Source organism: Rhodoblastus sp. (assembly GCF_019449565.1).
Classification (GTDB): domain Bacteria; phylum Pseudomonadota; class Alphaproteobacteria; order Rhizobiales; family Beijerinckiaceae; genus Rhodoblastus.
Window position 1 is genome coordinate 1 of sequence record NZ_JAGRPM010000074.1, and the last position, 49,002, is coordinate 49,002.

The following is a 49,002-nucleotide window of genomic DNA, read 5'->3' on the forward strand; positions in this document are numbered from 1 at the left end:
GACAATGGCGCCCTTGAGCGATGATCCGCTCGTCAGCCTGCCCGTCCCGGCCGCCTGACCCATCCCGGCTCAGCCAGGAAAACGACGGCGCCCACCGTCAGCTACACCACCATTTGGGACACGATCCCCATCAAAGTTCGAGTTGGCTCAAAAGCCACGCTTGGAGGCAGGCTCAGGCGACTGCGCTGACGCTCGTGGTTCCTCGCCTTCATCCTTGGGACTCGGAGATGCTGAGCCAATGAGTCGAAGGTCCGGTTGGGGAAGCGCTAAATCGGGCCCTCGACCTACCTCCGGACTCCGCCATTCTGAGTCCTTCGTTGACGGGATCGAACTGGCAGTCCTCGACCCGCGAGCGGGCCCTCAAGAAAAAAGCGGGCCTTTCGGCCCGCTTGCGTTTCGAAAACCAGCGCCGATCAGGCCGCCATCGCCTTCTTGAGGTTCTCGTCGATCTTGTCCAGGAAGCCGACGGTGGTCAGCCATTTCTGGTCCGGGCCGACCAGCAGGGCCAGATCCTTGGTCATGAAGCCGGATTCGACGGTGTCGACGCAGACCTTTTCCAGCGCGAGCGAGAACTTCAGCAACTCGGCGTTGTCGTCGAGCTTGGCGCGATGGGCGAGGCCGCGGGTCCAGGCGAAAATCGACGCGATGGAATTGGTCGAGGTTTCCTTGCCCTTCTGATGCTCGCGATAATGGCGGGTGACGGTGCCATGCGCCGCTTCCGCTTCCACCGTCTGGCCGTCGGGGGTCATCAGCACCGAGGTCATCAGGCCGAGCGAGCCAAAGCCCTGCGCCACCGTGTCGGACTGCACGTCGCCGTCATAGTTCTTGCAGGCCCAGACATAGCCGCCCGACCATTTCAGCGCAGACGCGACCATGTCGTCGATCAGGCGATGCTCGTAGGTGATCCTGGCCTCGACGAACTTGTCATGGAACTCGGCGTCGTACACTTCCTGGAACAGATCCTTGAAGCGGCCGTCATAGGCCTTGAGGATGGTGTTCTTGGTCGAGAGATAAACCGGCCACTTGCGCAGCAGGCCGTAGTTCAGCGAGGCGCGGGCGAAATCGCGGATCGAATCGTCGAGGTTGTACATGGCCTGGGCCACGCCGGGGCTCGGGAACTTGAAGACTTCCTTCTCGATGACCGTGCCGTCCTCGCCCTCGAACTTGATCGTCAGGCGGCCCTTGCCGGGAACCTTGAAGTCGGTCGCGCGATACTGGTCGCCATAAGCGTGACGACCGACGACGATCGGCTGGGTCCAGCCGGGCACCAGGCGCGGCACGTTCTTGCAGATAATCGGCTCGCGGAAGATGGTGCCGCCGAGGATATTGCGGATGGTGCCGTTCGGCGACTTCCACATTTCCTTGAGGTTGAATTCCTTCACGCGGGCTTCGTCGGGTGTGATGGTCGCACACTTCACCGCAACGCCGTATTTCTTGGTCGCCTCGGCGGAATCGATCGTCACCTGGTCATTGGTGGCGTCGCGGTTCTCGACCGACAGATCGTAATATTTCAGATCGATGTCGAGATAGGGATGGATCAGCTTGTCCTTGATGAAATGCCAGATGATGCGGGTCATTTCGTCGCCGTCCATTTCGACGACCGGATTGGCGACCTTGATCTTGCTCATGCGCAGAACCCTTCCCTAGGCGATAACGACCTTGGCGAGCGAGCCGCCGCCAATTCCGCCGCCCTATAGCATCGGCCTGCCCGCGCGCCTAGTGCGGCTTTTGGCGAGTTTTTCGGCGAGGCGCCTTTAAAAAGCGCTATGCGCCCTTGCACGGAAAGACGACCTCGAAGGTCGAACCTACCGTCGGGGTCGAGGCGGCGGAAATGCGCCAGCCGTGGCGCGCCGCCGTGGTCTTGCAAATGGCGAGGCCTATGCCGCTGCCCGGAATATCGGCGCTTCTGTGAAGGCGGCGGAAGGGTTCGAAGATTTCGCCGCTCTGCGCGGCCGCAAAGCCGATGCCGTCGTCCTCGACGCTAAGGCGATGCTCCGCTTCGCCGGGCGCGAGCTTGATTCGGATGCGGGGAGGCTCGCCCGGCTTGTGATATTTGAGCGCGTTGGAGACAAGGTTCTGCACCATCTGGGCGGTCTGGGAGCGGTCGCCGTCCACGCGGAAATCTTCGCCCGAACATTCGACCTGCGCGCCGTGCTCGTGAATAACGTGCGAGAACGTCTCGAGCACGAAGGCGATTGTCTCGCGCAGGGAAAAGGTCTCCAGCCGATAGGCGTTGTTGAGAGAGCGCGCCAGCGAGAGCAGGTCGGCGACGAGATTTCGCGCGCGCTGGGCCGAGGCGGTCATCACTTCGGCGGCATAGCGCATTTCATCTGCATCTCCGTGCGCCGCGGCGGCGCGAAGAATGTCGCCAAAGGCCGCGATCTTGCGCAGGGGCTCCTGAATATCGTGCGACGCGACATAAGCGAAGCGCGACAGGCTTTCATTGGCGCGTTCCAGCTCGGCCAGCGAGTGTTTCAGGCGCGCCTCGCTCTCCAGCCGCGCGGAAATGTCGATGGCGAAGCCGACGACGCGCATCCCTTCCGGCGTTTCGACCGGCGTGAGGCCGATCTCGACGGGGAATTCGCTTCCGTTCCTTCGGATCGCCCGCAGGTCGCGGCCGGCGCCCATCTGCCTTTTGCTGGGGGCCTGGCCATATTCTTCGCGCAGGTGGCGATGCTTGCCGCGAATACCGGCAGGAACGAGTCGTTCGACGCGCAAGCCGTTCATCTCGCCCGGCGCGTAGCCGAAGATTTGCTCGCATTGTTCATTGGCCAGTTCGATCACGCCTTCGGGATCGACCATAAACATGGCCGCCGGACTCGCCTCGAAAGCAAGGCGCAAAAGCTCGCTGTTCATCCGACTTGTTTCGCTCATGTCAGACTCGACGCTTTTTGCCATTGATGAAAAAGTTGTGTTACAGTTTACGTGGATTGATAGTCTTGAAAAGAGAGTAATTGTGTTGCGTCGCAACAAAATACAGCGGCGCAATATGCTGAAATTTCAGGCATTCGATTTTATACTCCCGCGCCGTAGGAGGTTGTTGTAATGTCCGAGCAGGCGGATGGCGACGAAAAATTCTGTCACGTCCTGATTATCGAGGACGATCAGGACGACGCTTTTCTGATCAAGCGCGCGTTGAACGCCGCCGCGGCGGAGCGCAAGATCACACTCGGCGTGACCCACGCGGTCAACGGCCTCGACGGCCTCGGCAGCGTGGCGCGCAGCGACATTCTGAACCGGCTGCCCCATGTCATCGTCGTCGATCTCAACATGCCTTTGGTCGACGGGGACCGTTTCCTCAGCGCCTTGCGCGAGGACCTGCAACTGGGCGGGACGCCCGCCGCGGTGCTCACCACCTCGACCGAGACGCCGGTCCACGCCAAGGCGCTCGCCTCGGGCGCCAATGTCGTGTTCTGCAAGCCGAACACGCAGGACGAACTGGTCGAGATCGCCCGCCGGATCCTCGATATGGGCGTTCCTTTCAGGGTATGACCGGGACGACAAATTCGCTTGCCCCAAATCCCTTGCCTTTTTGCTTATAATCACGCGAAAAGGGCGCCTTGCGGGGCGAGAGGGAAGGCGACGTGGTCGGGGCCGGGACTGACAGAACGAAGGTGCTGTTCGAGGGCGGCCCCGCAATCATTCTGGTGCGACCGCAACTGGCGGTGAACATTGGCATGTGCGCGCGCGCAATGGCCAATTTCGGCCTGTCGGACCTTCGACTGGTCAACCCGCGCGAGGGTTGGCCGCGCACTGGCGAACATCGCGAGACCGCCTATGCCGCCGCCGCCGGCGCCGCGCATCTGCTGGAAAGCGCGCGGGTTTTCGATAGCGTCGCCGAGGCCGTGGCCGATCTCCATTTCGTCTGGGCGACTACGGCCCGCGAGCGCGGCCAGTTCAAGCGGGTCGAGGTCCCGGCGATCGCCATGGCCGAGACGGCGGCCGCGATCGCGGCGGGCGAGCGGCGCGGCATTTTATTCGGCCCCGAGCGCACCGGAATGGACAATGACGATATCGCGCTCGCCAATGCGATCCTGACCTTTCCGGTCAATCCCGCCTATGGCTCGCTCAATCTTGCGCAGGCTGTGCTGCTGTGCGGCTATGAATTTTTCAAGGCGCGCGAAGGCGGCGCCATGCCCTATGAGCGCGAGGAGCGCTCGCCGCCGGCACAGCGCGAGATGATCCTGTCCTTTTTCGAATTTGTCGAAGGCAAGCTCGAAGAGGCCGGCTTCTTCCGTCCCGTCTCGAAGCGTCCGGTCATGCAGCGCAACATGCGTAATATGTTCCACCGGATGGAGCTGACACAGCAAGACGTCCGCACGCTTTGGGGCGCGATTGTGCGTCTGGTGGAAGGACCGCGCGAGACGCCGCAGACGCGCAAGCGGATCAAGCAGCCCAAGGCGAAAGCGCCTGAATAGGCCGGAGCGTCAGCCCACGCGATTCCAGCCGTCCATGCCGAGGCGCTGCTGCGGCATGTATTGCGCCTTGTAGTCCATCTTCTTCGATCCCTGGACCCAATAGCCGAGATAGAGATGCGGGAGGCCCAGAGAGCGGGCGCGGAAGATATGGTCCAGTATCATATAGGCGCCGAGCGAGCGCTGCGGTTCCGACGGATCATAAAAGGAATAGACCATCGACAGGCCGTCATCGAGCACATCGGTGAGACAGGCGCCAACGAGCCGGCCACGGCCATCTTCCGAGCGCAGGCGATAGGTCGCCAGCCGGCTTTCTACATGGCTGTCCTCGACCATCATGGCGTAATCCAGCATGGCCATGTCCGCCATGCCGCCGTCGCTGTGGCGCGAGTCGAGATAGGTCCGAAACAGGGAGAATTGCTCGGAATCGGCGCGGGCGGGGCAGATCGCGGAGACGATATCGCTATTGCGCGCGATGATGCGCTTTTGTGTGCGGCCGGGCTCGAATTCCTCGCAGAGGATGCGCACCGAGACGCAGGCCTTGCAGTTTTCGCAGGCGGGCCGATAGGCGATGGTCTGGGAGCGGCGGAAGCCGGAATGGGTCAGGGCGTCGTTGAGATGCGAGGCGCGACGCCCGACCAGATGCGTGAAGACCTTGCGCTCCTCCTTGCCGGGAAGGTAAGGGCATGGCGCGGGCGAGGTCAGGTAAAATTGCGGCGGGTCGCGCGGCTCGCTGGTCAAGTCCTTCCCCTATCAGGCGCGGCGCAGCACGATGATTCCGGCGAGAACGTCGTGCAGGCATCTCTTGTCGCTGGCGAGCAGCGAGAACAGGAAAATCGGCGGAAACATCCAGCTGATGTAAAACAATACAGCATGGACGGCGGCGTAAAGGAAGGGCACGGGCGAACCGTCCACAAGACGCATCTCCAGATCCATGACCATCATGCCGGGGGTGGCGCGGCGCCAGCCCGAGACGGTCAGGCCATTGTAGAAAAAGGCCACGAATGGAAATAACGAGGGCAGGAACAGCCAGGCGATCCCAAAGGTCAGCAGGCCGAGCACGATGAAGAGGACGCCGGACAGAATCGTCACCAGAATGAGATCGAGCATTACGGCGACGATGCGGCGGCGGCGCACGCCAGCCAAGGCGCTCGCAGGCAGCGGGGCGAGAGGATAAACGGCGGGCCTCGCGGCGCCGCTCCAGCTGTTGGCGTTGCTCATATGCTCCTGCTCCGATATCGGACTCGCGTTGCGAACTTACCGCGAAAGACTAATTTGGCGGCTCCGATGGCCCCGCGCAAGGGGCGCCTAATCGACCGTCGCCGGAGCGTCGAAAAACAGAAGCTGCGCGCCCCGGCGCGCTCCAGCCGATCCGCTTGGGCAGAAGCCGAGCCTGTGCAACAGGCGCCAGGTGGCGGAATTCTCGCGCGGGCATTCCGCCACGATCCGCCGGTCGGGAAAGGCTTCGCGCATCAGGCTGAGCATGGCCCGCGCCGCCTCCGCACCGTAATGTTTGCCATGATAGGGAACGCCGATCCAGAAGCCGAGCTCGATGTCCGACGGGCCATGCGCGAGCGCCCCGACGCAGCCGACGACGGGGCCGTCGGCGCCGACGCGGACCGCCGCGAAACACCCCTTTTTGGCGCGGGGCAGGTCGATCAGATCCTGGGCGTCGGCGAGCGTGAAGGGCTGCGGCAGACGCGACAGGCCGGCCGCGCCAAGGGGATCGTTGGTCAGGACGACAAGCTGGAAGGCGTCGGCGGGCTGGAGCGGCTTGATGATCAGGCGCTCGGTCGCGAACTGCCCCTCCGGGAAGAGTCTCTCGCGGAAATTTTCTATTTTGGGCGCGCCCATGACCATCCCCTCCACGAACAGGCGGAAATGTCTGCACGCGACCAGCTGCGCGGGACCGGGCCCCGTCGCGGCGATCGTCACATGGCTTATTCGCCCTTTTTCAGCATTTCCGCCGCCTTGGGCGCGAAATACGTAAGTATGCCGTCGGCTCCCGCCCTTTTGAATGCGAGAAGGCTTTCCAACATCGCCTTTTCGCCGTCCAGCCACCCGTTCCGCGCCGCAGCCATGATCATCGCATATTCTCCGGAAACTTGGTAGGCGAAGGTGGGCGCGGCGAAGCGGTCTTTTACGCGATAGATAATGTCGAGATAGGGCAGGCCGGGCTTCACCATGATCATGTCCGCGCCCTGGTCGAGATCGTCGGCGACTTCGCGCAGCGCCTCGTCGGAATTGGCCGGGTCCATCTGATAGGTGCGCTTGTCGCCGACCAGAACCGCCTTGGTGCCGATGGCGTCGCGGAAGGGTCCATAGAAGGCCGAGGCGTATTTGGCCGCATAAGCCATGATCTGGACGTCCAGGAAGCCCTCGCCGTCGAGCGCGGCGCGGATCGCCGCCACGCGGCCGTCCATCATGTCGGAGGGCGCGATGACGTCGGCGCCGGCGCGGGCCTGATTAAGCGATTGCTCGACCAATATGGCGACGCTCTCATCGTTGAGGATGGTCTCGCCCTCCATCACCCCGTCATGGCCGTGGCTGGTGTAGGGATCGAGCGCGACATCGGTGATGACGCCGATCTGGGGAAAGGTTTGCTTGATCGCGCGGGTGGCGCGGCAGACCAGATTTTCCGGATTGAGCGCCTCGGAGCCATTGGCGTCGCGCAGCGACGGGTCCGTGAAGGGAAACAGCGCGAGAGCGGGAATCGACAGTTCGACCGCCCGCTGAGCGGCGACGACCGCCTGATCGACGGACAGGCGCTCGACGTCGGGCATGGAGGCGACGGGCGTGCGGACGTTCTCTCCATCGACCACGAAGATCGGCCAGATCAGGTCATTGGTCGTCAGCACGTTTTCGCGCACCAGCCGCCGGGCCCAATCCGCCTTGCGGTTGCGGCGGGGGCGATGGGTGAGGTTCAGGGAGAGGTCGAGCGGGTGGCGGGGCGAGTCGGTCATTGTCAGGATCCGGAGGTTTCGCCTCCCATATCATATCGCGCGGGGCGGACGAAAAATTTTGCCGGGAAAGGTGAAATGGACTATCGCTGCCGGGGCAAAAAGTTGGAGCGAAACGGGTTGGAAAAGGATTTGTCCGGAATCATCAGGGTCGGCGCAAAACGCGGCCTGGACGCCGCCGAGGCGCGCTGGGCGCTGGCGCTGACCCTTTTCTTCCGCCTCGTCTCGCTGCTTTGGATCATCGAAGGGCTGGAGCAATGGCGGCGCATCGTCGCGCCCGCGACCGGCTCCTTTCTCGATCTCTCACCCGCGGCCATGTGCGCGACGATCTTCTTCGCCGTGCTGAATCCGATCGCGGCGGTGGGGCTGTGGCTGGTGGCGCCCTGGGGCGGCGTCGTCTGGCTGCTGACGCTGTTTGCGCAGGTTTTCGTGATCGTCGCCAAGCCGTCCTTTTTTCCCTTCGGCGGAATGCTGAAAATTGCCGATGGCGTGCTGCTGGCGCTTTACCTTTTCCTGTCCTGGCGCGCGAATTCCGCCTCCGAAGGAGGCTCGACAGTCGACCGGACCATCGCCCGGATGCGCGAGATGGCGCTCGGATTTCTGCGCCGGGGCTGACGCTGTTTCCGCGCCGCCGCTCTTTGTGGCGCGTCGCTGCGTCACATGGGGCGGCTGCGCGAGAGCCTTAACAAACGTCAACGTAAATACTTGATTTAATTCACGCAAGATTCACTTCAATTGCCGCAAACGGCGGTAACCCGGGATTCAGCTTCTTATTTAAACCGGTTTTCATTCGCATTGTTTAGATTGCGATACATCGAGGCCGCCGGGCAATAATTGGCGGGCAATCAGATCGCAGGGAAAACGAAAATGTCCAAAGTCATGAAGACCGAAATGTCCGCGCCGAGGGCCGAGCGTTGCGCCGAAGTCCGCCCGGTCTATCTTGAGGCCCTGACCCTGGTCGAGCGGCTTCATCGCCGCCTGCTGGACGTGATCAAGGACGAATTCGACCGCCGCGGCCGTTCCGATATCAACGCCGTCCAGGCCCTGCTGCTCTATAACATTGGCGACTCCGAGCTGACCGCCGGCGAGCTGCGCACCCGTGGCTATTATCTCGGCTCGAACGTGTCCTATAACGTCAAGAAGCTGGTCGAAATGGAATATCTCCATCACGCCCGCTCCCGGATCGACCGCCGCTCGGTGCGCATCAGCCTGACCCCCCAGGGCAAGGAAGTTCGCGACATCATCGCCAATCTCTATGAAAAGCATGTCGTGACGGTCGAACAGATCGGCGGCGTCTCGGCGGATGAGTTCAAGGTTATCAACAACGCTCTCGGCCGGCTGGAGCGCTTCTGGACCGACCAGATCAAATATCGCCTCTGAAATCGCGGCGCATCGTTGCGACCGACGCGCCTTCCTCGATTTTTCTGAGATTCAGCCGGGCCGAAAGGCTCGGCTTTTTTGCAATCCCGTCTTGCGCGCCTTAAAATCCCTGCGCGCCTTAAAATCGCCGCGCTATTCGGGCCTTGTTAACCCTCGTGATTGATGCTCCGGTTCGAATTGCTCCTGTCACGCGCCCGCGCGCGGCGTCGGCGCAGGAACGATCCGGAGTTTTCCCATTGGGAGTTTTGCCGTTGATTACTTTGACGCGAAGCCGCCTGTCGTTGCAGCGCGGCGGTTTTTGGCTGCGCCATTTGTTGCCGCGCCGCAAGAATGCGGCCGCCTATTTGGCCCTGGGCGCCCTGGTTTGCGCCGCTCCCGCCCTCGCGGCCGAAGGCTGGGGCCAGGCGGAATGGGCGCAGCGCTATGATTCCGACACGCGCCTGACCGTTTCCCGCAGCACCACGCCGCTGCTGTCGCCGCGCACGCTCGCCGCGACCGAGCAGGCGATCGAGAAATATCGCGCCATCGTCGCCAATGGCGGCTGGAGCAAGGTTCCGACCGGGGCGACGCTCAAGATCGGCTCCTCCGGCCCGGCGGTGCTCGCGCTGCGCAAGCGGCTGATCGTCACCGGCGACCTCGATTCGGCGGCCTCCAGCTCCGGCGTTTACGATTCCTACGTCGAAGCGGGCGTCAAGCGCTTCCAGGCCCGCCACGGCCTGATCGAAACCGGCGTCGCCTCGCCGCAGACCATCGATGCGATGAACGTCCCGGCGGACTATCGCCTGCGCCAGCTCGAAACCAATATCGTGCGGCTGCGCTCGTTCTCGAACAATCTCGGCGACCGCTTCGTCGAGGCCAATATTCCGGCGGCCATGGTCGACACTGTGGAGAACGACACCGTCGCGACCCGCCATGCGGCGGGCGTCGGCAAGATCGACCGCCAGTCGCCGGTCATGCAGACCCGCGCGCTCGATATCGATTTCAATCCTTACTGGACCGTGCCGGCCTCGATTATCCGCAAGGATCTGATCCCGAAGATGCAGGCCGATCCGAACTATCTTAAAGACAATCACATCCGCATCTTCGACAAGAACAACAACGAAGTTCCGTCGAGCTCGATCAACTGGAATTCGCTGGAGGCGACCAATTACCGCTTCCGCGAAGATCCCAGCACCGAGAACTCCCTCGGCGTCGTGCGCATCAACATCAACAATCCTTACGGCGTCTATATGCATGACACGCCGGCCAAGGGCGTGTTCGGCGACGATTTCCGCTTCGTCTCCTCGGGCTGCATGCGCATGCAGAATGTGCGCGACTATGTCGCCTGGCTGCTCAAGAACAATCCCGGCTGGGACCGCGACCGGATCGACCAGGCCATCGCCTCGGGCGAGCGTCTGGACGTGAAGATCGAGCCGCCGGTCAATGTTTACTGGGTCTATATCACGGCCTGGGGCACGCCCGAGGGCGTGGTGCAGTTCCGCGAGGATATCTATAAACGCGACGGCTTCTCGACCGCCGCTGGCGGCGCGCCGACGGTCCAGCCGGTGGCCCAGCAGGCCGGCCGGGGCATCCCCGCCGACGCGGCGCCCGACGAGCAATAAGGCGGGAATTTGACGCTTTTTGCGCCCCGGCGGACCCTCCGCCGGGGCCTTGCTTTTTTCAGGGCCTGCTTTTCCGGCCTTTCTTCGGAGGCTCGCGCGTGATAAGCCGCCCGAAATTTCCTGTTTTTCGCGGAAATAGTCTGTTTTTCGAAGGAGCCCGAAATGAGCCAGTCCACCGCCGCCGTGGCGAAAAACCTTTCGAACAGCTTTTTCGGCGCATCGCTGGCCGAATCCGATCCCGAAATCGCCCGCGCCGTCGAGCTTGAGCTTGGCCGCCAGCGCAAGGAAATCGAGCTGATCGCCTCCGAAAACATCGTTTCGCGCGCCGTGCTGGAGGCTCAGGGCTCGGTTCTCACCAATAAATATGCCGAGGGCTACCCGGGAAAACGCTATTACGGCGGCTGCCAGTTCGTGGACATCGCCGAAAATCTCGCGATCGAACGCGTCACCCGGCTGTTTGGCTGCCGCTTCGCCAATGTGCAGCCCAATTCCGGCAGCCAGGCCAATCAGGCGGTGTTCCTTGCGCTGCTCCAGCCGGGCGACGTCTTCATGGGCCTCGATCTGGCCGCCGGCGGCCATTTGACCCACGGCTCGCCGGTCAATATGTCCGGCCGCTGGTTCAAGCCGGTCTCCTATGGCGTCAGCCCCGACACCGGCCGCATCGATCTGGACGAAGTCGAGGCGCTGGCGAAGGAGCACAAGCCGAAGCTGATCATCGCCGGCGGCTCGGCCTATGCCCGCCACTGGGATTTCGCTCGCTTCCGCGCCATCGCCGATTCCGTCGGCGCCTATCTCTTCGTCGACATGGCCCATTTCGCCGGGCTGGTGGCGGGCGGCGCACATCCCTCGCCGTTCCCGCACGCCCATGTCGTCACTTCCACCACCCACAAAACCCTGCGCGGCCCGCGCGGCGGCCTCGTGCTGTCGGATGATGAAGAGATCGCCAAGAAGATCAATTCGGCCATCTTCCCCGGCCTGCAGGGCGGCCCGCTGATGCATGTCATCGCCGGCAAGGCTGTTGCTTTCGGCGAGGCCCTGCGCCCCGAGTTCAAGACCTACGCCCATCAGGTGGTCGCCAACGCCAAGGCTCTGGCCGACACCCTGCTCGCGGGTGGACTCGACCTCGTCACCGGCGGAACCGACAACCATCTGATGCTGGTCGATTTGCGCCCCAAGAAGCTGACCGGCAAGGCCGCGGAAATCGCACTCGGTCGCGCGGAAATCACCTGCAACAAGAATGGCGTCCCGTTCGACCCGGAAAAGCCGTGGATCACCTCGGGCATCCGTCTCGGCGCCCCCGCCGCCACCTCGCGCGGCTTCGGAATCGTCGAATTCAAGCAGGTCGGCGAATTGATTGTCGAGACGCTTGACGGCGTCGCCAAGAATGGCGATGCGGGCAATGCGGAAGTCGAGGCTTCGGTGCGCGCGCGCGTCGAGGCGCTGACCAATCGTTTCCCGATCTACTGACGCCTTCGACCCCGTTCAAAAAAACGTCGCGATCCCTCATCGCGGCGTTTTTTTCTGGCGGTTCCGTCGGCCTCATTCGGCCGCCAGATGGCGCGCCGCCGCCTCGGGCTCGATCGCCTCGAGCACGGCCTGCCGCCATTCCCGCTTGACCGGCAGAATTGGCGGATTCGGAGCAAGATCGGGCTCCGGCGTCGCGGGCGCGATGGCCCGGATGTTTTCGGTCCGCGCCGCTTTGCGCATGAAGAGATTATAGATCATCCATTGCGCTCGGTTGCGCTTGCCTGACAAGGGGAAGCGGCTGGCGATGGACATGGCGGAATAAAAGCCTTTGTAGGCCCCGTCGAGGCCGAGGCGCAATTCGTCCGGCTCCATGCGTGCGGGCCGGTAGACGACGTGGCCCTGGTCATACATCGTCCAGTCGTAGGAAACGATGCGCCCGGCCTTCTTCATCTCATACCAGGTCAGCGTGCCGGGATAGGGCGTCAAAGCCGAAAAAGCGCAGGCGTCATAGCCGGTCTCGATGTTGAACTGGACTGTTTCGTCGAAAACGCTCGCGTCGTCGCCGTCGAAGCCGAACATGAACAGGCCGAACACCGAAATCCCGTAGGATTGGATCTTCCGCACCAGCGCGGCGAAATGATCGGGCCGGTTGACCATTTTATGCACGCTCTTCAGCGTTTCGCGATTGATCGACTCGAAGCCGATGCTGAGCATCGTGCAGCCGCTTTCCGCCGCGAGTTCCAGCATGCGGTCGTCCTCCGCCAGCTTCGACGTGACGCCGGCTTGCCAGTGAAGGCCGCGCCCTTTCATGGCGCGCATCATTTCCTTCGGCCGCTCCGGCGTGCCGAAAAAATCCGCGTCATTGATGGAGATCGTGCGCGATCCGCAATTTTCGATTTCCGCGATCACCTCGTCGACGGGCCGGTAGCGGAATTTCAACCCGTTCATCAGCGGTTCCGCGCAAAAGGTGCAGCCCGTATGGCAACCGCGCGACGTCTGCACGAAGGTCTTGTTCACATAGCGGTTCTTTTTCAGCAGATCGTATCGGGGCAGGGCCATGCCGACCATGGGATGCAGCGTCGCGGATTTATAGAGTCCTCGCATGGCGCCGCGCCCGAGATCGTCCAGCAGCTTGTCCATGACGAGCTCAGCCTCGCCGACGACCACGGCGTCGCAATGGGTGAGAGCCTCGCGGGCCATGAAACTGGGATGCACGCCCCCCATAACCACGGGAACGCATTTGGCGCGAAAGGAATCGGCGATTTCATAACCGCGATTGACATAGCTCGTCATCGCGGAAATCCCGACAAGGTCCGCCTTCAGGTCGAAGTCGATGGTCTCAATATTTTCGTCCGTCAGCACGACCTCATATTGATCGCGCGGAATGCAGGCGGCGACCGCGAGCAATCCCGCGAGCGGCGAATAAAGCGCCCGGTTCAAATAGATCGGGCGTGTCGTCAGGGAATCGGTTTTGGGATTGATGAGGTGAATAACGCGCGTGCGCATGGTTTTTCCCTCCGGCCAAACCGCCATTTCGATCAACCACGCGGCGGCGGCAGGGTTCCAGCGGCGAGCGCGCAGATCATCGTGATCGCCCTCCGCCGGGCGCACCCAGGCTTAAACGCGGCGGGACGATCATTCTTTTTCTGGCAATTTTGCTTTGCAGGCGCGAACATGGCGCACTCCCCATTGAGTCGCCCCATGAACGCCATGCCTCCCTCGTCCGGGCGGAAGATAGTCGCAGCCGAATCTTTCGCGGATCTTTTCACGCCGAAACTGGTCACGGTTTTTCGCGAGGGCTATGGCGCCAGGGACTTTCGCGCCGACGTCATCGCCGGACTGACCGTCGCCATCGTCGCTTTGCCGCTGTCAATGGCCATCGCCATCGCCTCCGGCGCGCCGCCGCAGGCTGGCCTTTTCGCCGCCGCCGTCGGCGGCATCGTCGTCTCTGTATTGGGCGGCAGCCGCTTCCAGATCGGCGGCCCGGCGGGCGCCTTCATCGTTCTCGTTGCGAGCACGATCGAGAAATTCGGCTATTCCGGCTTTCTCGCCGCCACCATTCTGGCCGGCGCCTTCCTGTTGCTGATCGGCTATCTACGGCTGGGGACCTATATCAAATATATCCCGCATTCGGTCGCGGTCGGCTTCACCGCCAGCATCGCGTTGATCATTTTCGCGAGCCAGCTGCATGAATTGTTCGGCCTGAAACTCGCGCACGAGCCGGCGGAATTCATTCCGAAGGTCCAGGCCTTATGGGCGGCGCGGGACAGCGCCAATATACAGGCCGTGGGCGTCGCCGGGACTTGCCTGGCGCTCATCATCGGGCTGCACATAATCGCGCCGCGCCTGCCGGGCTTTCTGATCGCGGTGACGCTCGCCGCGGCCGCGACTTATTTCTTCAGCCTGCCTGTCGAGACCGTCGGCACGCGCTTCGGGGGCGTGCCGCGCATGTTGCCCGCGCCCAGCCTGCCAAATGTCAGCGTGAGCGACTGGCTGGGCCTCATTCCCGCCGCCATGGCCATCGCCGTCCTCGGCGGCATCGAGTCGCTGCTCTCCGCGGTGGTGGCTGACGGCATGACCGGACGGCGCCATCGCTCCAATTGCGAGCTGACCGCGCAAGGCTGGGCCAATATCGCCTCGGCCCTGTTCGGCGGGCTCTGCGTCACCGGAGCCATCGCCCGTACCGCGACCAATATTCGCGCCGGGGCGCGGAGTCCGATCGCGGGCGTTCTGCACTCGGTCTTCTTGCTGGGCTTCATGCTGCTGGCGGCGCCGCTGGCTGGCTATATTCCGCTTGCCGCGCTGGCGGCGGTGCTGGTGATCGTGTCGTGGAACATGATCGAGCGCGACCAGATCGCGACCATCATCAAATATGATTCCGGCGAGACGGTCGTGCTTTTCACCACCGCCATCCTGACCGTGGCCCATGACATCACGCTCGGCATCGCGGCGGGCGTGACGCTCGGCTCACTGATCTTCATGCATCGCATGGCGCGCATCGTGGCGGTCGAGAAGCAGGAGGCGATCCTCGACGACGACATGGTCGACGAGGTCGAAACCGAGCAGCGGGAGCGCATCCGCGACCCGGATTTTGTGGTCTATCGCATTTCCGGGCCGTTTTTCTTCGGCGCTGTCAGCATGGTCGCCGCCGCGCTCGATCAGATCGGGCGGCGTCCCAAGGCCTTTGTGCTCGATCTCACCCGCGTGCCGCTTGCCGATGGCGCGGCGGCGCATGCCCTGCATGGATTCGTCGAACGCGAGCGCCGGCGCGGCGTCAGGCTCTATGTCAGCGGGGCGTCTCGCGAGGTGCGCCGCGTCCTCGTGGCCCATGGCGTCAATAGCCGCCTGGTCCATTTCAGTCTGGACGAGGACGAAGCCCGCGATCATTTCCGCGCCCATCCCATCGAGGCGGAGGGGGCGGAAGCGAGCTGAAAAGGCGGCGAGGGCTAAGCGCGGCGAGCTATTTCTTCGCCGCCGCCTTTTTCGTCGCGGGTTTTTTCGCCGGGCCGTCCGCCTCAAAGGGCGTTTCGTCGGAATCGATAATGTCCGGCTTGGCTTTGGCGCCTTTCGCGGCGGGCTTCTTCGCCGCTGGCTTTTTAGCCGTCGCCGTCTTGGCGGACGTTTTTTTCGCCGGCTTCTTGGGGGCCTTGCCGCCGCCCTGCGCGATCCTGTCCTCGATGAAGCGGATCGCTTGCTCGAGCGTGACGTCTTCCAGGGTCACGGATTTCGGCAGGGTCGCATTGACCTTTTCCCACGAGACGTAAGGTCCGAACCGGCCGGCGCGCGCGGCGATCTTGCCGCCGTCCGGATGCTCGCCGAGAAGCCGCCCGTCTGAGGGCGCGCCCGCAGCCTTGGCCTTGAGGATCTCGACCGCCGCGTCGAGCGTCAGGCCGGTCATGTCGGTGCCGCGCGGCAGCGTGGCGTTGACCTTGCCCCAGGCGAGATAGGGCCCGAACCGCCCCGCCTTCAGGGAAATCGCGCCGCCCTCGGGATGGTCGCCGAGGGTGCGGATATCGCCGCCGCCCCCGCCGCGCAGGCCGCCGCCGGCTTCCTTGGTCACAATGAGGTCGATGGCGCGATTGCCGCCGATCTCGAGCACGTCGTCGTCCTTGCCCAGATTGGCGTAGGTTTTCTTGTGCTGGACATAGGCGCCGTAACGGCCGATGCCGGCCAGAATCGGCTCGCCGCTCTCGGGATGTTTCGCTACTTCGCGCGGCAGCGAGAGCATGGCGATCGCCTTTTCAAGCGTCACATCCTCGGGCTTGAGGCCCTTCGGAAGGGAGGAGCGCTTCGGCTTTTCTCCTTCGCCCTCCTGGACATAGGTCCCGAAGCGGCCATCGCGCAGCGAGATTTCCTGCCCCGTCGCGGGGTCCTCGCCCAGAACCTTTACGCCCGGCCGGTCGCCTTCCGCGCCTTTGGCGGCTTCGCCGCGATCCGACAGTGTGCGCGTGAATTTGCATTCGGGATAGTTCGAGCAGCCGATGAAGGCGCCGAACTTGCCGAGCTTCAGCGACAGCTGGCCATTCTCGCAGGACGGGCAGGCGCGAGGGTTGGAGCCGTCTTCCTTGGCCGGAAAAATATGCGGCCCCAGCAGGTCGTTGAGGCTGTCGAGCACCTGCGTTGTACGCAAATCCTTGGTGCCGTCGAGCGCGGTGGAGAAATCGCGCCAGAAATCGCGCAGCACGTCCTTCCAATCGACCTCGTTGTTGGAAACGCGGTCGAGTTGTTCCTCCAGCGCGGCGGTAAAGTCATATTGGACGTAGCGGCCAAAAAAGCTTTCCAGAAAGGCGGTGACCAGCCGTCCCTTGTCCTCGGCGACGAGACGCTTTTTCTCCAGCCTCACGTAGTCGCGCTCGCGCAGCACGGCGAGCGTCGAGGCATAGGTCGAGGGACGGCCGATGCTCAGTTCTTCCATGCGCTTGACCAGGGTCGCCTCGGTATAGCGCGGCGGCGGCTCGGTGAAATGCTGGGTGGCGTCGATCTGGTCTTTCTTCAGCGCCTCGCCCTGCGACAGGGCGGGCAGGCGGCCGGACTCCTCGTCCTCCTCATCGTCCTTGCCTTCCTGATAAAGCTTCAGGAAGCCGTCGAACCGGACGACTTGGCCGGTGGCGCGGAGATCGAGCGTGCGCGCTCCGGCCTTGGCCTGAATTTCGGCCGTGGTGCGCTCCAGCAGGGCGGATTCCATCTGGCTCGCCACCATGCGGGTCCAGATCAGTTCGTAAAGCCTGGCCTGATCGGGCTGGAGATGGCGCGCCATGTCCTTGGGCAGCCGCGACATGTCAGTGGGGCGGATCGCCTCATGCGCTTCCTGCGCATTCTTGGCCTTGACCTGATATTTGCGCGGGACGCCGGGCACATATTTGTCGCCGAATTCGCGGCCGATCACGGCGCGAGCGGCGGCGATAGCCTCAGGCGCGACATCGACGCCATCGGTTCGCATATAGGTAATGAGGCCGACGGTCTCGCCGCCGAGATCCACGCCCTCATAGAGCTTTTGGGCGAGGCGCATGGTGATTTCCGGCGCCATGCCGAGCTTGCGGGAGGCTTCCTGCTGCAGCGTCGAGGTCGTGAAGGGGGCGTAGGGATGCCGCCGCGCCGGCTTGGCCTCAACGGACACGACGCTGAAAGCGGCATTGTCCAGATCGCGCTTGAAGGCCTCGGCCTCTGCCCCCGCGCCAATGTCGAGGCGCGTGATCTTCTTGCCATCGGCGCCGACGAGACGGGCGATGAAGGGCGCGTCGGCCTGGTTGCGCAGATGCGCCACCAGCGACCAATATTCGCGGGCGACGAATTTCTCGATCTCAAGCTCGCGGTCGCAGACCAGCCTCAGCGCGACCGATTGCACGCGGCCGGCGGATTTCGCGCCCGGCAATTTGCGCCACAGCACCGGAGAGAGATTGAATCCGACCAGATAATCCAGCGCGCGGCGGGCGAGATAGGCCTCCACCAGGCTCTCGTCGATCTGGCGGGGGTGCTTCATCGCCTCAAGGATGGCGTCCTTGGTGATGGCGTTGAAGACGACGCGCTCGACCGGCTTGTCCTTCAGCACGCGTTTTCCACGCAACACCTCAAGAACGTGCCAGGAAATGGCCTCTCCCTCGCGGTCAGGGTCGGTCGCGAGGACGATTCGGTCGGCGTTTTTCACAAGGGCGGCGATGTCGGACAGGCGCTTGCCGGCCTTGCCGTCCACTTCCCACAGCATTTTGAAATCGTCGGCGGGATCGACCGATCCGTCCTTGGCCGGCAGGTCGCGGACATGGCCGAATGAGGCGATGACCTCGAAATTCTTGCCGAGATATTTGTTGATCGTCTTGGCCTTGGCGGGCGATTCGACGATGACGACGTCCATGCTTTGACCCCAAGGGGCGGGCGACCGGCCCGCAATTCTTGTCGAGCTACCCCCCCGGCAGCCGGAATGGCCCGGAAAATGGGGGAGCGGGCTTGATCTGTCAAATGGTCCTTGCGGCGCGCCTCAATTTTGCGCAGGACTTGGGCGGCGCTTGTCGCCGGCCTTTTCTTCGGATAGAGCCTGAAAAATGTCCATTCCCGGCTATTCCTTTTCCCATAAGCACCTCCTGGGCATCGAGGGCATGTCCCGGCTCGACATCCTTCATCTGCTCGATCTGGCGGAGGAGGCGGTCTCGGTGTCGCGCCAGGTCGAGAAGAAGAAGGCCACGCTTTCGGGCCGCACCCAGATCAACCTGTTCTTCGAATCCTCGACCCGGACGCAAAGCTCGTTCGAGCTGGCCGGCAAGCGCCTCGGCGCCGACGTCATGAATATGTCGGTGGCGACCTCTTCGGTGAAAAAGGGCGAGACGCTGATCGACACCGCGATCACGCTCAACGCCATGCACCCCGACATTATCGTGGTGCGCCATCATCAGGCCGGCGCCGCGCATCTGCTGGCGCGCAAGGTCGATTGCGCCGTGGTCAACGCCGGCGACGGCGCCCATGAACATCCGACCCAGGCGCTGCTCGATGCGCTCACTATGCGTGGCGCCAAGGGCGGCGTCGAAGGGCTGGTCGTGGCCATCTGCGGCGACGTGCTGCATTCCCGCGTCGCGCGCTCCAACATCATCCTGCTCTCGGCTCTCGGCGCGCGGGTGCGGGTGGTGGGGCCTTCGACCCTGATGCCGACCGGAATCGGCCAGCTCGGCGTCGAGGTCTATAATAATATGCGCGACGGGCTGCGCGACGCCGATATCGTGATGATGCTGCGCCTGCAGCGCGAGCGCATGCAGGGCGCCTTCATTCCCTCGACGCGCGAATATTTCCATTTCTTCGGCCTCGACGAGGACAAGCTGGCCTATGCGAAGCCGGGCGCCCTTGTGATGCATCCCGGCCCGATGAATCGCGGCGTCGAGATCGATTCCAGCGTGGCCGACGGCGACCACAGCCTGATCCGCGAGCAGGTCGAGATGGGCGTCGCCGTCCGCATGGCGGTGCTGGAGGCGCTGGCGCGCAATTTGCCGAACGCGTGAGAGCGGGCGCCCGTCGACGACTGGGTGGAAACGGTGGTGCCTCTATTGGGGAAGTGACAATATGACGCGCGCCTAGGGGGCATCCCGTTGCGGCTTGTGACCTATCGTAATCGAGACCTGACCAGACGTCAGGTGGTCAGACTTGTACCCCATTGGCGCAAGGTTGCACGCGACTATCGCATCAATCAAGGGACCCGCACCCGGCGGAAGTCGGTGCGCAATATTGTCGGCCTCATTCACGGCGACTTCAACGTCAGGCGACGATGGACTGCTCATTATTGGCGCCTGCATGACGTCTCCGCTTTCCACAAGCCAGCCTTGGCCCTTGAAAATGGTGACAAATTCATCGGCGAATGTGTCGGCCTCGGCGTCTCCCATCGGAGCCAGGATCAAGATTTTCGCGCCAGCGAAGGGGGCAATCGCATCAGTGATAATTTCCCTTTGCATTGGGGAAAGTGTCCGCTGCGCGAGCTGCCCCTCCAGTTTGGCGGCCTTGTGCTCGGCGTTCGACGCCCGCTCCCGGGCCTCGTCGAGCTTCCCCGATACGATTGTCGCCGCGCTCCTGCGGTCGGCTTCAGCGAGCTCGTCCTTTCGCTCGCTGTAATAGTGAGAAATCACATTCACGCCGACAGTGGTCATGCCCAAGACCACTGACGACCAAAAGCAGATGGTGGCTCCAAGCGCGGCGCCGTCAGTAGTGTTCCAGCCCGGAAGCCAGTCCATGTTCAACCTGCTCAAATCTTAATGCCCCGACTAAGGTTGGCGGATATTCGCCGCCTGCGTCGCGATTCGCAATATCCGCCGTGACCCCGGCCCCTTGGTTCGTATCGTGGCGCCGCCGTCGGCCTCAACCCCGGCCCTGCGAAGGTCGATTTGGGGGCTTCAGCCAAGTCTTTCATGCCGCCAAGGTTACTTCACGCGTTTTGGCCTGGCCAGACCGGAACAGGCGCTGGACCTAGGGCGACGAAGCTTCGCCAGACGCCCGGTTCATCGCGCATCCAGTCGCGGTCAGGGACGCCCATTGGCCGGACTCGCCGGCGCCAATAATTTCGCAAACATATTCGCTGCGAAAAAATGAAAAATTAACTTTGTATTGGGCGCGAATCGCCTAACATTTAAGTAGCGAGGAGAAGACGATGGCGTCACTCAGAAAGATCAGCGCACTAGCCGCTCCCGCTTTATTACCAGTCGTGTCGCATATCCCTTCATCGTGCAGTCCGCCTTGAGCGGAAGGCGCGCCCGTCGATTCACATCTTGAGGAGTCAGCGCGTGGGCAAGCAACTGGACCGAAAGAGAAGCCGCAATTCCCGTCAATACGGAGACGCCGAAATCATCGAATTCAAAGGAAACAAGTTCCAGAATACGCGCGTCCTTCCCCCCATCAAGGCCCTCAACCCAACCCAGGCGCAATATCTTGCCGCCCTCAGGTCCAGCCAGCAGATTGTGGTGCTCGGCCCCGCTGGAACAGGAAAAACCTGGATCGCCGCCACCCACGCCGCCGATCTCTACCGCGCCGGCCAGATTGAAAAAATCATCCTCACCCGCCCCAATGTGCCCTGCGGCCGCTCGCTCGGCTTTTTCCCCGGCTCCCTGCAAGACAAATTCGCGCCCTGGGCCGTTCCGATCGCGGACGCCATCAAGGAGCGGATCGGCGACGCGCCCTTCGATATCGCGCTGAAACGCGGCGATATTGAAATGGTGCCCTTCGAAGTCATGCGCGGGCGCTCGTGGAAGAACGCCTTCATCCTGCTCGACGAGGCGCAAAACACCTCGGTCGCCGAGATCAAGACCTTCCTCACCCGCGTCGGCGAAAATTGCGTGAGCGTCGTCAATGGCGACGTCAATCAATGCGACATTCAGCAGGCTTCCGGCCTGCGCCGGATGATCGACCTGATCCGCGCGCATGGCCTGCCGGTGCCGGTGATCGAGTTTGAACTCGACGATATCGTGCGCTCCGGCCTTTGCGCCATGTGGGTGCGCGCTTTTGAAGGCGAGGGCGCCCCCGCCTGATAGGGCCGGGCGTTCGCGACCCCAAACTTCGCCGGCTGCCCCGACAGCCGGCGTCTCCTGTTGGACCTACTCCGCCGACGGCTGCGCCCTGTCAGACCGGCTTGCCCCGCCGAAATCTTTCCCGCTGCAAACAATAAATTTCCCGCCCGCATAGCGCCGGTCGGCCGAACGCCCTTGGTTTCCGGACAAATATTTATAGACTGCGCCAGCGGCGGCGACTCAATCGGAAGAATTTGCGCCGGCCGGAAAACAAAGTCGCGTGGCAGACGCGCGGCGCAGGGAGGGTTTGCGGATGAGCCGCCTCGTCTATGTGCTGAACGGACCCAATCTCAACCTGCTCGGCAAGCGCGAGCCGCATATCTATGGCGCTGAGACCATAGCCGACGTCGAGCGCGCCTGCGGCGCCCGCGCGAATGAGTTGCGGCTCGAATTGCATTTCTACCAGAGCAACCGCGAATATGAACTGATCGACTGGATCCATGAGGCGCGCGGCAGGGCGGGGGGCATCGTCATCAACCCGGGCGCCTTCACCCATACCTCGGTGGCGCTGCTCGACGCCCTCAACGCCTTCGAGGGGCCGGTGATCGAGGTGCATATCTCGAATATCCACAAGCGCGAGGAATTCCGCCATCATTCCTATGTTTCGCTGCGGGCGGACGGCGTCATCGCGGGTTGCGGCGCGCAGGGCTATGAACTGGCGCTGCTGCGGCTGGCGAAGCTGATCGATCAGGCTTGACCGCCGCATCGAGGTTGGAACGCCGATGCGCGTAAGGTCCCGGCTCCTCAAATATATGTTTGGGCATCACATCCTGAACGGGCTCGTCGTCGCGGTCGGCGTTTTGCTCGTCGGCCTGATCGCGACGGCGGCCTTCGGCTTCCTGCCGGGCATGGCTGCGGCCTCGGGCGCGCTCTGCGTCTCCATCGGCGACACTTCGACGCCCTTCGCGGCCAAGCTGCGCATCCTGCCGCTCGCCTGGATCTGCTCGACGGCGGCGGCGCTGGCGACGGCGCTGGCCGGCGGGGCGCCGCTGATGGAAGGCGCGGTTGTGGTCCTGACCGGCTTCGCCGCCGGGCTGCTGATCGCGCTCGGCCGCTGGGCCATTCCCCTTTCGGTGCTGACCCTGCTGTCGATGGTCTTCACCCTCGGGGCGCCCGCCGCCGATCTCGTCGAACGCCTCCATTATGTGACGATGTCGGCGTTTGGCGGCGCGCTCTATGTGCCTATCGCGCTGGCGCTTACGCGCGTCTCCGATATGTCCGGGCGGCGGCTGACGCTTGCCGAGGTTTTGCGCGAATTCGCGTCCTTCCTTCGCGGCGTCGCCGGCTTCTATCGCAAGGATGCCGACGAGGGCGAAGTCAGCCTCAAGGTCGTGGAGCTTCAGGCTTCCTTCTCGGATCATTTGCAGACAGCGCGCAGCCTTATCGTCTCGGCCGCCGATCGCGCCGAGGCGACGCGGCTCATCGCGGCGCTCGCCGCAGTGCTGGAGGCCTTTGACGGGATTGTCTCGACGCTGGCCGATCATGCGCCGCTGCGCCTTGCTGATTCTCCCAATGGCCTCGCCGCACAGATGGAGCGCTTCCTGCTTCAACTCGCCGACGATCTCGACGCGCTGGCGCTCGATCTGGTGGTGGGCGGCGATAATCTGACTTTCCCGGACCGCACAGCGGCGCTCGATTTTTTCTCGCGCCAGATCGCCGCGCTCGAAGCGGAGCCTGGCGCGGATCCGGAAGTGCTGCGGGCGGCGCGGTTGACCCGCGCCCGCGTGGGATTGGCGCTTTCCCATCTCGCCAGGCTGCCGTGCCTGCTGAATCGCCAGGAGCTCGCGGAACAGGCGATGGCTGGGCTCGACATGCGCGCATTCGCGCCGCCGCTGCGAGTCACGGCCCAAGCAATCGTCGACCAATGGCGCTGGTCCTCGCCCGTCTTCCGGCATGCCTTGCGCCTCGCTCTTGCGCTGGGGTTCGGCTATGCGCTGATCGAGCTTGTTCCGGGCCTGAAACATGGCAACTGGATCATCCTCACCATCGCGGTGATCATGCGCGCGAGCTATAGCGCGACGCGGCAGCGGCGCGACGAGCGCCTGTTCGGCTCGATCCTCGGCTGTGGCCTCGCCGGCGTCCTGCTCTGGATCGGCTCGTCGCCCCTGCTGCTCGGGGTGCAATTGTTCGCGGTTGCCGTCGCCCATGCCTATGTGAGGGTCGATTACCGGGTGACCTCCATCGCCGCGACGGTGATGGCGCTGCTCGGCCTGCATCTGATCGACCCTGTCCAGGCGCCGCCGGTGGCCGCGCGCCTCATCGACACTCTGGTCGGCGCTGGCGTCGCCTTCCTGTTCAATTTCGTGCTGCCGCAATGGGAGAGCCAGACCGCGCCCGGCGTGGCCAAGGGATTTTTGAGCGCGCTGCATCGCTATGCCGACCGCGCCCTGCGCTGGGACGCGCCGGAACAGGATTACCGTCTGGCGCGCAAAAATTTGATGGAGGCCTTTTCCGCCTTGGGCGAATCGGCGGGGCGCATGCGCGCCGATCCGGCGGCGCGGCGCGATTTGTGGCCGGGATATAGCAAGCTGATCGCCGCCGCCTATGTCGCGGCCGCGCAGATCGTCACCGTGCGCCTGCTGATCCGCAACCGCCGCGACGATCTAGAACCGCTGGCGAGCCAGCGCCTGCTTGACGAGACCCGTCGCGCGGCGATGGTGGCGCTCGACCTCGCGCTTCCAGCCCCCGCGCCCTGCGCTCCGGATGAACCGGGCGAGGGCGTTGACGAAACTGCTTTCGCCGCCCTGCGCCAGCGCTGCGACGAAGTCCTTCGCGAGGCTCAGGCGCTGCGCCGCCTCGCCGAGGAAGACTGGGCGCTGGCCGAGCAGCGGGCGGCGCAGCCAGCCTGACATGCAACCTTGCTGACCCGGAAAGCGGCGATTGGCGCGGGCCTGCGCGGCGGCTATAATCCCCGCCCAACAGATTCAGGATCCTCGTGTCGGACAAAGACTTCCGTATCGTCATCGTTGACCAGAACCCCGTGCGCACGGCGATCCTGCGCGACGGTCTGCGCGAGGCGGGCCATCATCAGGTCACGGTGCTCGAGTCCTCGCTCGATCTCGAACAGCGCCTGCGCGGCATCGACGCCGACATCGTCCTGATCGATCTGGAAAACCCGAATCGCGACGTGCTCGAACAGATGATCCGCATCAGCGGCGCCGAGGCGCGGCCCGTGGCCATGTTCGCCGACAGCTCCGACACCAGCATGATCGCGGCGGCCATCGACGCCGGCGTCTCCGCCTATGTCGTGGACGGGCTCAAGAAGGAGCGCGTGAAGAGCATTGTCGATCTCTCCGTTTCGCGGTTCAACGCCTTCGCGCGGCTGCGCGAAGAGCTTGCCCAGGCCCGCAGCCAACTCGCCGACCGCAAGGCCATCGACCAGGCCAAGGGGCTGGTGATGAAGGCCAAGTCCATTTCGGAGGAGCAGGCCTATGCGATGATGCGCAAGGTGGCCATGAATGAAGGCAAGAAGATTGTCGATGTCGCCCGCTCCATCATCACCGCCGCGGAACTGCTGAAATGACCCAGACCCTGCGCATCGGCTTCATGCCGCTCACGGACGCCGGCCTGCTCTTCGTCGCCGCCGCGAAAGGCTTCGATCGCGACGAGGGGCTCGCCTTTGAGCTTTGCCAGGAGACCTCCTGGGCCAATCTGCGCGACAAGCTGGCGCTGGGCATCTATGACGCCGCCCAAATGCTCGCGCCGGCGGTCGTCGCCTCGACGCTTGGCCTCGACGGTTTCGCAGCGCCGATGATTGGCGCTGTCGCGCTGGGGCTCGACGGCAACGCCATTTCCGTCGCGCCGGCCCTCGCCGAAGCCCTGCGCGAAAAAATCTATGGCGACGCCGCTGATCCCGTCGTCACCGCGCGGGCGCTGGCGGCGCTGGTCGCGGATCGGCGCGGCAAAGGCTTACCGGCGCTGCGCTTCGCCCATGTCTTTCCCTATTCCGCCCATCATTATCAGCTGAAGCTGTGGATGCGCTCGGGTGGAGTGGATCCCGAGGGCGTCCGATTCACCGTCACGCCGCCGCCCTTGATGGAGGAAAGCCTGCGCGGCGGCTTCGTCAACGGCTTCTGTGTCGGCGAGCCGTGGAATTCGCTGGCGCGGCAATCGGGCGCAGCGGAAATTCTCCATCCTTGCCGCGCTCTGACGCCCGATTGCCCCGAAAAAGTTTTGGCTTTCCTCGGCGAGACCGCGCGCGCTGAGCCCGAGCGGCCGCGCGCCGCCGCCCGCGCCCTGCGCCGCGCCGCGCTCTGGGGCGACCTGCCGGAAAATGCACAAGAATTCTGCCGGCTGATCGCGGAAGGGCTGGGCGGCGCGGTCACGCCCGACATGGTCGCCGCCGTGCTGGGCAAGGACGGCAGGTCCTCGCCCTGGCTGCGGCTTGACGCCGAAGCCACCGCGCTATCCGCCCCGCAGGCGCTCTGGCTCTATGTGCTGATCGCCGCCTGCGGGCAGACCGAGCCGTCGGACGCTCAAGCCGCGTTGGCGCAGCATGCGTTCTGGCCGCAGGACGGCGCCTCGCCGGCGCCCTCGGCGCCCGCCTTTTTCGATTGTGATTTCGACCCGGCGCAGTGGCGGGAGTGGCTCGCCGCTTTCACTCGGCGCGGGTCGTGACAGAGCAGGGCGCTGCCTTCTTTTGCAGCGCAATATCTTTTTTAGCGGCGCCTTTTGCTGCTCAAATATACATTGCGACAAAATTGGGCAATGGCTGAAATGCGACAAAATTATTGTGAAAACAATGAGTTGAGTCGCCAACGGTCCGCTGGCGCCGGAATTGCCTATACAGTGTCAGGTCAATGACGACCCCGATCATCGGTTCGCGGAGCCAAAGCTGGCGCCTGCGTGAGACTGACTGGCGCCTTTCCCTTGGGTTAGGCGCCGGAAGCGTGGGCGTCGTCAGACACACTTTCCCTTGTCAGTCTCACTCGTGAACCTTTGCCCGGATTCGTCGCAGCAAAGGGTCCGTCATGGGACAGATCGAACAATTTCCGCAGCCGAAGCGGCTTGTCATCATCGGCAATGGCATGGCCGCGGGTCGAGCCATGGAAGAATTTTTCGCCAAACAGCACGGGCCGATGAAGGTCACGGTGTTCGGCGCCGAGCCGCACGTGAACTATAACCGCATCATGCTGTCGCCTGTGCTCTCGGGCGAGAAGACCTTTGAAGAAATCATCATTCACGACCATGCCTGGTATGCGAAGCACGGCGTCGAGCTTCGTTCGGGCGAGCCGGTCGTCGGGATCGATCGCGCGGGCAAAACAGTCGAGACGGCGTCCGGCGAAAAAGTTCCCTATGACAAGCTGATCATCGCGACGGGTTCGATGCCCTTTGTCATTCCGGTTCCGGGCGCCAATCTCGAAGGCGTCGTCACCTTCCGCGATCTCGACGATGTCGAGAAGATGCATGGCGCGGCGGACAAGGGCGGCAGCGCCGTGGTGATCGGCGGCGGCCTGCTCGGCCTCGAAGCGGCGGCGGGCCTCGCGCTGAAGGGCATGAAGGTTTCGGTCGTGCATCTGATGCCGACCCTGATGGAGCGCCAGCTCGACCCCAGCGCCGGCTATCTGCTCGAAAAGGCGATCACGGCGCGCGGCATCGACGTCTATACCAAGGCGAATACCGAGGCCATTCTGGGCGCGGATTGCGTCACTGGCGTCAAGCTGAAGGACGGGACGATCCTGCCGGCGGATCTTGTCGTCATGGCGGTCGGCATCCGGCCCAATTTCGGCCTCGGCAAGGCGGCGGGCCTCGAATGCAACCGCGGCATCGTCGTCGACGACATGCTGCTCACCAGCGATCCCGATATTTTCGCGGTCGGCGAATGCGTCGAGCATCGCGGCCAATGCTATGGACTCGTCGCGCCGCTTTACGAAATGGCCAAGGTTCTGGCGAGCGAACTCGCGGGCGAAAAGCCGGCGGGCTTCGTGCCGGCCGTCACCTCGACCAAGCTGAAGGTCACCGGCATCGACCTGTTCTCGGCCGGCGACTTTTCCGATGACGACATCAACAATGAGGTCGTGCTGCGCGACCCCGCGCGCGGAATTTACAAGCGCGTCGTGCTGCGCGACGACAAGATCGTCGGCGCGGTGCTCTATGGCGACACCGAGGACGGCGCCTGGTACTTCGATATGCTGAAGAAGGGCGAGAACGTCTCGGACATCCGCGACACGCTCATCTTCGGCCAGGCCTATCAGGGAGGGTCCCCGCTGGACCCTACGGCGGCCGTTGCAGCCTTGCCGGATGATGCGGAAATCTGCGGCTGCAACGGCGTCTCCAAGGGTGCGATCGTCGCGGCGATCCAGGCGGGGGGCCTCACCAGCCTCGACGAGGTGCGGGCCAGCACCAAGGCGTCGGCCTCTTGCGGCCAATGCGCGGGCAAGGTCGATCTGCTGCTCGCCGCCACGCTGGGCGACAGTTACGAGAAATCCAGCCGCCGGCCGATGTGCAAATGCACCGATCTGACGCATGAGGAAGTGCGCCATTTCATCAAGACCAAGCCGCTGAAGTCGCAGCCGGCCGTGATGCAGGAACTGGCCTGGAAGACCTCTGGCGGCTGCCCGTCCTGCCAGCCGGCGCTGAATTATTATCTGCTGTGCGACTGGCCGCTGGATTATCGCGACGATTACCAGGCGCGCTTCATCAATGAGCGCGTCCACGCCAATATCCAGAAGGACGGCACCTTCTCGGTCATTCCGCGCATGTGGGGCGGCGTAACCAGTTCGGACGAATTGCGCGCCATCGCCGATGTGGTCGATCGCTTCAAGATTCCGATGGTGAAGGTCACCGGCGGCCAGCGCATCGACCTGCTCGGCGTGAAGAAGCAGGACCTTCCCGCGGTCTGGGCGGATCTCATCGCCTCCGGCCTGATGTCGGGCTTCGGCTATGGCAAGAGCCTGCGCACGGTCAAGACCTGCGTCGGCTCGGAATGGTGCCGGTTCGGCACGCAAGATTCCACGGGACTTGGCGTCAAGCTTGAAAAGCTGATGTGCGGCTCATGGACTCCCGCGAAACTGAAGCTTGCCGTTTCCGGCTGCCCCCGCAATTGCGCGGAATCGACGGTCAAGGACATTGGCGTGATCTGCGTGGATTCCGGCTACGACCTCCATATCGCCGGCGCCGCCGGATTGCATGTGCGGGCTACCGACCTGATGGGCCATGTCGACACCGAAGAGGAGGCGATCGAGCACATCGCGGCTGTGACGCAGATGTATCGCGAAGAGGCCGCCTATCTCGACCGCCTCTACAAGTGGGTCGAGAAGACCGGGCTGGAACGCGTGCGTCACGCGATCATGGAAGACCATGACAACCGCAAGGCGCTGTTCGAGCGTTTCCTCCTGTCGCAGCGCGTGACGCGAAAAGACCCATGGGCCGAACGCGTCGCCGGCAAGGATCTGCACGAATTCATGCCGCTCGCGGTTCTCACCCGCATCGCCGCCGAATAACGCCCATCGAGGAGCCACAACATGCAGGAAGCCCAAACCTATTGGTTCGACGTTGGGCCCGTGACCGCCATTCCCTTGCGCGGCGCGCGCACGGTCAAGACGCCGCGCCGCGAAATCGCGGTGTTTCGCACCGCGACAAATGATGTCTTCGCCCTCGAAAACAAATGCCCGCACAAGGGCGGTCCTTTGAGCGAAGGCATCGTCCACGGTCACAAGGTCGCCTGTCCGCTGCATAACTGGATCATCGATCTGGAGAGCGGCGGGGCGACGGGCGCCGACCAGGGCTGCGCGCGAAAATTCCCGGTGAAGATCGAGCGCGGCCGCATCTATCTCGACATGGGCATGGCCGCCCAGGCGTGACCCCTCATCCGTCTCGCGCTTTGCGCGATCCACCTTCTCCCGCAAGGGGAGAAGGAAAGCGCGCCGATCATTGGCGTCCTTCTCCCCATAGGGCGTTCGCAAGAACGCCTGTCCAAGGACGGGCTATGGCGGGAGAAGGTGGCGCGCATAGGGCGTCGAAAGACGCCCGTCTTATGACGGGCTAGGGCGCCGGATGAGGGGGCTTTCGAAGGAACCACGATGACCAGTTCGATCTCGACCACATGTCCCTATTGCGGCGTCGGCTGCGGCGTCAGCGCGGAAGTGTCCGGCGCAAAAGTGCTTGTGGCGGGCGAGAAGACGCATCCGGCCAATTTCGGCCGGCTGTGCGTCAAGGGCGCGTCGCTGGCTCAGGTGCTGACGCTGGAGGAGCGGCTGCTCCAACCGCGCATCGGCGGCGCCGATGCGAGTTGGGACGAGGCGCTGGAGACGGTCGCGCGCGTGTTCAGCCAGACCATCGCGGAGCACGGGCCGGACTCGGTCGCCCTCTATGTCTCGGGCCAGCTGCTGACCGAAGATTATTACGTCGCCAACAAGCTGATGAAGGGCTTTGTCGGCTCGGCCAATATCGACACCAATTCGCGCCTGTGCATGTCGTCCTCGGTGGCGGGCCACAAGCGCGCCTTTGGCGCCGACACCGTGCCCGGCTGTTATGAGGATCTGGAAGAGGCCGATCTCGTCGTCCTCGTCGGCTCCAATCTCGCCTGGTGCCATCCGATCCTCTACCAGCGGCTCGTCGCGGCGCGCGAGAAGCGCGGCGGCCTTCCGCGCGTGGTCAATATCGACCCGCGCCGCACCGCGACCAGCGAAATCGCCGATCTGCAGCTTTCACTCGCGCCGGGCTCGGACGTCGCGCTGTTTTCCGGTCTGCTGCTCGAATTGAACCGCGCCGGAAAGCGGGCGAAAAAATTCGTCGCCGCGCACACCAATGGGCTGGACGTGGCGCTCGCTGCCGCCAAGCCTTGGACGCTCGACAAGATCGCCGCCGAGACCGGCCTCAGCCGCGCCGACCTGCAACGCTTCTACGATCTCGTGATCGAAAACGAGAAGACCGTCACGGTCTATTCTCAGGGCGTCAATCAGTCTGCGGCGGGGACCGACAAGGTCAACGCCATCATCAATACGCATCTACTGACCGGGCGCATCGGCAAGCCTGGCTGCGGGCCTTTCTCAGTCACCGGTCAGCCCAACGCCATGGGCGGACGCGAGGTTGGCGGCCTTGCCAATATGCTGGCCGCACACATGGAGCTGGATAATCCCGCCCATCGCGCGCTCGTGCAGAATTTCTGGGGCGCGCCGAGGCTTGCGGACAGCCCCGGTCTCAAGGCGGTGGAGCTGTTCCAGGCCATCGACGACGGCCGCATCAAGGCGGTCTGGATCATGGCCACCAATCCGGTGGACAGCTTGCCCGACGCCGATTTCGTCCGCGCCGCGCTCAAGAAATGCCCCTTCGTCGTCGTTTCCGACGTTGCGGAATATACCGACACCGGCGCGTTCGCCCATGTGCTGCTGCCCGCGCTCGCCTGGGGCGAGAAAGAGGGCACGGTGACCAATTCCGAGCGCCGCATCTCGCGCCAGCGTGCGCTGCGCGCGCCGCCGGGCGAGGCGCGCGCCGATTGGGATATCATCTGCGACGTCGCGCGGCGCATGGGCTTCGGCGAGGCCTTTTCCTATGACGGCCCGGCGCAGATTTTCCGTGAGCACGCCGCTCTGTCCGGAACGAACAATGGCGGCGCGCGCGATTTCGACATTTCCGCCTGCGCCGACATTTCCGACGCGGCTTACGCCAATCTGGCGCCGTTCCAATGGCCAGTTCGTAAGGGCGAAGAAAGCGGCGACGCCCCGAAGCGCTTCTTCGCCGATGGAAAATTCTTCACGCCGGACGGCCGCGCCAATTTCGTCGCCACGCCTTATCGCGGCCTCGCGCAAAAAGCCGCCGAAGGCGAGTTCGTGCTGAACACCGGCCGGTTGCGCGACCAATGGCACACGATGACCCGCACCGGCCGCGCCGAGCAATTGTCGCAGCATATCGCGGAGCCTTTCGCCGAATTGAACCCGCTCGACGCCGCGCTTCTTGGCGTCGAGCCCGCGGGCCTCGTGCGGCTTTCCAACGCGCGCGGCGCGGTGCTGTTGCGCGCGCAGATCACGACGAGGCAGCGGCGCGGCAGCGTGTTCGCGCCGATCCATTGGACCGATCAATTCGCCTCCGCCGCGCGCGTAGACGCCCTGGTCGCGCCGGTGGTCGACGCGATCTCCGGCCAGCCGGAATCCAAGGGAACGCCTGTTGAAGTCGAGCCTGTCGACGCGGCCTGGTACGCATTCGCCCTGACCCGCAAGAAACCCGAACATCTCGACAGCGCCTATTGGGCGATCGCGCGCATCGCGGGCGGCTGGCGAGTCGAACTCGCGGGGCTCGAAGCCCCCGAAGACTGGGAGCTTTTCGCGCGCCGCCTGTTCGGCCTCGGCGCAGGGGAGGGCGAGCTGACCGTCCTGCGGGACGCGCGCTCCGGCTCTTATAGCTGCGTGGCGGCCCAAGACGCGCAAGACAGCGCAAGCGCAAGCGGTCGGCGTATGCCGGAGCCCGCCCAAGAAATCATCGGCGCGATCTTCGTGGCGAAGACGCCGGTCTCCGTCGCCCGCTCCTGGGCCTGCGAGCAATTCGCGCAGGATGGAGTCAAGCCGCTGGCTTTGCTCGCCGGGCGCCCGCCGCGCACGTGCCGCGACCCTGGCCGCAAGGTCTGCGTCTGCATGAATGTCGGCGCCAACATCATTCTCGACGCCATTTCCGAGAAGAACCTCGGCAATGTCGCCGCCGTTTCCGACGCCACGGGCGCCGGCTCCGGCTGCGGCTCCTGCAAACCCGAAATCGAACGCCTGCTCGGCCAGCAGCGGGCGGCTGTCGCTTTGAAATCGTGATACTGAATTGAAAGGGTGAACGTATGAAACTGTCCGACCTTAAGCAATCCGGTCATTGGCCGACGCTGCTGTCCGCCTTCCTCTATTTCGACATCAGCTTCATGGCCTGGGTCTCGCTTGGCCCGCTCATGGTCTATATCGCCAAGGCCATGAATATCCCGGTCGAGCAGAAGCTGACGCTGGTCGCCATTCCGGTGCTATCGGGCGCGATCCTGCGCATTCCGTTGGGCATTCTCGCCGATACGATCGGCTCCAAGCTGACCGGCACAATCGCGCAGGTCGTCATGATCATCGCCTGCGCCTATGTCTGGATGTTCGGCCTGAGCGGCCCCGAGTCGGTGGCCATTTTCGGCGCCATTCTCGGCCTTGGCGGCGCCTCCTTCGCTGTGGCCTTGCCGCAGGCGAGCCGCTGGTATCCGCCCCATCTGCAGGGCATTGTCATGGGCATCGCCGGCGCCGGCAACATGGGCGTGGTGCTCGACACCCTGTTCGCGCCGACCATCGCCGAACATTTCGGCTGGCAGGGCGTCTATGCCGCGCTGCTGATCCCGATGGTCATCATCCTCGCCATTTACATGCTGACGGTGAAGGACGCGCCCGGCTCGGTCACGCGCGTCCCGCTTGCATCCTATGGCAAGCTGCTGCTCGACACCGACAGCCGCTGGTTTATGTTCTTCTATTTCATCACCTTCGGCGGCTTCGTCGGCCTCGCCTCGGCGCTGCCGCTCTATTTCACCGCACAGTTCCACGTCACCCCGGTGGCGGCGGGCCTGATGGTGTCGCTCATCGTGTTCTTCGGCTCGACCTTCCGTCCGGTCGGCGGCGCGATTGCGGACCGGGTGGGCGGCATCAAGTCGCTGACCGTGATGTTCCTGGTCGTGGCGGCCTGCTATTTCACCGTGTCGCAGCTGCCCGAAGGCCCGGCTCCGGTCGGCGCGACGGGATGGATGCTGACGGAATTGCCGATGATGGGCTGGGTCGCAGTGGCTCTGTTTTCGGTCGGCACGCTCTGCCTCGGCATGGGCAATGGCGCGGTGTTCCAGCTGCTGCCGCAGCGGTTCCGCAATGAAGTCGGCGTGATGACCGGCTTGGTCGGCTTCGCCGGCGGCCTTGGCGGCTTCTTCCTCGCCAAGGCGCTCGCGACCTCCAAGGGCATGACCGGCGGCTTCATGGCCGGGTTCCTGTTCTTCGGCTTCCTCGCTTTGCTCGGCGTCGGCGGCCTGACCCTGGTCAAGCATCGCTGGCGTACCACTTGGGGCGCGGCCTCCGGCGCCCGCATCTGATCAGCAATATTCCCTCTCCCCGTAAATGCGGGGAGAGGGTTAATCTGACGGGCTGTTCCATCGCATGAGTCTGCCGAATGACCCGCCTCGACCGCTTCGATCATGACCTGCGCTACGAGATCGGCTTCGCCAGCGAATGCGGGCGGCGCGCCGACAATCAGGATTATGGCGCGGCGCGGGTCGGGCGGCCGCGCATCGATTCCCGAGCAGGGATGGTCGCCGCCGTGGCGGATGGCGTCGGCGGCCACAAGGGCGGGCGCCAGGCGTCCGAACTCACCGTACGAAGCTTTCTCGACGGCTTCTTCTCCCTGCCGGGATCGCTCGGCGTCCGGCAGGCGGCGGCGCGTTCGCTCGATTCCATCAACGCCTGGATCGTCGCGCAGGGCAGGGTCGATCCCGAACTCGCCGGCATGGCGACGACCTTCACCGCGCTGATCCTGTCGGGGCGCTCTGGCCATTGCGTCCATGTCGGCGACAGCCGGCTCTATCGTTTCCGCGAGGATGCGCTGGAGCAGTTGACCGACGACCATGTGATGGGGCGCGGCGATTTCAAAAACATGTTGCGCCGCGCCGTGGGCATGGATGAATCCGTCCGGATGGACCACAGCGCCTTTTCGCTGCGTCCGCTGGAACGTTACCTGCTGTGCAGCGACGGCGTGCATGGCGTGTTGAGCGACGCGAAATTGCGCGAAATCCTGGCCCGTCGCGCCGCGCCGCAGCAGACCGCGCAAGATCTCGCCGCCGCCGCGCTCGACGCCGGGAGCGCCGATAATTGCACCGCAATGGTTATCGACATTCTCGATACGCCGCCTGCCGAAGCTGGCGAATTGCGCGATTTCTTCCATGATCTGCCGATCCTGCCGCCGCCAGGTCCGGGCGTGCTGGTCGATGATTACCGCCTCGACTCGCTGCTGGCCGAGGGCCGCTATAGCCGGCTGATGCGCGCCGAGGATTTGCGCACGGGCGCGCAGGTCGTGATCAAGTTTCCGCAGCCGCGCGTGACCGAGGACGCCGCCTATCGCCACGCCTTCGTCAACGAGGCGTTCGTCGCCAGCCGGGTCCGCAGCCCGTGGATCGGCGAGGTCATCGAACAGCCGGCGGAGCGCCAGACCCGGCTCTATTCGGTCATGCCATTTTACGACGGTGAAACGCTCGAACAGCGCCTGAACCGCGAGCCGCGAATTTCCTATGCCGAAGGCGCGCAGCTCGCCACCCGCATCGCCCGCGCCGTCGTCGCCCTGCATCGCGCCGGGATCATCCATCGCGACATCAAGCCGGATAATATCCTGTTGCTGAAGGACGGCGGCTTGCGCCTGATCGATCTTGGCGTCGCGCGCCTGCCGCAACTGGAGGATTTCGCGCCGCAGGATATTCCCGGCACCCCCTCCTTCATGGCTCCGGAACTGTTCGCGGGCGCGGCGGGCGATGAAATGTCGGACCTGTTCGCGCTTGGCGTGACGGTCTATCGCCTATTTTCGCGCGCTTATCCTTATGGCGAGATCGAGCCTTTCACCAAGCCGCGCTTCGGGGCGCCGGCCTCGCTCGCCGCGCGCCGCCCCGATCTGCCCGCCTGGTTGGAAGGCGCCATCGCCAGGGCCATCGCGGTCGATCCCGCGCAGCGTTACGGCGACGTGCTCGAATTCGCCTTCGAGATCGAAAATGGCGCGCGGAGCGGACGCCCCGAAGCGCCAAAAAAGACCGCGCTCTACCAGCGCAATCCGCTGCTGTTCTGGCAGGCGCTCTGCGCTTTGCTCGCGGTGGCGCTGATTATCGTGCTGGCGCGACGGTGATGCGTCGCTTTGAAGCCGCGCTTCGCCTCTGTTACGGGCAGACATCCCAGAAGCCAGAACGCTGGGTCCAGTCGGTATAGTACCAGCACAATCCCGGCGCCGGCGCCCTTGTGGTGGCATAGGCGGCGGCGCCCGCCGCCGTCATGAATCCGATTGCGGCGCCCGCCGCAATGGCTCCGCCGGGAGCCCAACGGTAACCGCGTCCCCAGGCGCCGCGTCCACCGACGACCACCGTGTTGCGGCCGCCGCGATAGACAGCGCCACGCGCGACCCCGCCGCGATAGGCGCCGCCACGGACCGCAACGGCGCGACCGCCGCCGCCCCGAACCGCCACGGCGCGGCCACCGCCGCCACGAACCGCTACGGCGCGGCCGCCGCCACGTCCGCCGCGCACCAGGGTTGGCGACATTTCGCCCGTATCCCCGAGCGGCGCGATTGGCATCGCGACGGCGATGTCCGAAATCATGAAGACCGCCGCGACGGCCGCTATGAACGAGCGCAATTTATTGGACGCCATTTTTCCATCCTTCCAGAGTGACATCTACCTTGTCGACCTTACCGTTGAAAGTGAAGGGCGCGCGGTCGAAATAATCGAGCGAAACCGGCGAGCCGAGGTCCGTTCCGACATCGAAGGTCTCGCTCGCGGTAAAGGCGGCAGGAACGGTGCGCCCGACCGCAACGCGGAAGGCCTCGGCGCCATCGACCGAAACCGTCACGTCGGCGGGCGCCGCTGGCTTGGCGATCCTGGTGTCCACGATAATCTGATGCTTGCCGGGCGCCAGGACCTCGGCGCTGCGGCCGATGTAACGCTCGATCATCATCATGTTATATTCGTAAACGAGGCGCCCCTTGTCCATGTAGAGCGTCAGGCCGCCGCTGAATCCGCCGAGCGCATAAAGTACGCCCGAGGCGTCCTTGCCGACATCGACATCGACGACGATGCGATTGCTGACGCGCCCGACCCCCGGCGCCGCAAACTCGGGCAGTCGCGTCGTTGTGGCGTCGAAGCTCCAGTGCGTATAGGGCGTCTTGATGCGGTCTTCGGGATGGAGCCGGGTCCATAGCGCGGCGCCGACGGGAAAGACCTTGTTGGCCTCCGCCTCCTTCAGGAACAGCTGCTTCATCGCCGCGAGCTTTTCCGGCTCCTTGCTGGCGAGATTGTCATTTTCCGAAAAGTCTTTCCTGAGATCATACAGCTCCCAGACGTCCTTGTTGGCGTCCCATGTCGCAAGCCCGGGATTGACCGTCTTCCAGGGCGTCAGCGGACCGAAGGTCGCCGCGATCCAGCCGTCGTGATAGATCGCGCGGCTGCCATTGTTCTCGAAATATTGCGTGGTCTTGCGCCCCGGCGCCGCCGCGTTGGCAAAACTATAGGCCATGCTGATTCCATCGATCGGGTCCTGCTTTTCGCCATTGACGACCTCCGGCGGGGTAATGCCGAGAACCTCATAAATCGTCGGCGCGACGTCGTTGACGTGATGGAATTGCGATCGGGGAGTCTTGTCGGGCTTGACGCCCTTGGGCCAGGAGATCACCAGCGGATTGCGCGTGCCGCCGAAATGCGAGGCGACCAGCTTGGTGTAGCGGAAGGGCGTATCGCCCGCCCAGGCCCAGCCGGCGTGATACATGTTGTCGGTTTTGGGCGTGCCGAGCGCGTCGAGTCCGCCAAGCGTGTCGAGCGCCGCCATCTGCTGCTCGACGGTGTTGGGAATCTGGTTTTGCGCCAGAAGCTCGCTGATCGTGCCGTTCTGGCCTTCGGCGCTTGATCCATTGTCGCCGAAGATGAAGAAGATGAGGGTGTTATCGCGCAGGCCGCGTTGTTCGAGCCCATCGATCAGGCGGCCCACCTGCGCGTCGGTATGTTCGACGAAGCCCGCGAACACCTCCATCAGGCGGCGCTGGAATGGGCGCTGCGTCTCGGGAATGCCGTCCCACGAGGCCATGGAATCCGCGCGGGGGGTCAGTTTCGTATCCTGCGGAATCCAGCCGAGCTTCTTCTGGCGTTCGAACACGCGCTCGCGATAGGCGTCCCAGCCACCGTCGAACTTGCCCTTATATTTGTCGGCCCATTCCTTGAAAATGTGATGCGGCCCATGCGCGGCGCCCGGCGCCCAATACATCAGGAAGGGCTTGTCCGGCGAAAAGGACTGGTGACGGCTCAGCCAGGTCAGCGCCTTGTCGGTCATGTCCTGCGTGAGGTGATATTTCGGATCGTGCGGCGGCTCGACCGGGTTGCGGTTCTCGAACAGGCGCGGCTCATATTGCGAGGTTTCGCCGGCGAGGAAGCCGTAGAAATAATCGAAGCCATAGCCGGTCGGCCAGCGGTCGAACGGCCCCATCGCGGTGGTCTCGGTCGCCGGCGTATTGTGCCATTTGCCGAAGGCGGCGGTCTTGTAGCCATAGTCGTGCAGGACTTCCGCCACCGTCGCTGAGCTTTTCGGCATGACGCCGGTATAGCCGTCGAAATCGAGCGCGCGCTCGGCGATGGTGCCGGATCCGACGCGCTGGTGGTTGCGTCCGGTCAGCAAAGCCGCGCGGGTTGGGGAGCAGATCGAGGTGGTGTGAAAACTGTTGTAGCTGATCCCCTGATCGGCGAGACGGGACAGGTTCGGCGTATGGATTTCGCCGCCAAAGGCGTCGGCCACGCCGAAGCCGACATCGTCCAGCAGGATGATCAGGATATTCGGGGCGTCGGGCGGCAGATGATTGGGCTCCGCGCGCCAGACATGTTTCGACTCCTGCAAGGTCGGCCCGGCGGTGCTGGCCGACGGGACCGGCGGGAAGGGAAGCACGGAGCCGGCGGCGGGCGCCGTGTTCTCGTCGGCATGGGCGGGCGACAACGCCGCCGCGCCCGCGAATGCGGCGAGGATGATCGCCGCGCTGAAAATCGCCTTCATGCCGCGCCTCGTTTCTTTGCGCCGAGTTGATTGAAACAGTCGCTCGTCGCCGCCCTTAATGCGGGATCGCGAGCTTTTCATGCGGCAGGCCGCCGTCGTCGATGTCGAAATCCGGGTCCATCACCGTCTTGCCCTGCGAGCCGACGAAGGCCGGCTGGGCCTTGATCCACAGGCTCGGCTTCTGCTCTCTGGCGTATTGCAGCAGCCGCGCTTCGAGATCGCGCGCGACTTCCGGATTTTCCGCCGCGACATTAGTCGTCTCGCCCGGGTCTTTGGCGAGATTGTACAATTCGGTCTTGCCCGGCAGCAGCGCGATCTTGACGAGCTTCCAGTCGCCCTTGCGCACCGCGCCGCGGAACAATTCGACATTGATCAGCACGTCGTCATTGGGGCTCGGCGCGCCCTCGGACAGGGTCTTCCACATGTCCTTGCCGTCGAACGGATGGTCCGGCCCGCCCGAACCGCCCGCCAACGCCAACAGCGTCGGCATGACGTCGACCATATGCACGGGATCGTTGACGATGCGGGGCTTCAGTTTCGCGGGCCAATTGACGAAGGCCGGGACGCGAACGCCGCCCTCCTTCAGGCTGCCTTTGCCGCCGCTGAAAGGCGCATTGCTGGCCGGCGCCTTCTGGCCCTGCTCGATGCCGCCTTCCTCATGGCCGCGCTCGTCATTGCTCTTGGCGCCCTGCGCGAACAGGCCGCTGGTGGCGCCGCCATTGTCGCTGGCGAACAGGATGATGGTGTTGTCGCGCAGGCCCTTTTTGTCCAGCTCGGCGACGATGCGCCCGATCTGGAGATCGAGCTCCGAGATCATCGCCATATAGGTCCGACGCAGCTTGTCGGGCGTGGCCTTGTATTTGTCGATCGCGCTTTCGGGCGCCTGGAACGGCGCGTGCGGCGCGAGCGATGCGAAATAGAGGAAGAACGGCTGCTTGCCGTCCTGCTGGTCGATGAGCTTGATCGCCTCGTCGCCGATGAGATCGGTGTAATAACCCTCTTCCTTGAGGAATTTGCCGTTGCGCTGCCAGTCGATCAGCCCGCCGCGCTCGCGGGTGAAATAATTCACCTCGCCCACGACATTGCCGTAGAAATGATCGAAGCCGCGGTTCTGCGGCCAGAATTTCTTGTCGGCGTGGCCGAGATGCCATTTGCCGGTCATCAGGGTCTTGTAGCCGGCTTCCTTCAACGCCTGGGGCAGGGTCTTCTCGTCCAGCGCCAGCCCATAGGTATGGCTGGGAAAGATCACCAGCGTTTGCAACCCGTAGCGCATGGGATAGCGCCCGGTCATCAAGGCGGCGCGCGAGGGCGTGCACACCGGCTCGCCATAGAAGGACTCCAGCCTCACACCCTCCTGGGCGAGCTTGTCGATATTGGGCGTGACGACCTGCCCGCCGCGATAGCCGAGATCGGCATTGCCGAGATCGTCGGCCATGATGAAAATGATATTGGGCTTTTTCGCCGCCTCGGCGGCGGCCGGCGACAGCAAGCGCGCCCGGCAAGGCGGCCCATTGCGAGAGCAGGCGATGCGTCTTCATCTTCGCGGCTTTCCCAAAATTCAACGGAAATAAAAGTGCAGCCCGTGTGCAATCGCCCCGAGGCCGGGGCCGGCGGGAGGAGTCCTTGTATAGTTGCTCCTTCGGTGAGAGATTGGCCGCCCACGATCTATCGGAAAAATATGCTTGCCCTCGAAGCCGCCCGCAAAATTGCCGTCTCCCAAGGCTGGCTCAGCCTGACGCCGCCCTCTTTTCAGAACGCTGTCCTCCAGCGGAGCCGGCTGCAAAGCTGCAAGGCCGGCCAGACGCTCTATATGGTCGGCGATCCGCCGGGCGGCATGTATGGGCTGGTTTCGGGCGGGCTCGGCGTCACGATCGCGCCGGGTGAGCGCGGCCCCTATTTCGGTCATCTCGCGCGGCCGGGGACCTGGTTCGGGGAGGCCGCCGCTATGACCCGACAGCCGCGCCGGGTCGGCCTGACGGCGACGCGCGACGCCGAATTGCTGCACCTGCCGCTATCGAAGATCGACGAGATCGTCGGCGAGGACCCCTCGGCCTGGCGGATGTTCGCGCTGGTGACGCTCGGCCACCTCGACATGGCCATCGGCGCCTGCGACGATCTGATGATGCGCGATCACGTCAAGCGCTGCGTGGCCATCCTGCTGCGGCTCGGAGGCTGCCGGCACGTGTCCGCGCCCGCCGCGCTGATCGACATCGATCTGAGCCAGGACGACATCGCCACGCTCGCCAATGTCGCCAGAACAACGGCCGGCTCTGTTCTGAGAAGCCTCGAAAAGGCTGGCCAGATCGAACAAAGCTACCGCCGCATCCGCATATTGGCGCCCGACGCGCTGCGGGACATTCTGCGCGACTGATATTTTTTTCCGCAGCAAATAGGTGAACGGGATTGGCGCGGATCAATCCTTCACCGCGCGGTCGAGATTGAGGGCGGCTCCGAGCAGCGCCGCCTGCGCGGCGTTGATTCGCGCCGAGGCGATATCCATGCGTTCGACCTGGGCGCCGGTGAGCGTCGCGCCGCGAAAATCCGCCCCCGCCGCGTCGGCGCGGGAGAGATCGGCGCCCGAGAAATTCGCGTCCGTCAGATTGGCGAAAGCGAGATCGACCCGCGAGAGATTCGCATGGGTGAAATTGGCCCGGGTCAAGTCGGCCGAGCGCAGAATCGCGCGCATCAGGCCCATCGACTGGTTTTTCATATCGGCGGAAGCGTTGGAATCGGACAGGTTGGCCTCCACCATGCTGGCGCCGGTGAAATCGCCCGCGAGCCGCGCGTGCGAAAAATCGGCGCGATCCAGTTTCGCGCCCTGCATTTGCGAGCCGAACAATTTGGCGCCCGAGAGATTGGCGCCGGTGAAATCGGCCATCAGCGCCCAAACCTGATCCAGCTGGCCGCCGCTGAGATTGGCGCCGGCGAATTTGGCGCGGTTGAGCCGCGCGCCGCGCAGATTGACGCCGGCGAGGTTGAGCTTCGACAGGTCCAGACCGTTGAGGCTTTTGTCCGAGAGATCGAGCGGCACCCCCGCGCTTTTGGCGATCATCGCCTCGACATTGGCGCGTGACAATTCCGCCGTGGTGAAGGCGGGCGAGGACAGATCGACACCGGCCAGCATGCCCTGCGCAAGGCTCTGCGCGATCGGCGCAGTGAATGCGAGCGCGCAGGCCAGCGCCAGTCCCATGCATGTGCTTCGCTTCATCGGACTCCCCGGGCGCTCCCCCAATCTCTTAACGCATCCAAGGCCGAAAAGGTTTGGCCGAAGCGGGAGCTATGGCGTTTTTAAGAAAAAGCGGCCTTCACGCGCCGATGCCCCAGAAGTCGGCGATGAGCCGCGCGGCGGGCAGGCCTGCGTTGAGGACGCCGAACCCTTCCCGCCCTCCGTCGGCGGCGGCGGAATCGACGGGAAATCCATGACCCATTTCCGCGATGGTCCAGATCTCCACAGCCGCGCGCCGGGGCGTGCTCCAGACGCGGCGCCGCACCCCGGGCCTCGGCGTCGTGTCGGCGTTCGGCGTTCCGCTGAACCCATGAACCTCGCTCCATTGGATGGCGAGGGCTTCGGCGTTACGCGGGTCGACCAATTGATCGCGCTCGCCTTGCCAGATTGAAAGCCGGGGCCAGGCGCGCGGCTTGACCGTCGGCGGCGCGGCCCGGCGGACAGAATCCGCCAGCGTCCTGCGGCTCATCAGGCCATCGGCGCGGCGCATGCGCAACAGGGCCGAGGCGCTGTTGTATGCGGCGCCGACGGGCATGCCCGCGACAACGGCCCCTGCCGCGAAAACCGCTGGATAGGCCGCTAGCATCGCCGCCGCCATGGCGCCGCCGGCGGAAAGGCCGACGATGAACACCCGGCGCGGATCGGATTTGTAACGGACGGTCGCCGCGCGCACCATTTGACGGATCGACATCGCCTCGCCGCCGCCCCTGCGGACATCGCCGGGTTGATACCAGTTGAAGCAGCGTCCATGGCTGTTTTTTGTGGTCTGCTCCGGCAGCAACAGGGCGGCGCCGATATGCTGGGCCAGGGCGATCCAGCCCGAATTGCGGGCGAAGGAAGAGGCGCTCTGGCCGCAGCCATGCAGCACCACGATCAGTGGCGCGCCTGCGGCAAGCTTTTTGGGCGGCGCATAGACAAACATGCGCAGGGCGCCCGGATTGGAGCCGAACGCCTCGACCTCGACGACGCGTCCGGCGGGACTGGGCGAGGGAATGGCCTTCACGAGCGGCAGCCAAGCCGCCGTCCAGAACGCCGCCGCGCCTTTCATGGCCTGACGAACCTGTTTTGAACTGCGCGCCTTCATTTCCCGCTTTTGCGTCGCTTGGGCTTTGCGGGTGTCTTGAGCGCAGCGGTCCAGAAATCGGCCGCCATCTTGCCGGCCTCGTTGATCATGGCCGTTTGCTGCTTGCGCGCGGCGGCCTGAAACAGGCCTCGCCCCGTCCCGGCGACTTTGTTGGCGCCGCTCAGCCACAGGCTCATGAAAGGATTCTTTTTCGTCAGATGACGCATGCCGGCCTCCTTGCGGGCGCCGCAGGGCGCCCCAGTTTCGTCGCGGCGATTCGCTAATCAATCGGCGCGGTCGAGCCTGTCCCGTCCATTGACGATCCAGTTGTCGATGCGCGTGTCCGAGACAGTTTTATTATCCGGCCCGTTGATGCGGATGACCTCGCACCCTTGCATATGCAGGGCTCTCGCGTGGGCCAGGGCGCGCCGCTCGGTGGGCGCGCTCGGCGCGCGCGTTTCCCTTGTGCCCGGCGAGGTCCGATAAATGACAACCCAATCCGACATGGCGCGCTCCTCCGAAATCGAAGTTCTCAAGCTAGCGTCCGAGATCGCAGTTTGAATGACGGGGATCAAATTGTCGCGGAAAATCGGCACAAGTACACATGATCCGGCGGGCTGAATTGTTCCCGCCGCCAGTCGTCCTTTGCATTTGCGCACGACGCCTGACGATACGTCGCGGCGCGACCTGCGTTATGCTGATGGCTCCGCCACCGGGGACGCCATCATGTCCGAAACCATGCTTTTCTCTCCCTTTCAGGTCGGCGACTTGAAGCTCGACAATCGCATTGTCATCGCGCCGATGTGCCAATATTCGGCCGCCGACGGCTGCATGACGGACTGGCATCTTCTCCATTACGGGCAGCTCGCCCTGTCCGGGGCTGGGCTGCTGACGATCGAGGCGACGGCGGTGTCCCCGGAAGGCCGCATCACTTTTGCCGACGTCGGGCTTTATTCCGACGCCAATGAGGTCGCCATGGCCCGCGTGCTCGACAGCATCCGGCAGTGGTCGCCTATCCCCGTCGCGATCCAGCTCGCCCATGCTGGGCGCAAGGCGTCCTGTGACCTGCCGTGGAAGGGCGGTGCGCAAATTCCGCCCGAATCGCCGCAGGGTTGGCGCACCGTCTCGCCGTCCTCGCTCGTCGTCGCTGCGGACGACGCCCCGCCGACCGCGTTGAGCCGGGAGGAGATGAAGCGAATTCGCGGCGATTTCGTCGCCGCTGCGCGCCGGGCTGCGCGTCTGGGGCTCGACGCCGTGCAGCTGCATGGCGCGCATGGCTATCTCCTGCATCAGTTTCTCTCGCCGCTTTCCAACAAGCGCGACGATGAATATGGCGGCCCGCTCGAAAACCGCATGCGGTTCCCGCTCGAAGTGTTCGACGCCGTGCGTGAGGCGTTCCCTGCCGGACGCTCGGTGACAATGCGCGTTTCAGGCACGGACTGGATTGAAGGCGGCTGGTCAATCGAGGAGACCGTCGTCTTCGCGCGGGCGCTGGAACAGCGCGGCTGTGGGGCCATTCACGTTTCGAGCGGCGGCCTGCTCCCGGCGCCAATCCCGGTGGGTCCGGGCTACCAGGTCGCGCTCGCGCGAGAGGTCAAGGCGGCTGTCGGCATTCCAGTTGTCGCCGTCGGACTCATCACGGAGTTCGACCATGCGGAGGCCATCCTCAAGGCCGGCGACGCCGACCTGATCGCCCTGGCGCGCGCCGTGCTCTACAATCCGCGCTGGCCCTGGCACGCCGCCGCCCATTTCGGCGCCCATGTTCGGGCGCCGAATCAATATTTGCGGTCGCAGCCGCACCATTTGAAACATCTTTTCGATGCGCCCGGCGCGGCTTGAGACGATCCCGTCAAAGGATTTTGAAAGTTTGGCGGGATCGTTTGGTCAGCTTTACGCCGCCTTCAGGTTGACCTTCGCTTCTGCGAGCTTGGTGAGAAGCTGGTCCGTGCCGCGCTCTTCCAGCAGGGTTTCCTCGAGAAGCTTTGCGGCATCTTTCATTCCAAGTTCTTCGGCCCAGGTCCTGAGCGCGCCGTAGCGGGCCATTTCATAATGCTCGACGGTCTGGGCTGCCGCGATCATCCCCGCGTCGAGTGCGGTGCTGTCGCCGAAATCCTCAACGACCTCGTCGCATTCTTTCAGAATTCCGGTGATGGCTTCACATTTCACGGCCTTCGGCGGCTTTCCGAGAATCTGGAAGATTCGATCGAGCCGCTTTACCTGGCCCTCGGTCTGGGTCAGATGCGTTTGAAAGGCCTTTTTCAACTCTGGGGACTTGGCCTTTTGGGCCAGTTTCGGCAACGCCTTGAGAATCTGGTTCTCGGCGTAATAGATGTCCATCAGCGTGTTTTCGAACAGCTTTCCGAGTTCTTTCATGACGTTTCCTCTCGCTTCAAGTGCTTGAAGAGACGCTAGATAGGCCGGGTCGGGGTGCGCGGGCAGCCTCGGAATATACTCATTGCGAAGAGTCTGGCTCTGCTTCTTGAGCGGCGCGGGCCGGCTCGGACAGGGCGGATCTCCGCTCAAAACCCCGGTTTTCTTAGGGTATATCTGGCGGCTGCGGCCGGTTCCGGACGATTGTGGATAGGGAAGTGGTGCCGGATGAGGGGATCGAACCCCCGACCTTCGGTTTACAAAACCGCTGCACTACCGCTGTGCTAATCCGGCTTTCCGCATGGAGCAGAATGGCGATCTGCTAGCAGTCCGCCGCCGCAGGCGCAAGGGGCGGCGCGTCGCCGCCCCTTGCGCCCGAGCGATCAGTCGCTCGCGTAAATGTTGCGGTCCTTGGTTTCCGGCACGAAGATCAGGCCGACCACGACAGTCATCAGCGCGACGCAGACCGGATACCACAGGCCGAAATAGATATTCCCGCTGGCCGCGACCATGGCGAAGGCAAGGGGGGGCAGGAAGCCGCCGAACCAGCCATTGCCAATGTGATAGGGCAGCGACACCGAGGTGTAGCGGATACGGGTCGGGAACAGTTCGACCAATTGCGCCGCGATCGGCCCATAGACCATGGCGACGAGAATCACGAGCAGGGTCAGCAGGCCAAGCACGCCGGGCTTGTTGATTCGCGCCGGATCGGCGGCGGCGGGATATCCGGCGGCCTCGATCGCCGCAAGCAGTTCGGCCTCGAAGGCGGCCCGCTTCTGCGCCAATTGGTCCTTGGGAAGATTGGTCCCGTCGAAGGAGGCGATCTCCTTGCCGCCGATTGAAATCCTCGCAACCGAACCTGCCGGCGCCGACACATTGGAATAGCTCACAGCGGAATTGGCGAGCACATTCTTGGCGATGTCGCAGGAACTGGTGAAGGCCGCGTTTTCAATCGGATCGAACTGGAACGAACATTGAGCCGGATCCGCGATGACCGTCACCGGCGCGGTGTCCTGCGCGTGCGCCAGGGCCGGATTGGCCATGACCGTCAGCCCGTGGAAGATCGGGAAATAGAGCAGGGCGGCGAGCAGGCAGCCGCCAAGAATGATCGGCTTGCGGCCGACCTTGTCCGACAGCCAGCCGAAGAACAGGAAGAACGGTGCCCCGAGAATCAGGGACCCCGCGATCAGCCAGTTGGCTGTGGCGCCGTCCACTTTCAGGATGCGGGTCAGGAAGAACAGGGCGTAGAACTGGCCCGTATACCAGACGGCCGCCTGTCCGGCGGTGCCGCCGAGCAGCGCGATCAGCGCGATCTTGGCGTTGCTCCATTTGCCGAAGGCTTCGGTTACAGGTGCGCGCGAACCGCGCCCCTGCGCTTTCATCTGGCGGAAGGCCGGCGTTTCATTAAGTTGCAGGCGCATCCAGACCGACGCGACCAGCAGAACGAAGGACAGCAGGAAGGGGAAACGCCAGCCGTAGAGTTCGAAATTTTCTTCGCCGATCAGCGCGCGCATCGCCATGATCACAAGCAGCGACAGCAGCAGGCCAAGCGTGGCCGTGGTCTGGATCCATGAGGTGTAATAGCCGCGCCGACGCTGGGGCGCATGTTCGCCCACATAGATCGCCGCGCCGCCATATTCGCCGCCGAGCGCCAGGCCTTGCAGCAGGCGCAGCATGATCAGCAGGATCGGGGCGGCGAAGCCAATGGCGGCGAAAGTGGGCAGCAGACCGACCAGAAAGGTCGAAACGCCCATGATGAGAATGGTGATGAGGAAGGTGTATTTGCGTCCGACGATGTCGCCGAGCCGGCCGAACAGAACGGCGCCGAGCGGACGCACCGCGAACCCTGCCGCGAAAGCCAGCAGGGCGAAAATATAGCCTGCGGTCGGATTGACGTTGGAAAAGAAATGCTTGGCAATGATCGCGGCGAGCGAGCCGTAAAGATAGAAATCATACCATTCAAAGATCGTCCCCGCCGATGCGGCGAAGACGACGCGCTTTTCCTGCTTGGTCATGGGGCGGCTGCGGTCGTCCGCCTGCGCCAGAGCGGCCTGGGTCATTGATGGAAATCTCCTCCCGAGATTGTGGTCATATCCTGAATTTCTTCTTATTGATTCAGGTCAATATGCCGTCCTCGCGTGGTCGAGGGCAAGCCTTCGTTGCTGGATTGGCGCCAGTTATATTCGATAATAAATATATATCCTATTCCGCGAGCCGGGCGCGAGTCAGAGCCAGGGCGACCGCGCAGGCGTTTGAAACATTGAGGCTTTTGATCGCGCCCGGCATGTCGAGCCGCGCCAGGACATCGCATTTTTCGCGTGTCAGGCGGCGCAGGCCCTTGCCCTCGGCCCCCAGCACCAGCGCGACCGGACGGCTGAGCGTGGTCTTTTCGAGGCTTTCGGGGCCTTCCGAATCGAGGCCCACGCGCAAATATCCCGCCGCGCCGAGCCGGTCGAGCGCGCGGGCGAGATTGACGACCTCGACCAGCGGCGCATGTTCGAGCCCGCCGGACGCCGTCTTTGCCAGAACGCCGGACAGTTCCGGCGCGTTGCGCTCGGTCACGATTACCGCGTCGACGGCGAAGGCGGCGGCGGTGCGCAGAATGGCGCCGACATTATGCGGGTCGGTGATCTGGTCGAGCGCCAGAACCAGCCCGGACTTGTTCTCGATCTCGCTGACGTCGAGCGCCGGCAAAGGGCGGGCTTCGAGCAACACGCCCTGATGGACCGATTCGGCACCGAGGCGGGACGACAGCGTCTCGCCATCGACCAGATGCAGCGGAACGCCGCGCGCCTCAACGTCAGCGGCGAGCTTTTCGGCGGCCGCCGGGGTGGCGAAAAGGTCCAGGCAGGCGCGTTGCGGATTGCGCAGGGCCTCGCGCACGGCGTGATAGCCGTAAAGCGTGGCGAGTTCGGCGGAAGGGCGCCGGAAGCTGCGCGTTTCCGCTTTCTGGGCGTTTTTGGCCGCCGGGCCGGGCGTGAATCTCGGCGCCCTGCGCGCGGGCTTCTCGCCTTTCGCTTCGCCAAATTGCCGATCCGTCCGGCGCCCGCCTTGTTTCTTCATGCATGCCTCCGCCGGGACCACCCGCAGCCGGCCGCTCCCCGGCCTGTCCTCTCACGCGCGAGCCGCTTTGACAATCGGCCGCGATTGGCCGCTCGTTTTTGGAGTTGACACAAAGGACGGATAAAAGCATAAGCCCCCCTGTCGGGCGGCCCCGTTGTCACGGGGCTTTTTCGTCGCTGGAAGGCCTCGCGCCTTCCCGGTTGGGAGAGTGTCCCGAGCGGCAAAGGGGGGGGACTGTAAATCCCCTGGCTATGCCTTCGTAGGTTCGAGTCCTACCTCTCCCACCAAAACCTCCGTTAACGATCTGAATTAGCTCGTTATTTTCGCGGGGGCGCGCTGCGGTCCCCCGCTCAGTCCCCCAGACGATATCCATAGAGCGGCATCGCGGTCATTCGGGCGTTGTCTCGCTTGATACAGCCAATTAGGCGAATCCAGCATCCTGCCGATCGCCTCTTGCCACGATTTTCAGCTTGCCGGCGGCCAGCGGCCGCTGCAACTCCATGGCTACCTGGGTCGGCGCGTTCAGCCAGACGTCGATTTCGTCTTCGCCGGTCAAGATCACCGGCATGGCCTTGGGATGGATCGGCGCAACCTCAGCATTGGCCTCAGTCGTCAGGAATGCATAGAGGTCGCAGGTGACCTCGCCCTCTTTGGCTTTCCGAACGGACGTCCAGCCCGTCCAGATGCCGGCGAAACAGGCGAGCGGGCGATCTTCCCCAAGGGCGAACCAGACCGGGATTTTCTTGCCGTCTGGTCCCGTCTCGTATTCCGAGAACGACGTGAACGGCACGATGCAGCGGTTCGCCGGCCCGAGCCAGCGCCGCCAATGCGGCGAGGACGTATTGCGGACGTTAGTGACGCCCGGATCCGTCGACCTGCCTTTCAGCGCAAATTGAGGTGACGGCATTCCCCACCTGGCCATCGTCAATTCGCGTGCGCCTTCGGCAACGCGGACAATCGGCGCGGCATAGTCCGGGAAAACGCCCGGCATGGGCGGCAAATTGCCACTCATGTCCTTGGTGACGCGGAACAGCGCACGCATCGCGTCTTGTGTTCTGGTGATGCTGTAGAGGTTGCACATTGGCCGGCCCCCATTGGGTGGTCCGGTTTGAATGTTAGTGCATGACGAGCTGCGGCGCCAATGCCGGGGTGGCCGGCGAAGCTGGTCCGGATTGCGCAGCCGGCCATAGAACGGCTTCTGGAGCGGGCGGTTTATAGCCC

40 protein-coding genes and 2 tRNA genes are annotated in these 49,002 nt (G+C 63.9%); 21 read left to right on the top strand and 21 right to left on the bottom strand.

Annotation, left to right across the window (positions count from 1 at the left end; all coding sequences use genetic code 11):
* Window positions 1–413 precede the first annotated feature (413 nt).
* Together QZ409_RS16855 and QZ409_RS16860 are read right to left on the bottom strand one after the other, a co-directional pair.
* Window positions 414–1,628, bottom strand: a complete 1,215-nt coding sequence (locus QZ409_RS16855; RefSeq protein WP_296713605.1) for an NADP-dependent isocitrate dehydrogenase — start codon at window positions 1,626–1,628, stop codon at window positions 414–416.
* A 136-nt stretch (window positions 1,629–1,764) separates the two neighbouring features.
* Entirely contained in the window at window positions 1,765–2,874 is a 1,110-nt protein-coding gene (locus QZ409_RS16860) for a PAS domain-containing sensor histidine kinase (protein ID WP_296713607.1), read from the bottom strand.
* A gap of 171 nt (window positions 2,875–3,045) precedes the next feature.
* Between QZ409_RS16860 and QZ409_RS16865 the strand changes: the two genes are divergently transcribed.
* Window positions 3,046–3,492, top strand: coding sequence for a response regulator (locus QZ409_RS16865; RefSeq protein WP_296713610.1), 447 nt, complete (start codon window positions 3,046–3,048; stop codon window positions 3,490–3,492).
* Window positions 3,493–3,584: 92 nt separating this feature from the next.
* A complete protein-coding gene (locus QZ409_RS16870; protein ID WP_296713682.1) occupies window positions 3,585–4,418 on the top strand; it encodes a TrmH family RNA methyltransferase in 834 nt (277 codons plus the stop codon).
* 9 nt (window positions 4,419–4,427) lie between these two features.
* Here QZ409_RS16870 and QZ409_RS16875 read toward each other — a convergent pair whose 3' ends face one another.
* The 4 genes from QZ409_RS16875 to hemB all read right to left on the bottom strand — a co-directional run bounded on the left by QZ409_RS16875 (window position 4,428) and on the right by hemB (window position 7,378).
* Window positions 4,428–5,156: an arginyltransferase gene (locus QZ409_RS16875; RefSeq protein ID WP_296713612.1), complete on the bottom strand. Its 729-nt coding sequence runs from the start codon at window positions 5,154–5,156 to the stop codon at window positions 4,428–4,430.
* Window positions 5,157–5,168: 12 nt separating this feature from the next.
* Complete coding sequence (locus tag QZ409_RS16880; RefSeq protein ID WP_296713614.1) at window positions 5,169–5,636, bottom strand: RDD family protein; 468 nt, start codon at window positions 5,634–5,636, stop codon at window positions 5,169–5,171.
* Between the two features lie 87 nt (window positions 5,637–5,723).
* On the bottom strand, window positions 5,724–6,269 hold the full coding sequence (locus QZ409_RS16885) for a GNAT family N-acetyltransferase (protein ID WP_296713616.1): 546 nt from the start codon (window positions 6,267–6,269) through the stop codon (window positions 5,724–5,726).
* 86 nt (window positions 6,270–6,355) lie between these two features.
* Window positions 6,356–7,378 carry a porphobilinogen synthase gene (gene hemB / locus QZ409_RS16890; protein WP_296713618.1) on the bottom strand — a complete coding sequence of 341 codons (1,023 nt, stop codon included), beginning with the start codon at window positions 7,376–7,378 and terminating at the stop codon, window positions 6,356–6,358.
* Between the two features lie 75 nt (window positions 7,379–7,453).
* Between hemB and QZ409_RS16895 the strand changes: the two genes are divergently transcribed.
* The 4 genes from QZ409_RS16895 (at window position 7,454) to glyA (ending at window position 11,823) form a co-directional block, all read left to right on the top strand.
* Window positions 7,454–7,990, top strand: coding sequence for a hypothetical protein (locus QZ409_RS16895; RefSeq protein WP_296713619.1), 537 nt, complete (start codon window positions 7,454–7,456; stop codon window positions 7,988–7,990).
* A gap of 252 nt (window positions 7,991–8,242) precedes the next feature.
* On the top strand, window positions 8,243–8,755 hold the full coding sequence (locus QZ409_RS16900; RefSeq protein WP_283365071.1) for a winged helix DNA-binding protein: 513 nt from the start codon (window positions 8,243–8,245) through the stop codon (window positions 8,753–8,755).
* A gap of 344 nt (window positions 8,756–9,099) precedes the next feature.
* The gene (locus QZ409_RS16905; RefSeq protein ID WP_296713684.1) at window positions 9,100–10,356 is read left to right on the top strand and encodes a L,D-transpeptidase family protein; all 1,257 of its coding nucleotides are present in this window, start codon (window positions 9,100–9,102) and stop codon (window positions 10,354–10,356) included.
* A 162-nt stretch (window positions 10,357–10,518) separates the two neighbouring features.
* Window positions 10,519–11,823, top strand: a complete 1,305-nt coding sequence (gene glyA / locus QZ409_RS16910; RefSeq protein WP_296713621.1) for a serine hydroxymethyltransferase — start codon at window positions 10,519–10,521, stop codon at window positions 11,821–11,823.
* 72 nt (window positions 11,824–11,895) lie between these two features.
* On the opposite strand, the gene QZ409_RS16915 is transcribed toward glyA, so the two are convergent.
* Window positions 11,896–13,329, bottom strand: a complete 1,434-nt coding sequence (locus tag QZ409_RS16915; RefSeq protein WP_296713623.1) for a radical SAM protein — start codon at window positions 13,327–13,329, stop codon at window positions 11,896–11,898.
* 195 nt (window positions 13,330–13,524) lie between these two features.
* On the opposite strand from QZ409_RS16915, the gene QZ409_RS16920 reads away from it, so the two are divergent.
* Complete coding sequence (locus QZ409_RS16920) at window positions 13,525–15,255, top strand: SulP family inorganic anion transporter (RefSeq protein ID WP_296713626.1); 1,731 nt, start codon at window positions 13,525–13,527, stop codon at window positions 15,253–15,255.
* A gap of 28 nt (window positions 15,256–15,283) precedes the next feature.
* Here the strand turns inward: QZ409_RS16920 and topA are convergent, their stop codons facing one another.
* A complete protein-coding gene (topA, locus tag QZ409_RS16925) occupies window positions 15,284–18,172 on the bottom strand; it encodes a type I DNA topoisomerase (protein ID WP_296713628.1) in 2,889 nt (962 codons plus the stop codon).
* Window positions 18,173–18,359: 187 nt separating this feature from the next.
* On the opposite strand from topA, the gene QZ409_RS16930 reads away from it, so the two are divergent.
* On the top strand, window positions 18,360–19,304 hold the full coding sequence (locus QZ409_RS16930) for an aspartate carbamoyltransferase catalytic subunit (protein WP_296713630.1): 945 nt from the start codon (window positions 18,360–18,362) through the stop codon (window positions 19,302–19,304).
* A 72-nt stretch (window positions 19,305–19,376) separates the two neighbouring features.
* Here the strand turns inward: QZ409_RS16930 and QZ409_RS16935 are convergent, their stop codons facing one another.
* Window positions 19,377–20,027 carry a hypothetical protein gene (locus tag QZ409_RS16935; protein WP_296713632.1) on the bottom strand — a complete coding sequence of 217 codons (651 nt, stop codon included), beginning with the start codon at window positions 20,025–20,027 and terminating at the stop codon, window positions 19,377–19,379.
* 606 nt (window positions 20,028–20,633) lie between these two features.
* Between QZ409_RS16935 and QZ409_RS16940 the strand changes: the two genes are divergently transcribed.
* From QZ409_RS16940 to QZ409_RS16985, 10 genes are all read left to right on the top strand, one after another.
* Window positions 20,634–21,314: a PhoH family protein gene (locus tag QZ409_RS16940; protein WP_296713686.1), complete on the top strand. Its 681-nt coding sequence runs from the start codon at window positions 20,634–20,636 to the stop codon at window positions 21,312–21,314.
* 292 nt (window positions 21,315–21,606) lie between these two features.
* Entirely contained in the window at window positions 21,607–22,050 is a 444-nt protein-coding gene (gene aroQ / locus QZ409_RS16945; RefSeq protein ID WP_296713634.1) for a type II 3-dehydroquinate dehydratase, read from the top strand.
* A gap of 25 nt (window positions 22,051–22,075) precedes the next feature.
* Window positions 22,076–24,202, top strand: a complete 2,127-nt coding sequence (locus tag QZ409_RS16950) for an FUSC family membrane protein (protein ID WP_296713636.1) — start codon at window positions 22,076–22,078, stop codon at window positions 24,200–24,202.
* Window positions 24,203–24,288: 86 nt separating this feature from the next.
* Window positions 24,289–24,876, top strand: a complete 588-nt coding sequence (locus QZ409_RS16955; protein WP_296713639.1) for an ANTAR domain-containing protein — start codon at window positions 24,289–24,291, stop codon at window positions 24,874–24,876.
* Window positions 24,873–25,970 (top strand): CmpA/NrtA family ABC transporter substrate-binding protein, encoded by a 1,098-nt coding sequence (locus QZ409_RS16960; RefSeq protein ID WP_296713641.1) that lies wholly within the window; start codon window positions 24,873–24,875, stop codon window positions 25,968–25,970. Before QZ409_RS16955 ends, QZ409_RS16960 begins: the two co-directional genes overlap by 4 nt.
* A 353-nt stretch (window positions 25,971–26,323) precedes the next feature.
* Window positions 26,324–28,795 (top strand): nitrite reductase large subunit NirB, encoded by a 2,472-nt coding sequence (nirB, locus tag QZ409_RS16965; protein ID WP_296713642.1) that lies wholly within the window; start codon window positions 26,324–26,326, stop codon window positions 28,793–28,795.
* A 21-nt stretch (window positions 28,796–28,816) separates the two neighbouring features.
* Window positions 28,817–29,155: a nitrite reductase small subunit NirD gene (gene nirD / locus QZ409_RS16970; protein ID WP_296713643.1), complete on the top strand. Its 339-nt coding sequence runs from the start codon at window positions 28,817–28,819 to the stop codon at window positions 29,153–29,155.
* Between the two features lie 219 nt (window positions 29,156–29,374).
* Window positions 29,375–32,089: a nitrate reductase gene (locus QZ409_RS16975; protein ID WP_296713644.1), complete on the top strand. Its 2,715-nt coding sequence runs from the start codon at window positions 29,375–29,377 to the stop codon at window positions 32,087–32,089.
* Window positions 32,090–32,112: 23 nt separating this feature from the next.
* Window positions 32,113–33,372 (top strand): MFS transporter, encoded by a 1,260-nt coding sequence (locus QZ409_RS16980; RefSeq protein WP_296713646.1) that lies wholly within the window; start codon window positions 32,113–32,115, stop codon window positions 33,370–33,372.
* Window positions 33,373–33,449: 77 nt separating this feature from the next.
* Window positions 33,450–35,162: a bifunctional protein-serine/threonine kinase/phosphatase gene (locus tag QZ409_RS16985; RefSeq protein WP_296713650.1), complete on the top strand. Its 1,713-nt coding sequence runs from the start codon at window positions 33,450–33,452 to the stop codon at window positions 35,160–35,162.
* Between the two features lie 31 nt (window positions 35,163–35,193).
* Here QZ409_RS16985 and QZ409_RS16990 read toward each other — a convergent pair whose 3' ends face one another.
* Genes QZ409_RS16990 through QZ409_RS17000 form a run of 3 tightly spaced genes read right to left on the bottom strand, consistent with a single transcriptional unit; the run spans window position 35,194 to window position 39,548 of the window.
* Entirely contained in the window at window positions 35,194–35,679 is a 486-nt protein-coding gene (locus QZ409_RS16990) for a hypothetical protein (RefSeq protein ID WP_296713653.1), read from the bottom strand.
* Window positions 35,666–38,059 carry an arylsulfatase gene (locus QZ409_RS16995; protein ID WP_296713655.1) on the bottom strand — a complete coding sequence of 798 codons (2,394 nt, stop codon included), beginning with the start codon at window positions 38,057–38,059 and terminating at the stop codon, window positions 35,666–35,668. Before QZ409_RS16995 ends, QZ409_RS16990 begins: the two co-directional genes overlap by 14 nt.
* A 55-nt stretch (window positions 38,060–38,114) precedes the next feature.
* Window positions 38,115–39,548, bottom strand: coding sequence for an arylsulfatase (locus QZ409_RS17000; RefSeq protein ID WP_296713658.1), 1,434 nt, complete (start codon window positions 39,546–39,548; stop codon window positions 38,115–38,117).
* Between the two features lie 189 nt (window positions 39,549–39,737).
* Between QZ409_RS17000 and QZ409_RS17005 the strand changes: the two genes are divergently transcribed.
* Window positions 39,738–40,430, top strand: coding sequence for a Crp/Fnr family transcriptional regulator (locus QZ409_RS17005; RefSeq protein WP_296713661.1), 693 nt, complete (start codon window positions 39,738–39,740; stop codon window positions 40,428–40,430).
* A gap of 42 nt (window positions 40,431–40,472) precedes the next feature.
* Here QZ409_RS17005 and QZ409_RS17010 read toward each other — a convergent pair whose 3' ends face one another.
* The 4 genes from QZ409_RS17010 to QZ409_RS17025 form a co-directional block, all read right to left on the bottom strand.
* Complete coding sequence (locus QZ409_RS17010; RefSeq protein WP_296713663.1) at window positions 40,473–41,267, bottom strand: pentapeptide repeat-containing protein; 795 nt, start codon at window positions 41,265–41,267, stop codon at window positions 40,473–40,475.
* A gap of 97 nt (window positions 41,268–41,364) precedes the next feature.
* Complete coding sequence (locus tag QZ409_RS17015) at window positions 41,365–42,369, bottom strand: PHB depolymerase family esterase (protein ID WP_296713665.1); 1,005 nt, start codon at window positions 42,367–42,369, stop codon at window positions 41,365–41,367.
* Complete coding sequence (locus QZ409_RS17020; protein ID WP_296713668.1) at window positions 42,366–42,575, bottom strand: hypothetical protein; 210 nt, start codon at window positions 42,573–42,575, stop codon at window positions 42,366–42,368. Before QZ409_RS17020 ends, QZ409_RS17015 begins: the two co-directional genes overlap by 4 nt.
* A 57-nt stretch (window positions 42,576–42,632) precedes the next feature.
* Window positions 42,633–42,854: a hypothetical protein gene (locus QZ409_RS17025; RefSeq protein WP_296713670.1), complete on the bottom strand. Its 222-nt coding sequence runs from the start codon at window positions 42,852–42,854 to the stop codon at window positions 42,633–42,635.
* A 220-nt stretch (window positions 42,855–43,074) separates the two neighbouring features.
* On the opposite strand from QZ409_RS17025, the gene QZ409_RS17030 reads away from it, so the two are divergent.
* Window positions 43,075–44,187 carry an NADH:flavin oxidoreductase/NADH oxidase gene (locus tag QZ409_RS17030; protein ID WP_296713672.1) on the top strand — a complete coding sequence of 371 codons (1,113 nt, stop codon included), beginning with the start codon at window positions 43,075–43,077 and terminating at the stop codon, window positions 44,185–44,187.
* A 51-nt stretch (window positions 44,188–44,238) separates the two neighbouring features.
* On the opposite strand, the gene QZ409_RS17035 is transcribed toward QZ409_RS17030, so the two are convergent.
* From QZ409_RS17035 to rlmB, 4 genes are all read right to left on the bottom strand, one after another.
* Complete coding sequence (locus QZ409_RS17035; RefSeq protein WP_296713674.1) at window positions 44,239–44,721, bottom strand: ferritin-like domain-containing protein; 483 nt, start codon at window positions 44,719–44,721, stop codon at window positions 44,239–44,241.
* Window positions 44,722–44,937: 216 nt separating this feature from the next.
* A tRNA-Thr gene (locus QZ409_RS17040) sits at window positions 44,938–45,012 on the bottom strand.
* A gap of 89 nt (window positions 45,013–45,101) precedes the next feature.
* Window positions 45,102–46,778, bottom strand: coding sequence for an MFS transporter (locus QZ409_RS17045; RefSeq protein ID WP_296713675.1), 1,677 nt, complete (start codon window positions 46,776–46,778; stop codon window positions 45,102–45,104).
* Between the two features lie 142 nt (window positions 46,779–46,920).
* Window positions 46,921–47,781, bottom strand: coding sequence for a 23S rRNA (guanosine(2251)-2'-O)-methyltransferase RlmB (gene rlmB, locus QZ409_RS17050; RefSeq protein ID WP_296713677.1), 861 nt, complete (start codon window positions 47,779–47,781; stop codon window positions 46,921–46,923).
* 202 nt (window positions 47,782–47,983) lie between these two features.
* Here rlmB and QZ409_RS17055 point away from each other — a divergent pair.
* Window positions 47,984–48,068, top strand: a tRNA-Tyr gene (locus QZ409_RS17055).
* 134 nt (window positions 48,069–48,202) lie between these two features.
* Here QZ409_RS17055 and QZ409_RS17060 read toward each other — a convergent pair.
* Window positions 48,203–48,862: an SOS response-associated peptidase gene (locus tag QZ409_RS17060; RefSeq protein WP_296713680.1), complete on the bottom strand. Its 660-nt coding sequence runs from the start codon at window positions 48,860–48,862 to the stop codon at window positions 48,203–48,205.
* Window positions 48,863–49,002: the final 140 nt, after the last annotated feature.

Bases quoted from the DNA above. Each gene is read 5' to 3' on its own strand.
- QZ409_RS16855 (WP_296713605.1), bottom strand. From the start codon at position 1,628: ATGAGCAAGATCAAGGTCGCCAATCCGGTCGTCGAAATGGACGGCGAC.
- QZ409_RS16860 (WP_296713607.1), bottom strand. From the start codon at position 2,874: ATGAGCGAAACAAGTCGGATGAACAGCGAGCTTTTGCGCCTTGCTTTC.
- QZ409_RS16865 (WP_296713610.1), top strand. From the start codon at position 3,046: ATGTCCGAGCAGGCGGATGGCGACGAAAAATTCTGTCACGTCCTGATT.
- QZ409_RS16880 (WP_296713614.1), bottom strand. From the start codon at position 5,636: ATGAGCAACGCCAACAGCTGGAGCGGCGCCGCGAGGCCCGCCGTTTAT.
- QZ409_RS16885 (WP_296713616.1), bottom strand. From the start codon at position 6,269: ATGGGCGCGCCCAAAATAGAAAATTTCCGCGAGAGACTCTTCCCGGAG.
- hemB (WP_296713618.1), bottom strand. From the start codon at position 7,378: ATGACCGACTCGCCCCGCCACCCGCTCGACCTCTCCCTGAACCTCACC.
- QZ409_RS16895 (WP_296713619.1), top strand. From the start codon at position 7,454: ATGGACTATCGCTGCCGGGGCAAAAAGTTGGAGCGAAACGGGTTGGAA.
- QZ409_RS16900 (WP_283365071.1), top strand. From the start codon at position 8,243: ATGTCCAAAGTCATGAAGACCGAAATGTCCGCGCCGAGGGCCGAGCGT.
- glyA (WP_296713621.1), top strand. From the start codon at position 10,519: ATGAGCCAGTCCACCGCCGCCGTGGCGAAAAACCTTTCGAACAGCTTT.
- QZ409_RS16915 (WP_296713623.1), bottom strand. From the start codon at position 13,329: ATGCGCACGCGCGTTATTCACCTCATCAATCCCAAAACCGATTCCCTG.
- QZ409_RS16920 (WP_296713626.1), top strand. From the start codon at position 13,525: ATGAACGCCATGCCTCCCTCGTCCGGGCGGAAGATAGTCGCAGCCGAA.
- topA (WP_296713628.1), bottom strand. From the start codon at position 18,172: ATGGACGTCGTCATCGTCGAATCGCCCGCCAAGGCCAAGACGATCAAC.
- QZ409_RS16930 (WP_296713630.1), top strand. From the start codon at position 18,360: ATGTCCATTCCCGGCTATTCCTTTTCCCATAAGCACCTCCTGGGCATC.
- QZ409_RS16935 (WP_296713632.1), bottom strand. From the start codon at position 20,027: ATGGACTGGCTTCCGGGCTGGAACACTACTGACGGCGCCGCGCTTGGA.
- aroQ (WP_296713634.1), top strand. From the start codon at position 21,607: ATGAGCCGCCTCGTCTATGTGCTGAACGGACCCAATCTCAACCTGCTC.
- QZ409_RS16950 (WP_296713636.1), top strand. From the start codon at position 22,076: ATGCGCGTAAGGTCCCGGCTCCTCAAATATATGTTTGGGCATCACATC.
- QZ409_RS16960 (WP_296713641.1), top strand. From the start codon at position 24,873: ATGACCCAGACCCTGCGCATCGGCTTCATGCCGCTCACGGACGCCGGC.
- nirB (WP_296713642.1), top strand. From the start codon at position 26,324: ATGGGACAGATCGAACAATTTCCGCAGCCGAAGCGGCTTGTCATCATC.
- nirD (WP_296713643.1), top strand. From the start codon at position 28,817: ATGCAGGAAGCCCAAACCTATTGGTTCGACGTTGGGCCCGTGACCGCC.
- QZ409_RS16975 (WP_296713644.1), top strand. From the start codon at position 29,375: ATGACCAGTTCGATCTCGACCACATGTCCCTATTGCGGCGTCGGCTGC.
- QZ409_RS16980 (WP_296713646.1), top strand. From the start codon at position 32,113: ATGAAACTGTCCGACCTTAAGCAATCCGGTCATTGGCCGACGCTGCTG.
- QZ409_RS16985 (WP_296713650.1), top strand. From the start codon at position 33,450: ATGACCCGCCTCGACCGCTTCGATCATGACCTGCGCTACGAGATCGGC.
- QZ409_RS16990 (WP_296713653.1), bottom strand. From the start codon at position 35,679: ATGGCGTCCAATAAATTGCGCTCGTTCATAGCGGCCGTCGCGGCGGTC.
- QZ409_RS16995 (WP_296713655.1), bottom strand. From the start codon at position 38,059: ATGAAGGCGATTTTCAGCGCGGCGATCATCCTCGCCGCATTCGCGGGC.
- QZ409_RS17005 (WP_296713661.1), top strand. From the start codon at position 39,738: ATGCTTGCCCTCGAAGCCGCCCGCAAAATTGCCGTCTCCCAAGGCTGG.
- QZ409_RS17010 (WP_296713663.1), bottom strand. From the start codon at position 41,267: ATGAAGCGAAGCACATGCATGGGACTGGCGCTGGCCTGCGCGCTCGCA.
- QZ409_RS17015 (WP_296713665.1), bottom strand. From the start codon at position 42,369: ATGAAGGCGCGCAGTTCAAAACAGGTTCGTCAGGCCATGAAAGGCGCG.
- QZ409_RS17020 (WP_296713668.1), bottom strand. From the start codon at position 42,575: ATGCGTCATCTGACGAAAAAGAATCCTTTCATGAGCCTGTGGCTGAGC.
- QZ409_RS17025 (WP_296713670.1), bottom strand. From the start codon at position 42,854: ATGTCGGATTGGGTTGTCATTTATCGGACCTCGCCGGGCACAAGGGAA.
- QZ409_RS17030 (WP_296713672.1), top strand. From the start codon at position 43,075: ATGTCCGAAACCATGCTTTTCTCTCCCTTTCAGGTCGGCGACTTGAAG.
- QZ409_RS17035 (WP_296713674.1), bottom strand. From the start codon at position 44,721: ATGAAAGAACTCGGAAAGCTGTTCGAAAACACGCTGATGGACATCTAT.
- QZ409_RS17045 (WP_296713675.1), bottom strand. From the start codon at position 46,778: ATGACCCAGGCCGCTCTGGCGCAGGCGGACGACCGCAGCCGCCCCATG.
- rlmB (WP_296713677.1), bottom strand. From the start codon at position 47,781: ATGAAGAAACAAGGCGGGCGCCGGACGGATCGGCAATTTGGCGAAGCG.
- QZ409_RS17060 (WP_296713680.1), bottom strand. From the start codon at position 48,862: ATGTGCAACCTCTACAGCATCACCAGAACACAAGACGCGATGCGTGCG.